Genomic DNA, 43,588 nt, shown 5'->3' with positions numbered 1-43,588 from the left:
CAGTGTAACAAAAAAAGTGCCCGAAGGCACTTTTACAAATCATGTTTTGCTTTTGCATCAGTCTCATATGTGGGACTCTCTTTTCTATATTTCCTATCGAATGAATAATTCGATATTTTTAATATCTCATTTTATATTTTTGAGGAATAACGTTACCTAGCCGCCCAAATCATGCCCCGCGCCATGATCGTCCGCACCACCGGCAAATTCACAATATCCACATCATGCCCCAGCGAACAGTAAAACACTTTCCCCTCGCCGTACTTCTTCGTCCACACGACCGGCATAACCACGTCACCGAACCGCGTTGTCGCCAAGACCTGAATGGCTGGGTCCACATGCATGTAATATTGTTCGGAAGTGATAGTGAAATCCCCAATCCCCTGCATGATGGGGTGATCACGGTTCTCGATGATGACCGGATAAGTCACGCCGTCATTGCCCGGATGCGCGACAAATTGGCCCCCCACCATAAATTGGTACTCCCTGTCATTGCGGAAAGCGTCGCCCATGCCGCCATGAAGCCCGGCCACGCCCACCCCGCTTCGGACCGCTTCCAAAAGATGGCCCATCCACTCCGGCTTCATCGTGCCCATGGACCAGTTGGGAATGATCAAGTCAAGCTGTCGCACTTTCTCCTGATCCGCTAATACCTCCTGCTCCGTCGCATGTTCCACTGCAAACCCTTCCTTACGGAGCAACTCCGCCAGAATCTCCCCCACCTCAACCGGCTGATGCCCTTCCCAACCACCGCTTAAAATCAGTGCCTTTTCCATCAAGATCCTCTCCTTGTCTCTCTGTTTCTTCATCTCCATCCTACACCTATCATGAGTGAGCATGACACTCCAAATCATTGAAAAATGACAATTGCATAAAAAATCAATGAGATTGTGCTTAAACTACTGAAGAATGGCTAAGGCGGAAACAATGAGGACATCTAAATGGATTGGTTCCATGCCCATTTGCTTTTCGGGGATGTCCATGTTTTGTTTCTCACAGCGATGTCCCATGCCACTTTGACAAGGTAAATGAAGAAGACGACATTCAAAAGCGAAGTCACGATCAGCGCAACATTGTAAGGCATACCCGACGAGCCGCCGAACAACCCATATAAAACAGCATGGTTGTTGACAAAAATGGTCGCGCTGAATCCGGCGGATAACCAAAGCAGTCTTTTGTCCCTGAGATGGACAAAAGCTAACAGAGACAAGGCAGCGGCGGGGAACAGGTACCTTTCGTGCATGCTGGTGGAAAATGTGAATACACCGGCAATCTGAAGAAGCGCCGCAACAGCGGCAAATTTTGCGCTGCGCCCTTTGATATAGATGAACTACGCATAGGCCGTAATCATCACGATGAAAATCATGCCCCAGGTATGATAACTGAATACAAACAGCGTAGCCGAATCCGCCGCATAGTTTGCCCCGAGAAGACTGTAGAAGTTGAATGCATTCACGGAGGCATAGGGATATTCTCCGATCGTGCCGGAAAAGAGCTTAAACGTCCACAGCGGCTCCTGGCCAAACGAAAACGGAAGTACGATGACCAGCGCAGTGCCCAAACCAGTAACGGCCGTTGCCAAAAAAGTGTTTGACACTTTTCAACCTCACGAGTTCGAAGAAAAGCACGGGAAGAAAAATGATTCCTTGCGGCTTCATGAGCACAGCGGCGGCAAAAAGCCCGGCGGACAAGCTCACCTTTTTCTCCGATATCATGAAGACGGCCAAAACAACAAGTAACGTAAAGAATGAATCCACCTGCCCCCAGAAAGTGGAATTTATAAAAATGGCCGGATTGAAGATATAAAATGCCGCTGCCAAAAGACTGATTTTTGAAGGGAGAACCTTGTCGGCCAACCAGTAAATCAGGTACGCGGTGGCAATGTCGGCCAAGATGGACGGCAGTTTTACAGATTTTTGCTGACTGAAAGCCCACGGTTTCAATCGTGGGATGAAAGTCGGCGTTGCTCGGTAATCCCTTTATGGGATTGCTAAGAGAAACAATTTTCAGTACAATCAAACACATGAGCGGTGCTCATCTCACTGGTAGTGGGTTTTGTTCCCTCTGTACGTCATGATATGGGGTTCCAGTGGCGAACCAATCTCTCCCACTGGGTAAAATCATGAGAGTGGGTGAAACGGAGCTAGAACGCTGGTAACAGGCGTTCCGCCCATGTGGGTACATGCAACATGAGTTGTAGAACTGCATGGGACGGGCTGATGAGACAGCCCTGAAATTGGGAGTTGTCCAAAGCAGAAATGGATTGAGGACATTAACTACCCAAGAATCCCACGGCTTCAGCCGTGTGGAGTCTCAAAAGCAGGGTAAAATAAGGACTCATGGCGGGAACGGACGCGATTTTGCCTACCAAATACAAAATGTAGATGTAAAAAGGAGGGTAATCGCTGGAACCGTTGATATAAAATCCGCTGAGATCTTTGGCCGCGGAAGTTGCCCAGTTTTTGAAGAAATTCATGTCACCTGGATGCCCGTCGATCCACGGAGCGACAGCGATTCTCAAGAAAAGCCCCACCCCCAATAAGGTCCATAATGCAATCTTTTTATTGCCATTCTGGATTTTTATGGTTTTGCGAGCATACAGGTAGTAAGCGGCAGCAAATAATCCAAAAAAGAGTACACTGTATAAGGTAAGGAACGTTGCGTCATAGGTTCTGAATTGGCGGTGCCCCTGAACATATACCCATTCGGTGAAGGCGCATTTCCACTTGACGAAGGCACCTTCCCGTTTGGTGGAGACATGTTTCCGCCAGGAGGAGCCTTCTCCTGAGGGGAATCTGGGGAAAACGCCTTGCCGGGAGAAAGTTGATTTCTCTCATTGGAGAAATTGTTTCTTTCCCGGAAACCTTGCTGCGGCATATGATTTGGCATAGATGCAGAATCGCCATCAACATTCCATATGGAATAAAAACTTAATAAGATGGATGTGACAAGGACCAAACACAAACCTATCTTAAGCTTATTATCGAATATCGACATTTTCATGCCCCTCTCAATCTATTCCCATGACCCATTTTCCGCATAAACGGCAGAAGGGGATAAAACCCCTTCTGCCGTTTTATCGATAAGCTGTGACGATCCGTCACCCATTCAAGTGAAATCAACCGTTTTTCCATAGCCATTTGGATGGGCTTTATGCCACTCCCAAGCACTTTGGATAATGGTTCGCAAATCGCTGTATCTCGGTTTCCATCCCAAATGTTCTTGAAGGCTTTGGCTGTCGGCCACAAGCACTGGTGGATCTCCTGCTCTCCGTTGATCCACCTTTCTGGTTATCTTTCTTTGCGTTATCCGTTCAGATGTGTCAATGATGTCTTTGACGGAGTGGCCGAAACCCGTCCCCACATTATAAACGTTTTGCTTGGGATGGCCTTCATAGAGAGCGCGGAGAGCCAGCACATGGGCTTGGGCCAAATCTAAGACATGGATGTAATCCCGAATGCAAGTCCCATCGTGAGTGGGGTAGTCGTCACCATAAATGGAGACACATTCCCGCTTGCCCAAGGCCGCCTGCAACACAAGGGGAAGGAGATGGCTTTCCGGTTCGTGATCCTCTCCGATTCGTCCATCAAGGGAGGCGCCGGCCGCATTGAAATAGCGCAGGGCGATCCATTTCACATCATGGACCTTCCCCATCCACTGCAAAACCTTTTCGATCATTAACTTGGATTCCCCGTAAGGATTGACCGGTTGCAAAACATCCGTCTCTTTGATCGGCTGGTGATGAGCCGATCCATACACCGCCGCGGTTGACGAAAAAACGATGCGACGGATTCCCTCGCCAATCACATTTTCGAAAAATGAACAGGATTTCATTGCATTTTCCCTGAAATAAAGCTCCGGTTTTTGGACGGATTCGGACACCAAACTTTTGGCCGCGAAATGGATCACCGCATCGATATGATGCTTGTGGATAATCTCCCTCACCAATCCATCATCCGCAATGTCTCCTTTATAAAAATAGGGCGTTTGGACAGCCTCTCGGTGCCCAGTGGATAAATTGTCCAACACGACCACATTGATGTTTTGCTTTCTTAGCTCCAGCACGGTATGACTGCCAATATAACCGGCTCCCCCCGTCACCAATACGGACTTCATAGTAAAACCCCTCTCTCCCTTTCTCTTTTCAACACATGCTCCAAGTATGACAAAAGCGGCCCTCTCATTTCTTCACGTTGCAATCCCATTTCTGTGCTGGCTTTCAAATAGCCCAATTTGTCTCCGATGTCATAGCGGTTCCCTTCCAACTCCAGGGCATGGATCGGTTGCTTCTGACAGATTTCCCGCAAGGCGTCGGTTAATTGGATTTCATTCCCGGCCCCTCTGCCGATCGTCTGCAAAATCGGAAAGATGGAAGGCCTTAAAATGTATCGCCCCATGATCGCGATTTGGGATGGCGCTTCTTCAAGGGACGGTTTTTCTATCAAATCGTGAACCTCATAGAGATTTCCTTGTTGCTTGCGGAAATCAATGATGCCATATTTGCTCACTTCCGCCGGTTTAACGGTTTGCACCCCGACCACTTCCGTGCGATGTTCTTCAAACACATCGATCAGTTGCCGCAATGCCGGTTTCTCCGACACCATGATATCGTCGCCCAAGAGGACGGCAAAAGGCTCATCTCCGATAAATTGTTGGGCGCATAAAATGGCATGGCCCAATCCCAACGGTTCTTTTTGTCTGATATAGTGAATCTTGGCGATATTGGCGATCTCCCTCAACTCTTTCAGAATATCCGATTTTCCTTTCTCCAGCAGTGTCTGTTCCAACTCGACGGATCGATCAAAATGATCTTCAATGGACCGTTTGTTTCGCCCAGTCACGATAATGATGCTTTCAATGCCGGATTGAACGGCTTCTTCCACAATATATTGAATGGCTGGCTTATCGACGATCGGCAACATTTCTTTCGGCTGCGCTTTCGTGGCGGGAAGGAATCGGGTGCCCAATCCCGCCGCCGGGATAACCGCCTTTTTGATTTTCATGAAAGTTCACTCCTCGTATTTTGATCCTCGATGAATACCCAGAGGCGGCTTCCCATAAAGTTCACAACCATGCCGCCCCCTGTGGCCGCAAGCTTGCTGAGCCAAAGATCGAGATGGCTCATGTCGCGCAAGATGAAAAGCAGGCCAGATGATATCAGCAAAGAAACCCCGTTCACCAAGATAAACTTGGCAACCTCCAAGGCATTGGCTTTGCGCGCGACCCGGAACGTCCATTTTCGATTTAGCCAGTAACTGTTCGCGACACCAGCCGAATAGGAAAGCACCTGGGCAAACAGAGCCGGTGCCCCGCCTAAAGTCAGAAGATAGAAGGTGGCAAAATCCACTGCCGTATTCCCCGAACCTACTGCGCAAAATCGCAGGAACTGAACGGTTCTGGGTTTATTGTTGAACACTCAAGTTCACCTCTTCAGGGTTTGCCCTTTCACTGTTCCGCAGAATATAGAGCGGTCGGTTCTTCGTCTCATCGTAAATTCTGCCGACATATTCCCCGAGAATCCCCAAGATGATGAGGATCACGCCGTTCAAGAGCAACACGCAGGCAATGAGCGACGCCCATCCGGCCACGGTGCTGGTGGTGAACAATTTTTGCCCCAACGAGATGACCAGATAGGCAAAACTGGCAAACGAAATCGCAAAACCGAGATAGGTGGCCAATTTCAACGGTTTATAGGAGAAAGAGGTGATCCCGTCCATTGAGAAGCGCAGCATTTTCTTCAGCGGGTATTTGGTTTCGCCCGCAAATCGTTCTTCCCGAACAAACTCGATCGCGGTTTGACGAAAGCCCACCCAGCTGACCAGCCCGCGGACAAAGCGGTTTTTCTCCCGGATGCTGCGCATGGCATCGACAACTTTCCGGTCCATCAGGCGGAAGTCGCCGGTGTCAAGCGGAATGTCCACTTCCGTCAACGCGTTAAGCGTGCGGTAGAACATGGAAGCGGTCCATTTTTTGAACAGCGTCTCCCCTTTCCGTTTGGCGCGCTTGGCATAGACGACTTCATAGCCTTCCTCCCATTTCTCGATCATTTGCGGGATCAGCTCGGGCGGGTCTTGCAAATCGGCGTCGATAATCACAATGGCGTCCCCACGGGCATAATCCATGCCCGCGGTGATCGCTATTTGATGCCCGAAGTTGCGCGATAAATCCAACAACTTCACGCACCCGTCCGATTCGGCGAACGTTTCGACCAATTCCGCCGTCCGATCCCGGCTACCATCGTTGACGAACAACAATTCATATGGTTCGCCGATGCCCTTCATGACCTCTGTCAGCCGACGATAAGTTTCATGCACAACCGCTTCTTCGTTATAAACCGGAATGATAATCGAATATCGAATGGATTGATCCATTGTCTCCCCTCCTAATTTTGTTTCTTGATTTTGTACAGTGCCATCTCGCCGTCCCTGCCCATGGGACCGCCTTGGTCACTTTGGGAAGAGCTTGATTTCCACTCCGCCTCTGGAACCTCCGTGCTGTTCTTGCGGATCCAATCCATCACTTCACTGTTGCCTCCCCTGCCTTCAAAACCACCGGAACCGGAAGGGATCAAGAAATATTTCACTTCTTTGTTTTTCACTATTTCTTTTATTTTCTCAACCGTAAGAATTTGATCCGAAGCCCATCCATTCATCGCCATGACGGCTTTCCCCGTCTTAATGATATACGGGGCGGCCGAACTGGCATTGGTGGTCGCAAACAGGTACTTTTCACCCGTATTGTGTTTGGTTACATATTCAAGCAATTTCGTATTGACACGGGAGTTGGGTCCGCCCCCCATTCCCTGTCTCGGGCCGGCCCCTTGTTGATCAGGCGACTCAGACTGGGTACCGGAGTTGGCGCCATCCCCCATCCCCTCTTTTTGGCCATATCCTTGTTGATCAGGCGATTGGGTATTGGCGCCAAAGTTGGGTCCGCCCCCCATCCCCGGTCCTGCGCCGAATCCTTGTTGACTTGGTCCAGCCTGTGGCAACATGCTGTTGCCGCCATAAAGAAGCGGAGTAGCCGCCCAGTACAATGGCGCCACCAGCATGACCAACATCCCGGCCATTGCGGTCAATGCGGCGATCGAAGATAGCTTCGGTTTGTTTGCGGCAAGGAACAAGGCAAGCGCCAACCCAAGGCCTGCCGCCCCGATGCCGATCGACCAACCGACGCCGATTTGCTCTTGGAAGGGTTGCAGCACGATCAGTTCAAAAGCGGTAGTGGCCAAAATACCCGATGGCAACAGCCACATCTTCCAGCCTTCTTTGTTCCGATATTGGTTCCAAAGCTCCACCCAGCCTGCTCCTGCGAGTGCCGCAATCGCGGGAGCGAGCATAATCAGATAATAGTGATGGAAGAAGCCGGCAATGCTGAAAAACACCATCATTGGGAACAACCAGGCCAGCCAAAACAAGGTTTCCTTTTGTTTGGCCGTGAGCGGCTCTCTGCGGCGAATGCCGACCAGCAAACCGACGCTGGCGAACGCTACAAAGGGCAACAGCCAGCTGGTTTGTCCTGAAAGCTCGGTTTGAAAGAGACGAAGCGGACCTGGCTGACCGGTGCCGAACATGCCGCCGCCCCCTTGGCCTTGTCTTCCATGCCCGTTCGGACCAAAGCCTCCCGGCATGTTGTTTCCGTTCTGTTGCATTTGCTGCCGGTTGGCAGTGTTGTTTCCATCCTGTTGTGTTTGTTGCCTGTTGACAGTGTTGTTTCCATGCTGCTGCATGGGTGGCATGTTTGGCATTTCACCGCCTCTGGCGCCTCCACCCATGCCCCCCCGATTCATTCCGGTGAGGCGGGAAACCCCGTTGTAGCCAAAGGCGAGCTCCAATACGGAATTGGTTTGGCTGCTTCCGATGTAGGGCCGCTTGGACGCTGGAATGGAATCGACGGCGAGCGCCCAAGAAACGGACACGCCGGCCATGACCACAGTTGCCGCCGCCAGGATGGCCCATTTCTTTTTCCACCCGCTCTTGAAAGCGAGAAGGGTAAACAAAATGAAAGCCGGCACGACCATGTAAGCTTGAAGCATCTTCATGTTGAAGCCGACACCGATCACGGCGAAAGCGCCCAAAACCCAAGCCGGCTTCTCCTTGCGAATTCCTTTGAACAACATCCAGGTTGCGACAAGGAGCGTAAAGACCAACATGCTGTCAATGTTATTGGTTCGGCTCACGGCAACGGCGATCGGTGTGCATGCCATGACCAAGCTGGCCAATCGGGCCGCCGTTCCGCCAAAGCTTGGCTTGACCAGATGATAGATCAGCAAAACCGAGCCGACACCGGCCAATGCCTGCGGAAGAATGACGCTCCATCCGTGCACCCCGAAAACATAGGCGAAGAGGGTCTGAATCCAAAACACAACCGGCGGTTTATCCACCGTCACGAATCCGGCCGGATCAAACGAAGCGTAGAAGAAATTGTGAAAGCTCTGCAACATGCTGGTTACAGCGGCAGTGTAATAGGCATTGCCGTTTTCATCATTCCATATATTGAAAATGTTCAAAAAAGCGGATAGTAAAGCAATCCCTATCAGGAGCCAATCGATCTGTTGGCCCTGTTTCGTTTTCATCGTCATGTTATTCCCCTTTCATTCCCCTTCTTTCGTTGTCCTTGCAAGCGTCCCCCGTGATGCGGGCGCCTTTTACACTTGCAATGATACGCCCTTTCGCTGAATTGTGGCTGAAGGGGAACTGAACATTGATTGAGTAAAGGCTGAATCTATGCTGAAAAAAGCATGGCATATGGGTTCACGGTATATGTAAGCTTAAAATGGATTGATCTTACTCCGTTATCATTTCCTCTTTTTGTCTCTTGTTTCGTTTTGCTTGAGCTTTTAGAATTTTTATCGATAATGTGATCCCTGTGACTGTGAGGATGATTAAACTTACAGCTGCTATATCTACAACCATACGTAAATCCAATCCTCCAATATGGCCTTCATGTAAGCCTTTAATAAATCCTAGAAAGTTGTTTTTTTGCATTCTTTCTTGTGGAAAACCACCACCAAATTCATTACCGGATTGGGGATTTCCTTGATTTGGGTTTTGATTTTGGGAGTTTTGGTTATTGCTAGTTGCGTTATCTTCATTTTCTGAATCTCTGTTTATCTCATTATTGACATTTTGACTTTCGTCGTTCATATTTCTCCGATTAGGCATCATTTGGCCTGTCATTTTCCCTCTGGATTGTTCACCAATTAACCAAGGCTCAGAAATGATTAACCCCGTAATAGCCTGAATTAAAATTAGAACAGAGCTGATTAACCCAATCCATAAGTGCAATTGTCGTGCTTTTTTCATTGTTCATTTCTCCTCATGTTTAAAAATCATAGTAGGCAATATCTATCAGAACCCTATCGAAACGTTGACTCCGTCTTTTCTCACTGTCGCATTTCCCCCTTCATTCTTCATGTTTCATTCTCGTTATGATCCTCCCATATAGGCGCCTTTTTACACTTGCAATCATAGCCTCTTTAGCTGAATTGTCGCTTAAAGGAAACTGAGCATTGATTGAGTAATGGCTGAATATATGCTGAAAAAGCAGTAGTGTGTGGAAATTCACGATATCAAGAGAAGGACGGGGTACAACAAAAACGGCATTCATGCAGCAGAAACCGCCGCATGAATGCCGTCATTCGGGCCGTCATGATGATATATCAGATCGGAAGCCACACAACAAAGGTGCATCCGGCTCCCTCTTTACTGGTGACGCCAATGGTTCCCCCATGCGCTTCCACAATGGATTTGGTGATCGACAAACCCAAACCGGCTCCGCCATATTTGCGCGTCCGGGAGGAATCGCTGCGGTAAAACCGATCAAAGACGTGGGGAAGATGCGCTTCACTGATCCCCGGTCCATTATCTTTAACGGACAATTCCACACCGTTGTCCTTTGCGGCCAATGAAATCTGGATATCCCCCTCATCAGGATCCGTATGCTGGACCGCATTATGAAACAGGTTCAATATCACTTGTTTTATTTTATCCGTATCATACTTACATTTCATGTTTGGTTCGATCGACAAGCTCAGCCGTCTGTTTCCGGCCAAAATGCGAAGCTGCGGCTCCATCTCCCGGATAACGGCATCCAACGAGCCTTCCGCGAGTTCCATGTGGGGTGTGCGGTCCAGTTTGGCCAAAAGCAGAAGATCATGCACCAATTTGTTGAGGCGTTCCGATTCGCCATGCATGCTTTTTAACGCTTTATGGAGTTGATCCGGATGATTGGCCGCGCCGCGGAGCAGCACCTCCAAAAATCCATGAATCGAGGTTAACGGCGTGCGAAGCTCATGAGAAGCGTCCGCGATGAACCGCCGCATCTGTTCCTTGGTTTCCTTTTCCGCCTCAAAGGAGGCTTCCAGACGATCCAGCATTCCGTTAAAGGATTCCGCCAAACGGTCGATTTCCATCTGGCCTTGCCGGGTGGGGAACCGTCTCGCCAAATTGCCCGCATCGATCTGTTCCGCGGTCATCACCATGTTGAACAAGGGCACCAACAATTTTTTGAGCACCGGCAAAAAGACAAGCGATCCCACCAGCATGGCGATGAGGGCAATGGCCAGAAATGTGAGCAATTGCCGGAAAAGCAACTCCTTGAGCGGGCTTGTCAACGTGCCCGCTTGAACGACGCCAATCACCTCTCGCGGGCCTAAAGAAACCGGTTGCAAAACCACCAATTGTTCCTCTCCCCCAGCGTCTTCGATCACTTTGTAGTTCGGCCCCGGTTTTTTCTTCAATGCGTCCATATACGCTTGCGCATCCAATTTCGGAGGGTTGACGCCGCCGGCCCCATTCGACAATGCGAAATAATTTCCCTCCACATCGATAAAGGCCAAGTTTGCCTCAGGCCTGAAAAAAAACGGGTGGTGCAAAATGTCAGGTTCCGAAGTTGCGTTCAGTTTCCGCCAAGCGTTGGGCGGAATCGACATGATCTGGCTCTGTATGCTGGTGGCCTTATTCCTGTAAATCACCCCCTGCATAAAAACATATTGAAACAGGCCAATCAGCACCAGCAAAACGGCCAGGATGAGCAGGCATCGGGATAACAGCTGAATCCGGAGCGAGTTGGGGGCGAAAAAGGACGCGAATCGAGTTCCTTCCTTATGGGTCATGGCAGATCAACCCGGTATCCCGATCCCCGCAAGGTTCGGATCAATTGGTGGTTTTTGTCGTTCAATTTCCCCCGCAGCGAGCGGATGTACACCTCAACGATATTTTCATCTCCTCCGAAATCGTAGCCCCATACTTTATCCAAAATCATCGTCTTGCTTAAGACCAACCCATGATTGAGAACCAAAAATTTGAGCAGTTCATACTCCGTTGGAGACAGTTCCAGCACCCGGTCTTCGAACCTGATTTCTTTGCGGCGGTCATCAATGTGAAACGGACCGATCACGACTTCCCCAAACAAGTTGGGGAATTGGTTTCGGATTCTGGCGTAGATCCTGGCCAACAATTCCTCAAAACTGAACGGTTTCACCATGTAATCATCAGCCCCCAGCGTGAGGCCTTTCACACGGTCATCCACTTCATCCCTGGCCGTCAGCATGATCACCGCCACATTTTTCATTTTTTTGAGCATCCGGCACACTTCGAAGCCGTCTATTCCCGGCATCATGACATCCAGGATCACGACATGCGGATGGAATTGCTTCATCAGGGTCATGGCTGACATGCCGTCCTGGGCGGTCTTCACTTCAAATCCTTCATTTTGCAGACCCAACTCCAAAAATTGCAAGATATTGGGTTCATCATCCACTACCAATATTTTGACTCCCTTTAATTGTTGCATTGGTGACCTACCACCTTCATCGTTCACATGATATACCTATTATCCAACTGATAACTGAAAACGCACTGAATGGAAACTGAAAGTTTGTTGAATATTATTCTTTCCCATTTGAAACCTTCGATTTTGGCGTACGATGTATTTTCCTCCCCCCACTCTTCCGCTGTCTCCAATTACAGGTTGGGATGCCGACACCATTTAAAACAAAACTTTGTCAACCGTTCGCTTGATGTAAATGAAACGGAAGTATATAATTAAAATAATTATTAAGTAGTATTCATTATAAATAAGGGGTGGAATAAATATGAAAACCTATGATTATCACCACCTTAATCATGTCAAAGAACAGCAATCATCCAAGATGACCTTATGGATCACCCTGTTGCTGACGTTATTTTTCACTATGGTGGAGGTTGCGGGTGGACTGTTGTCCCATTCCCTCGCTCTCTTGTCCGATTCTGCGCACATGATTTCGGATGTTCTCGCTTTGGGATTGAGTTTGGCCGCCATTTACTTGGCTACAAGGAATCCCGACCGGAAGTACACTTTCGGCTTCCTCCGTTTTGAGATTATCGCCTCTTTCCTGAATGGGCTGGCGCTCGCGGTCATTGCGATTGGCATATTCATCGAGGGCATACACCGAATGATCCAGCCGCAAGAAATCAACATGCGACTGATGTTGATGATCGCCGTCGTGGGCTTGCTTGTGAACGCGGTTCTGACCCTTGTCCTGAGTCGGAGCTCTAAGAAAGAAGGGAATTTGAACATCAAAAGCGCGCTCTGGCACTTTTTCGGGGACTTGCTCAGCTCTGTCGGGATTATCGTTTCTTCCGTTCTCATCTCCATTACGGGCCATTCCTTTTTTGATCCGTTGATCAGCATGCTCATCGGCGGCATCATCTTTTATGGGGGTGCCAAGATTATTCGTGAATCCTATCTGATTTTAATGGAATCTGTGCCGGACCAGTTTGATCTTGATGCGATCCGCGGGGATATCGGGGCGGTGGAAGGAGTGGAGGATGTCCATGAGATGCATTTATGGGCTGTTTCCACTGACCACTACTCGTTAACGGCGCATGTGTTCATTCATGATGATGTTGAACCCCTTTATGTCATCCGGACCATCAATCAGGTCCTCAAAGAAAAATACGGCATCGAACATTCGACCATTCAAGCGGAACATCCCGCCATCCATGATCATGGCGATTACGGAAGACGATTCTTGGCCACAAACTGACTGGGGATGATCGTTGCAAGAAAAAAAGCCGGTGCTCCAATAAGGGTTTGGGAACACCGGCTTTTTTCCGTTTATTCTCTTTCATATCGGCGACGGCTTGCCCGATTACTTCCCGTCCAAGCCAATACAAACTGACTTCTATGAATATTGTTCCAACGGAAACAAGAACGAGAGTAAAAACGACTACTTGGTATGGAAAAGTCCCATCAGACAGTATCCATTTGCGCCCCCAAAAAAACGGGAAAATACAAGAACGAGCGTTCGAATGAGAAAATACGTTTCCGCAAAATCAGATCCTTTTTCTTCCAAATGCAAAGGCAGGTGCCGGTCCGAAAAGTCGCAGGGATCATTGTCGCCAAGGACCATATCCAAGTTGGACAACAGAAGTTCCAACAGCCAATTGACATTTTCCCTTAGATCAAAAACATCACCCATACAACTAATCCCAGAAAAATGAAGGCTAACCTTTCTCATCATAAACTCTTCTTTAGAGAGTTCCCCACTAAATTTCTTTGCGAAAAATTCAACCGCTAAAGGCGGATAACCAAGAACATTCCCCAAAATGATTTGATACTCTTTACTCTTCACTTCCAGACCAACAACTGATTCCTCAAAGTTTCGCATCATATCTTCTGTCTTAAAAAACATAGCGAAACCATCAGAAAGGGAAAAATGTGGGAACCGTTCTAACTCTCTAAGCTGTTTAGGATCGATTTTAGCTACATTCTCCAATACTGCGGGTTTAGTTCCCACAAGAAAAGATTGGGCAGAAGAAATAGGTGAGATTGATGTTTGGATCATTGAAACATCCCTTTCATATTCGGTTTCTTCATATTATGGCATACCCAAACCACATATATTCTTACTTTTCTTTCATTTCGCTGTAATCTTCACCACCACACTCTGGACAATAAATAAAACCGTCATCCCGCTTAAGAAAATGTCTTTTTATTTTCTTCTGCAATTTTATTTGTTGTTATTTAATTGTTGTTCTTTATTTTCATAATTCAGTGCCTTTTGATGCGCAGAAGCGGTGATTTACTGTCTCGGATCTGTTTTTCCACTACCATGCGGATCGTAAGAATCATTTCACAGGGATTCCAAAGCAATCGTTCCCCTGTCTATCACTCTCTTCTCTTCCCAGCCCGGTAATACTCATGCAACAACTTAATCAACGCCCTTTTTTCGATGCGTGACACATACGATCTCGATATCCCCAACTCTTTGGCAATTTCCCTTTGCGTTTTCTCTTCTTCGCCCTTCAATCCAAATCGGCAACAGATCACCTCTTTCTCCCGTTCATCCAAGATATGGATGTGGTCATAAATGTTATCTCGTTCAATTTTCAACTCCACTGCGTCCACCACTTCATCCTTGTCTGATCCGAGAATATCTACTAACGTAATTTCATTTACCTCAAGAGGTTATCTGTTATTATAAAGAGCCCTTTCTCCTCCTTCCGCAGATTTTTCCTCAATGATTACGACATGAAAAGAGTACGATGACCAACAGAATCACCATCTTCTTGGCAATGCCTCTTGCGCCCGTTTTGGAAGAAAGTGTCCCTTACATCGCGGACGCTACCCAGCCTGTGGCAAAGTCAATCGCCATTAAAACACAAAGCGCCGTCAGGAGTTCACTCCACCCTCCATAAAGGAGTGTGATAAGTGAACTACCCGCGGCGGCAATCACTTTCATCCAGTTATTCATTTATTCAGTCCCCAGTAGATTGATTATTCTAGATTACAATATTGTGAAATTTAATTTGTGCATAACTTCCTTAAAACTTTTGCAAACATTAACTCGCATAATTTATTTCTAATCCTTGTGGAAAGAGGTAATTTGAATGAAGAAATTTAAATTTGGTTTATTAGCTTTACTGCTAAGTTTCTCTATTGTTTTATCAAATGTTCCAGGAGTTTTTGCTGATCTTGTCGACCAAACAATCTATGCTGATCATGAAACTTTTGTAGAGCCTATCGGTGATGTCTCAGAAAGTGCATCTGATGAGGTTGTGAGTTTAACTGAAGAAGAACTTAAACAACTACCTAAAGATTCAAGATCAGGTATCCCTCTTATATTGTTAATGAAACAAGAATATGAGAAGGCTAAGAAAAAAGGTGCTAAAACAAAAAATCACTCACATACCGGAGAATCAAACAATTTGCCGATTAAAGGAATGAAACCTTACTCTAGCAGAGACTTAATCCGAAAAGGAACCAGTCAGGTTATTCAAAGAAGATACTATGACGAAGATGGTAACGCAGATTTAGATATCGATTATACTAATCATGGAAATCCCAAACAACATCCAAAAGTACCACATCGCCATGATTGGACATGGAAAAATGGAAAACCCTCTCGTGGACCATGGTACTGATCAAAGTTGGAGTGAATCATGTGGAACTAACTTATGAACAACTGATTGACTACTTAAATATGGGTAGAGAAGTTGAGTTTACTTACAAGGGTGAACAATACTCAATTACCGTTACACCAGATGGTTTTTCGTTTTGTAAGTCTAACAGTGATCAGCCGGAAAATTTCCAAACACTATCGAACCTGTTAGATCAAATAAGAATAGCCGATCAACGTTTAGAGCAAATATGGTCTGACGTTCAAGTGGATTTTGTGTATTAATTATCGAGCCTAGCTTATATAAGCTAGGCTTTAGTCATTGTGTACGATCCCTTCTTTATTGCCCTGGCATGTGCATATAATGGGGTTAATCCGAGATAAGTCGGAAAGCGGCACGATAGATTACAAATAGTGTAACCTTGCGCTCGTAGAGCATGGAGACGACTTTGTATGCCATTTTCCCGGTGGACGAGTCTTAACGAGCAACAAAAAACCCTAAACGAGCATATGGAACTCGTTTAGGGTGGATAAATGATTTCGTAGAAGGCTTCTAAGATCTATGTCCTGTAATTTTCAGTTCAAAGTCTTTGGCGATTACTTGATATATATAATCATAGGTTGAGAGGATATAGTGTTTATATCCCTTACCTTCCAATCGAAGCTCCTTAATCAGTTCCGAATTCTTCACTTCATCAAAACTAGAGATCACCTTCCACTTACAAATCTCAAGCTCTCGGCAATCATAAGCCTGAACTTGATGAAAAGTAAGCTCATAAGAATACCATCGATATCCTAAAGTGTTATTTGTGCAAAGATTGCCGTTTATATCCCCCACAAAAGTCAATTGATTCGGAGAGAATGTTTGTTTTACATCATCTAAATAAATGCCATTTCGCCCATCAATTTCACCTAACTCCGTTTGTATTGGTTCATTTTGGAACATATCATTACCTCCTTACCTGTAAACTCTTGCCCCCATCTTTAGTCGAAAAGCGTCTCAATGTATCTCAATGTAGCAAATTCCTCTATTTCTGAAGGTGTAGCCCAACGTGAATTTACTCTCACTCTTGCCATTTTTGCAGCATACAGTCGTCTGTTATCTAACAGACATAGGTCAAAAGCCGATCTACCACAACAAACTTTGCGATTGGGTCTTGTCCAAAGATGCGAAAACGGGCAAAATGGTTTGCAAACGAATGTACAAGCGATACGTCAAAGAGATTTTATGAGATCAAGATCGGTAAAGAGAGTTATTTATTACTGTTGTTATCTCTTTGGTATTGATCAGTGAACATACATTATCACTATACATATTATTTATTTACTTCAACACCATAGGCTCTGCATTCTTACCAGTATCCGATTCAAATAGTTTCCCACAGGGTCAGGTGTTTCTGGAAAGTGTACAACCAAGTAGTCATCTTGTAATCAATCATTCATGATACAATATATTTCCCCGTTTGTAGACGATTTGGTTGATGTTCAGATTTATCATTGTATGAAAGCGGAGACTTGGAGTCGTGATGCTGGGAGCGACACATTGGCGAACAATCGGTCACGCTGGAATTGAGATCAACCAATCACCATCGCGCCGCCCACGCTTCCACTTCCACCTTAAGCGCGGGTTGAGCCAATGAGGTAACATAGGCCATGGTCGTCGCCGGTGGTGTTCCGCCGTGAAATTGGCTCCAAACTTCAAGGAAGCGATCCCTTTCAACAGGTTCGGTCAACCAGATATTGATTTTGATGATTCCTTCCGCAGTTACGCCTTCACTGTTTAAAATGCGCAACACGTTGTTCAAGGCGTTGTGCATTTGCCCTTCCGCATCAGATGGCAAATTCCCCTCGGCGTCTGTCCCAACCTGGCCGGAAAGAACGAGCAAATCAGCTCCCCTCGGCACAATGGAGAGATGTGTATAAGGCCAGATGGGAGGTGCGACATCGCCGGGATTCTTGCGCGTCACTTTCATCGTGGTTCCTCCAATCATTCTACAAATTCTGAATTATGATCATGTAAGCATAATACTGAACTTGCACCCCGTCAATTCCCTGTGAATCGGGTAAACGGGATAGGGGTAGAGGGAGTGAAGCTCCAATTTGATGCCATCTGCCCAAGAAATGGGAAAAGCTACCCAAGATTAAATCTGGTCTTACCCATGTCAAGTAGACATAATGAAAAAAGCTACTCAAGAAACCTTAGTTCTGTATTGAACAGGACTAAGGTTATTTAGTTTTGCCTGAAAACGGTTGTTATTATAGAAATGGATATAGCGGTCGATGGCTTGTTTTACTTCATCAGCCGTTTTAAATGAGCGAAGGTACATTAATTCTGACTTAAGATGACTGAAAAAGCTTTCAATACATGCGTTATCTAAACAGTTGCCCTTTCTGGACATACTAGCCGTAATGTTATATTTCTTTAGTAAGTCGTGGTATCTTCGGGATGTGTACTGGTATCCTTGGTCACTATGCAAGAGAACTCCATTTATATCTCGTCTTTTTATGGCAGTTTTAACTGTATCCATTACGAGTTTCAAGTCATTTCGCGCACTGACTTTATAAGCTACAACCTCGTTGTTGAATAAGTCGCAAATAACAGATAAATACAACCGTTGATGATTGAACTGGAGATATGTAATATCTGTCGCCCATTTTTTATTAGGATTTGACGTTTGAAAATTTCGGTTTAAAAGATTGCTACCGATGACAACTGGATTCTTCCGACCAAAATATCTCTTTTTTCTTCTGATGTGTGCCTGGATGCCCATTTCTTTCATCAGTCGATAGACACGCTTATGATTAATATTGATCCCATAAGTTTGGCGAAGCCAAACTTTCATCCGTGGATATCCGTAAATTCCATGTAGTTTATGATGGCACTCCATTATTTTTCGTTGGATTTCTATATTTTCTTGTTGTTTTGGTGTCCAGTAATTTTTACGTTTTAGCCACTTGTAGTACCCACTTCGGGATACCCCTGCAATTTTACATAATAATGCCACAGAGTATTTATTAACTAGGCTTTCAATAACGGTATACTCTTGTACTTTGCTTTTTTTAGTTTTCACCCCCTTCGTAAAGCCAATAACTTTTTTAAGTATTCATTTTCTGCTTTCAATCTCACTAATTCTTCATTTAGCGATGGGTTTTTTCTTTGTCGTCCATTTCCTCTGGATCTGCCTCGTTTTTCTTCAAGTCCTTTTAGACCTTCTTTTTCATAGTGCTTCACCCATCTCTTAACCATCGTAAAATGAATGCCTAGTTCTGCAGCCACTCTCTTGTATCCCATATCTTCGTTGAAGTACATTTCAACGGCTGCTAATTTGAATTCAACAGAATATGTTTTCTTTGTTTTCCCCATAAAAATCCCCCCTAAGTAAACAGTACAGGATATAGCTTTCTTTTTCCTGTCCACTTAGAGGGGATAATATCAAATCAAGGGTATCCGTCCCAAAATACTTATCGGATAATTGCGCCAATGGTCCCTCCACTTCTTCAACCAAAAATATGCCTCTGGGCTTTAACACTCTCGCGACTTCAACCAGTGTGAGTCTCCATTCCGGTACATGAAGGAGTATTGCAAAGATAAACACCACATCGACATGTTCTGAAGGTAGATCAATATTCGTTACATCTCCAACAAAAAATTCAGCGTCTAATCCTCTTCGCTTAGCTAAATCAATCTGTTCAGGCATGAAATCGAAAGCGAGCAAACGAGAAGGTTTTCATTCATAATTAATTCGGTACCATAACCTGATCCGCAACCCGCATCCAAGACAATCCTGTTATTTATGTCTATTCCGTGCTTTTCAAGAAACCCTTTAAAGGTCCTAAATTCCAAGTGTTTTTGAACTAATCTTCTTAAAGGGTTATTCATTGCGATAAACTCAATTTAATATTTAGTCTCACCCTTAACCCCCTCCCCCTATACCCGTATAAAACATCGAAAAAATGATCTCACTAGATCTTATCTATTTGCCAAATCAATCTCATACTTTGGTAATGAATCCACAAAAATCTTAAGATTAAAGAGCTGATAAATCCTAGTTAGATTCGTTATTTTCATCAAAAGAATAGATCAACTTCTCCGTCCACACTTTCTTCTCTTTCACGCTTTGGACAAGGGATGAAGCGGATTCGGATTGAAGCCGACCATACCAATTCCCTTGTGGATATTGAATCACTATTGGGCCATTCTGACACTGTCCATTGCATTTGGAGATGGTTGTGTGTATGAATGGAACCAATTTTTCACCTTGAATTGCTCTTCGAATTGACTGAGTTAGTTCCATTGCTCCATTTTTTGTACAGGAAGCTCCCTGACAGAGAATGAGGTGCGACTGTACTTTAGATAAATCAACCATTTCGCATCCCCCTTTTAAATCAGGATATTGGATCAAAATCAAATTCAAGCCTTGCTTTATCTTCAATATACTATACCCCCTTATGGTATGTAAAGATATCTTTTGAACATTTTTGAATTAAAAAGAGAACGGCAACCTATTGCCCACGCAGTAAGTTGCCATTGTTTCAACTGTCTATTTGATTGATTGACCCTCTTTCACGATTTGGGTCCATTTATGCCCACCATCTGAACTCACATATATATGCTTCTTAAATGTTACAATGGCCATTTGTTTGGGATTGTTGGGTTGTTGTGCGATGAATTGGACAACATCATCTGATCCCTTAATTGGTAAGGAAAGTTCTTCTTTTTGCTTGGTTTTCATGTTGAAACGAACCAATACAGGATGATCTGTTACCCCACCAATCCATACTTGTTCAGGATCTTTTCGATCAAACAAAATGGATGTGATTTGCATTCCACCAAGAGCTTCGTTAAAACGATTTCCTCCATCCGTTGAGAGATATAACCCTAAATCAGTTCCCATGGCCAATGTTTTTGCTTCCGAAGCATGGGCTCCCATGCTGATCAGTTTATTTCCCACCACGCCTTGCATGGAAGCCGGTGTCCATGTTTTGCCACTATCCTTGGACATATACAAGCCCGTTCCCATTTTGGAATTGGGTTGTTCATTCAAAATGTAAATAGCCCCCGTTTTAAACCCTGCTGTCATATTGTGAAAATCCGATTCTCCTTCAAAACCAATCGTCTTCCACGTTTCCCCATTATCTACACTTTGGACGAGTCCGAGTGGATTTGTTTTATCAGAATCAGGCGCAGGATGGCCACTGCTGAAAATTCCTTTCTCAGTCAACGAAAACCCCATCAAATCTTGTGGTTCACCGATCGGTCCTGACCATTTCCCGTTTGCATACGCGTAGAGACCATCATGCGTTGCGGTCAGAAGTTGCTTTCCATCTGCTGTATAGGAAAACCCGTGAATATGCTCAGCCGAAAAAGTAGTCTCTTTCGTACCACTGCATGCGGACAGAAACAATAAACTAGAGATCAATAAAAATGCTGCCATTTTCAAACGAAACACATTTGACACTCCTCATTTTAGATAAGTATAACGGTTAAGCTTCTCTTCAATATTTACTTTCCTGTGATGTTTTGTTTTTACATACGATAATCGTAAACAATCTTTTTGATTTTAAGCGATAAATTTGATGAATATGTGAAGATCTCTCTCAAACACCGTATTTCAACCATTTCTCTGGTCATCTTCACTTTTTCTTTAAAAGTTTGTGTTACGTTTTTCAAACAACCTACACAAGGAATGATAATCATGGATGGAACAGATTTATCCATATGGTTGGCCTTCGGGGCAGGTTTCTTGTCTTTTATCTCCCCTTGTTGCTTGCCTTTGTATCCCTCTTTTCTCTCTTATATTACAGGGGTATCCGTTAAGGAACTTGAGGAACAGCAAGGGTTGATAAAAAAAACAGCCTTGTATCACACCCTTTTCTTTATCCTTGGTTTTTCCATCATATTTTTCGCCTTAGGGTTTTCCGCCAGTTTGATTGGCAATCTATTTTCCGCCAATAGGAAATTGATACAACGCATTGGCGGTGTGCTCGTCATCGCGATGGGTTTGGTTACGCTTGGTATTTTTACTCCCCAATGGATGATGAAAGAAAAAAGGATTCACTTGAAGAAAAAGCCGATCGGTTATGCCGGTTCTGTATTGGTGGGAATCACTTATGCCGCAGGATAGACTCCTTGCATCGGACCCATTTTCGCTTCCATCTTAACGGTAGCTGTATCGAACCCGGATCAAGCCTTTTGGTATTTGTTAGCTTATACCGTCGGATTTGCCATTCCTTTTTTTGTTATGGCCTTTTTTATAGGAAAAGTAAAAAATATATTAAAATACTCCAATCTCATGATGAAGATTGGAGGAGGCCTTATGATCGTGACGGGGGTTTTGTTGTACACCGATCAAATGACGAAATTAACAGCGATGCTGATCGACTTGTTTGGAGGATTCACAGGTTTTTGACGTTAGGAGGAAATCATGTATCAACTGTTCTCACAAATCAGCCAATGGCTTGGCCAACCCTTTTTCGACGCTGCTCAATCTACCAATGTCGCGTTTCTTTCCGTTCTTTTTTTGGGATTTGTCGGTTCCATTGCCCCCTGTCAACTTACGGGCAATATCGGGGCAATCACTTACTTCAGCAACCGCTATATGCAATTGAAGTTTTCCCGCGTCGAATTCATGTTGTTTTTTATGGGCAAAATTTTAGTTTTTTCTGTGTTCGGTTTTCTCTTTTGGGGATTTGGCAATACGATTTCAACTGAGTCCATTCCCATCTTTGTCATTACCCGTAAACTGGTGGGTCCCACTTTTATTCTGATGGGTCTTGTTCTATTGAAGCTGATCCGGTTTCCGAAATTTTTTTATCGGTTATCTTTCCATCCTCTTATTAAAAATGTGACTGGCAATAAAGGGGCTTTTCTGATGGGGATTCTTCTCTCGTTAGGATTCTGTCCGACCATGTTTACTCTATTTTTTGGCGGGGTCATGCCCATTGCCATCCAGTCATCATACGGATTCATCCTTCCATCCATCTTTGCCCTAGGAACAACCCTTCCTTTGCTGTTGATCGTAGGGCTCTCCAGTTGTTTCGACCTGGATCGTTCAATACTTAGAATAGCCAGGAAAACAAGTAACTGGATTCAAACATTGGGTGGAATGATATTTATACTTCTTGGCATTAGTGACACGATTACTTACTGGTCAATCTAACTTGGGAGATGGTTTTATGCGACGCAAAACCTTTCTTACTATCATCGTTTTACTATTGATTGCGTAGCCGGACCTAACGACTAAGGTGTACACTAGGGCTTTTTCAGTGCGAAGCCAGCTCCACAGACATCGCTATTTATCAAAATAAAGATCAGACTAGCTCTTTACAAACGATCCAGCGTTAAGAAGTTGCCGAAGTTGGCTTTAAAGCCCCTCGTTTTACTCTGACATCCCTGGATAAAAAATCTTTTTCGGGCTTCCTGGTGCGGACCCTGTCGACTGGAAGCACCAACTTTAAAAAAGCTCAACTAGGGGCAATAGAGGTTTATGGAGTGAATTTAACAGGCAGAGACTCTATAGCTAATGTAAAGCTCTATAAGGAAGAATTTAAATTGAACTTCCCCATCGTTTTAGACACTGATAACCAAGTCGCATCAACCTATAAAGCCTTTGCCATCCCAACAACTTACTTCATCGACAAAAACGGAATCATTGTGGATAAGGTGTCGGGAATTGTTGATCCAAAAACATTAGAAGAAAAGTTTGAAAATCTGCTTTCCAAGTAGGTAATAGATATGGCGGAAATAATAAATGTAGGTCCTTTTATGGTCAATGCAAAGATGGTTGTTTTGCTCGGAGCAATCCCAATCATTTTTTACTTTGTATCAATACGGCACTTCTTTTTTATCACCTTTTCTGGAATTATGGCAAATACACGACATTGCCATGGGAGATCTCCATTGAGAATCCCATTTATAAATATCATCCAGTGAACATATATTACGCGATCATTTCCATCATTTGCCTGATCCAGACTTGACTCCAGTCAACATACAAGTTGGGAAATGGGCAATTATTTGCCTTCTCACTATTATCTTGGGGAATTGGTTTGTTTATCATTTCATTTTTTGAATTCACAACCACGTTCTATTTAGGGTTTTCTCTTGAACAGATTATTGGTTTATTTATCATTTTGGTCAGTGTGATAAGTAATTGGGTATTTAGAAAAATTTCTGTTTCAACTTAAATTTCAGTGGACAAACAAGACAAATGCCTAATCACTGTTGGGGAGCATACAATATAACGAAATACATGCAGGGAGGAATATACGGTGCCTCACGATCAGTTTATGGAACCACCTAGAAGAGGACCCGTTCTGCAAGAATTGACAAGTTATTTGATGGAGGTCTTTATGGTAAAGTCACTGACACAATTTCTCTCTGAACTTGGTTTCTGGTCCATTCCCATTAGTCTGTTAATCAATGGAATCATTAATGTTATTGGTTTTATTCCTTCTGTCTTTATCACCACCATCAATGTATTTATTTGGGGTCCTTGGTTCGGAGGTTTTTTATCTTGGCTTGGGGAAGTAATTGGTTCCATCATCGCTTTCCTGTTTTATCGCAAAGGAATTCGGATAGCAAAGATCAAACGTCATGAAAGTTGGAAATGGATTCAATCATTAAACCAGTTGTCGCTTATCAGGCAATTACTCGCATTGATTCTTGCTAGGATCACTCCTTTTATACCTGCAGGGGCTGTCAATCTCGTCGGTGCGCTAACCGCAATACCCTTTTCTACTTTTCTTCTGTCCACCGCCATCGGAAAGATCCCGTCCATCGCCCTTGAAGTATGGATTGGTTATGGTCTTATACACATCAAGGAGAATGCTGTTAAATTAACACTTACGCTGCTTACAATTGGATTAGGATATCTGGTACTGAAAAAACGAAAAAAGGTTAATGAAACGAGTTGAGAATTTCAACTAATTGATGTTTCAATTTTTAGAGCGAATCATCTCGCTTAATATCTAAAATCCCATACATATAAAAAAAGACACTCTCCTTTTGGAAAGTGTGAAATATAGCCATGGGAAAAAGTTAAGGGATTTTCCTAGTGCTAAAAAGATTGAGATGAAGTTATAGGGTTTGGCGGAGGAGGTGGGATTCGAACCCACGCATAGCGATTATCGCCCTCTAACGGTCTAGCAAACCGTCCCCTTTAACCACTTGGGTACTCCTCCGCTTAGATGCTCTCATTCCTTGGCACATTTAAAATATTACAATGTGTAGAATTTATGTAGAAAATTTGATTATTTGCAGGATATTACTTGTCATATACAACTCATACTTTTGAGTAAACAAAACTAAAAGGCCTGAATTGGCCTTTTAGTTAGTGCTCCATATCCATATTTGAATCCATCTTTTTTTTTTTTTCTAATTCCATATGCTCCCCATGTTCACCACCCGTCATTGGCGCAATTTCCAGCATCTCGTCAATCATTCCTTGCACATCAAAGGGAATGGACTTTTCGCGACCAATGTTCATCAACATTTTCAACTTTTTTACCGAGCCATTAACAGATCAACAGTCAGTCTTGCAAATTTTTACACACTAAGATTCTCCATTAAATAAACACATATTTTTTATAAGGTAATAAAAGAGAAAAGCTTCTTTACAAAGAGATCGCAAAACAAATCCAATGTTAATGGAGGATTGTAACTCAATGTGGTGGAGGAAGAAACCAAAAGCAGGAGATCAAATACTCATTTGTAACGCAAGCCAATTAGAAGTGAACAGCGGTCACTATGATAATGGGGATATCTTTACAGTAAAACGAGCCTATAAAGGCTATGTCCATGTAGTGGAAATTGATCGCCCCATCGATATTAGCGAATTCAAGATTTTACGGAAAAATAAGAAGTCGGGAAAGTAAACCCGACTTTTTCCATTTATCATTTCCCTTATATAATAAGTACTACCTTCATGTCCTCCCTCTATTCATCAAGCTTATTTCAAAGCATCCAAGATTCCTTGCTCAATCTGCGAAGCATTCATTTGCCCCTGATATATTCCGGTGATCTTCCCATTTGCATCGATGAAAAAAGAGCTGGGAATGGGACCAACCTTGTACATTTTTGTGATTTCTTTTTGCGGATCAAGCCCAATCGGAAAGGTTAATCCCAGAGATCTTACAAATCCATTGATCGTTACCGGTTGCTCGGCAATATTAACAGCAAGGATCTCAACCTCGCGATTTTTAAACTTGTTATACGTCCCTTGCATGTCAGGCATTTCTGTGCGACATGGCTTGCACCACGTTGCCCAAAAATTGAGCAATACCACTTTCCCTCTATAATCACTCAGTTCCGCTTTCTTTCCTTCCAATGTTTGAAACTCAAAATTAGGCGCTTCTTCCCCCACTTCTAAATTGGCATCGTCAGGTTCCGACATTGATTGGAAGAGCGCATATCCCAGTAACCCTAACATTACTAAAAGCAAAACTCGTCGAATCCAATATCGTTGCTGATTATTCACGACTGACATCCTCTCCGAATTTTTTAGTCATAGACACTATACTTTAAGAATTTGATCATTTATTGAAGGATTCACCCATTTTCCCATGGTATTTTTTTGAATGAAAAAAGTGGCCCTCCCTTGGAAGGCCACATGGTTAACCATTTTATTGGCAAATTCACTTCACATCAACTTTGCCAGCCACTGGTCATCATAAACCATATCGATATATCGATCTCCCCTATCCGGAAAAACTGTTACAATATTGCAATTCCCTTCCAATGTAGGAACCAATTTTTTAATCGCCGCAATCACGGAACCCGAAGATCCACCGGCAAAGATCCCTTCCTTTTCCAACAGCTCCCGACACCCCATGGCAGATTCGGCATCATTCACATAAATCACCTCATCCACTTCCGTTGGATTAAGAAGTTCCGGCACCCGACTGGAACCGATTCCCGGAATTTCCCTTGAGGCTGGCGGAGCCCCAAAAATGATCGAACCCACCGCATCCACCGCAATCACTTTTATATCGGGGTATTGTGCCCGCAACCTTCTGGATGTCCCCATGATGCAACCTGTCGTGCTGACTGGGGCAACCAGGATATCCGCCTTCTCACCGCTCGTGATTAATTGCTGGACCATCTCTTCACCTGTTCCGTGGTAATGCGCTTTCCAGTTGTTTTCATTTGCGTACTGGTTAATCCAAACACTGTTGGGAACCATCTCAAGCAGTTCTTGAACCTTTCTGATTCTGGTCTTGAGATAACCCCCTTGGTCATCGGGCTCGTCTACCATCACGACATTGGCTCCCAAACTCTTGATCATCTTCAAATTGGTTGGCGAAATCTTGGGATCCACAACGGAAGTGAAAGAGAGATTGTAATACCGAGCCAACATGGCCAGCGCAATTCCCAAATTACCGGAAGTACTTTCGATCAGATGGGTATTCGGTTTGATGACTCCCTCTTTCATGCCTTGTTCGATAAAGTACCGTGCCGGGCGATCTTTCATGCTACCTCCTGGATTCATGAACTCCAGCTTCGCCATGACCTTTATATTGTGAGTCGAAAACAACTTCTCCAACTGCACCATCGGTGTGTTGCCGATACAATCCTTAATTGAACCTTGGATACTCTTCGTCGCAGTAAGCATTTTTCCAACTCTCCCTTTCGGTTTTATACTTCACAAAGATAGATGCTTTCTGAATAAAACCGTAATTGCTCAGCCCATTTTTCACACAATTGGTTCCACTCTTTCAGGTCAACCTCTCGAGACTCAAGCAAACGGATGGGAATTCTCAGATTTAATAAACGCCCTTCCACCATACAACGGGTAACGCCTGCAGGAACTTTATGTCCGGTCATTACGATGTCTTTTAAATCTTCCAATGTACAAGTTGGATATTGCAACAAGATCATCCCTGGTTCTGGATATAAGCGGCTTCCCTTTGGAAATCGCCTCACTGGATAATCCTTGTTATAGGCATCCACGATATGATGCCACATCTTTAGCCGCTCCATTGGGTCTGTCTGCTCGCCATTCAAATAAACAAATTTGGGCGCCCCATCAGCGTCCACCACTTTTGCTAGCAATGCAGCGTCATTGGAGAAAACCGATGTCCATAATAATGAAGGATGTTGGCTAAGACCCTGTAACCATGTTCCCGCCGGAATCATATGATCCCATGAGCCAATGTCCACTTGTGAGGGGTCCACGATTTGCAGCGGTATTCGCTTACATCCCAATCTCTTCAATGCACCCGTTCGATGGGCTCCATCCAGAATCAGGTAATCCGAATTTTCCAATCGAATGGCCAACAACGGATTGCGCAAGACCCCTTCCTTGGCAATCGCCTGTACTGTTCGGCCCAATCTTACGGATTCCGTCGGTTCGTGCAAGCGAATCCGTTCCACATCAACCAGTTTTAACGAAGAAAGGATATCCATTTTAAAACCCACACTCCTGATTAAATATGATCTGAACGAAACCCATGAAATTTGGCAAGCAGTTGCGCCGTTCTTCTTTTTTGCTGGGTATATTTCAATCGAACCGCGCCCATGATCGGGAACAGTGTGAGAATGCTTAGAGTAAGCCAAAAGGTTTGCGGTTGATTGATATCCACAAAGAAATCATGCAACACCCCACCCAAAAAATTACCGAGTGACCCGCCTATGGCCATTGCCATATTCGAAAATCCAAAATAAGCCGCCAATGATTCTTTGGGTGCGATATTGGCCACATAACTTTGAAAAGATGGAAGCAACATCATGCTCCCAAGTGAAATAGCGGCCAATGTTAGCAGAACCGTCCACGAACTGGACACGAACCCCAGAAACATGAGTGTCACACCCAAAAACACATAGGCTATGCTGAAAATTCGTTTCAGGCTTTTATTGTCTGTGTAAACAGATACAGGCCACTGAAACAGGATGATCATGATCGTGACAAAGGAGAAAATCCAACCCGACGAACCCGTTGTTTGATTTGCCACCATCGGCAAAGTCAAGTAAAGTTGCTGGTAAATAAAATGAAAGGGCATCAAGCTGATCACAATCAGCATGAATTGCTTTTGTCGAAAGATCAGGCCACTTTCCTGGATCCACGAGCGACTCGCTTTCGGCGCGGGGGGATTGGGAAGAAGCAAGACAACAAAGCCCATCGCCCCAAAAATGGCTCCCGATATGATACACAAAAGCAGAAATTGATCTTCTTGAAAATAAAGCCCCGCCAGGGGCCCCAACACCGATCCGGCGTTTTCAATGATGTTCAATGCGGAAAACGCCTCTTTTTGGCGGTCGGGAGGAGTGAAGTAGGTAACCAATGCCTTTAAAGCCGGACTGAACATCGCGCCGCCAATCCCACTCAGTGACGCCGCAATGAGAATAGAAGTGGGGTCAGCGGTTAAACCCATCCATGCAAAACCGACTCCCCTCACAATGAAACCCAAGACAGCAATCGGCTTATAACCGAAACGATCAGCCAAAAAACCTCCCGCCATCATCAACCCTTGCTGACTGATAATGCGCACGGCAAGAATGACACCTACAAAAGCAACGGAAAATCCCAACGAATGGCTAAAGTAGGTCGAGATAAAAGGGACAAACATAAAGAAGGTAAAAAAAGCGAGAAATTGGATGAAGAGAATCAACCAAGTTCCCATCCCAAACCGATAAGAAGACAATAAGTTTTGTAAGCGCATGTCTTCCACCTTCAATAATTTTTTTTGTTTTTTTAATCCGAACACGGTGAATATACTAACGAAAAAATGTGGTGAATTTATGTTGAAACACTGAAGGTCTACAAAAGACACATTTCTGCAAATTTTTCAGGCTCGAAACACGCATAAACATATCATTCTATATCCGAAAAATTAATCAGACCAATTAAAATAAATAATTGTATCTTAACAATAACTAATCATTACAACCCATTTAACAAAGCACTTCATAGCGCCACTCCAGGACATGACAATGGCCCTATAGCATCGGTTGCCACAGGGCCATCGTGATCGATTCGATTATCACTCAGAAATGTTTTTCGCTTTAGGATCTGGCTTGAATGAGGAATATCCTTCATATTTAACAGTGGTAGCCATGCCGGCCGCCGCATGATGCAGATCGTGGCAATGGAACATCCAATCGCCCGGGTTATCTGCCGTGAAACTAATCTCATAGGATTCACCAGAACGCACGTTTAACGTATCTTTCATAATCGGTGAACCGGTTAACGGTTTACCGTTTTTACTTATCACTTGGAAAAAGTGACCGTGGAGATGCATCGGATGATCCTGTTTCCCTGTATTCGTAAGGGTAAGCTTTATCTTATCGCCCTGTTTTACCATAAACGGCTTGGCTGTTTTGAATGTATTGCCATTGATCGTAAAAATCTCGTTCATGTTGTTATCTGTTTTTTCTCCAAGGTCTACCTGATACTCTTTATCGAAGGAGCCGTTTGTTTCAGCTACCTTTTCCCCATAACTTGTAATATCCAATACGGGTAATTCCTGTCCTTCATTCGCTTTATCTTGATTAGAAGAGCTTTCTTCATATTGAATAAACGTCTTCATGTCTTTCGTGCCTTCCATCTTGCCATGACATTCAATCAACCATTTACCTGTTTGGTCGGCTTTGAATTCAAACTCATACCGTTCCCCTGGCGCGATGGCGATCAATTGATCTTTGAACTCTTGCGGTTTGTTAATGGGCTGCCCATCCATGTTTGTCACTTTCACTGAATGACCATGAATATGGATTTGATGCGTCATAAACCCGGCATTCACCAGCCGCAGCTTGACCAAATCCCCTTTTTTCACCATAAGAGGCTCTGTTTCCGGAGACGCTTTGCCATTAATGGTAAAGGTTTTGTAATCTTTCATATGATCCATATTCATACCCTGCATATTGCCGTGCGCGGAATGATCCATATTCATATCACTGTCATTTGAATTCATCGACGAGTGCGACGAGTGATCCATGCCACCGCTGTTATCATGTGATCCGTTCCCGCCTTCCGCTTCAGGATCTTTCCACTCGTCAAACACCAGCGTATAATCGCGGTTGTATTTCACTTTCTCATCTTTTGGTTCCACAATGACAGTTCCGTATAATCCCTTGTCCACTTGTTCTGCACTGTTTTGATGCGAATGGTACCAGTAAGTTCCCGGCACCGTTGCCTCAAATTCATACACAAATTCTTTGCCCGGTTCAACTGCGTTTTGCGTCAAACCTGCAACCCCATCCATTTTGTTAGGCACGGGTAACCCATGCCAATGAATCGTGACCGGTTCCGGCAATTTATTTTTTAGCTTAACTTTAACCATTTCCCCTTGCTTTACCCGGATGGTAGGACCGGGATTCATTCCATCATAAGCCCATATGTTCCACTTCTTGTCTCCTTTTAACTGAACCATCCCTTGTTGAGCCGTTATCTCAAACATATCCCCATTTTTCTTAGCAAAAACGGGCTGAGCGCCCGTTTTTTGTATATTGGGTTCCATTGAACCCGTATGATTCTGGTGGGGGTTACTTTTATTTGAACAGGCAGCTAAGAAAAACACAGCTGCTACAAGAATGATTAACATTCGTTTCATTTTTTTGTCCCCTTTCACACACTACCACTCAGCCCATCGAGGAATACGTGAGTGTTTGATGCTTATTTTTTATTTCATTCTAATGCCAAATTGTGAAGAATTATTGTTGACTCCTGACCTACACAAAATTATCACTATTACAGGTTATGATAAGCACGAAAAGAGAAATGAAAGCGAGACGATGGATATGACGAAACCTTCTATTCTAATCGTTGATGATGAGGAACACATGATTGATTTGCTAACCAGGATATTAAAAGACGAATTTAACGTTACCGCTGCTACCGACGGGAAGATGGCACTGGGATTGCTCAAGCAGAAGCACTTCGACTTGTGTCTCCTTGACATCATGATGCCTTCGATGAACGGCTGGGACTTATTAAAACAAATGAAACATGAAAAAATAGAAACTGCTGTCATTTATGTTTCCGCTCGTGCTGAGGTGGAGGATCGGGTAGAAGGCTTGGAATTGGGTGCGGATGACTACATCACCAAACCTTTTGATCCAACAGAAGTGGTTGCGCGTGTCAAATCCGTTCTTCGTCGTACAGCCAAGCGAACACAGTCAGATCAATTGTATTTTGAGGGCATACGTATTGATTTATCCCGTAGGGAAGTATGGGTAAATGAAAAAGAACTGAAACTCACTCCTACTGAATTTGATTTGCTTATCACACTAGCCGTTCACCCCAAACAAGCATTTTCACGGGATCAATTGCTGGAAAAAGTATGGGGCTTTGACTTTTGCGGAGATACTCGAACAGTAGACACCCATATAAAAAACTTGCGAATTAAATTTCGACAGGCTGGGCTTCAAGGGGATCCACTTCAAACTGTATGGGGATTTGGCTATAAGTGGGGAGTTTTGTAATCAATGAAACGAATTGCTACAAAATGGATGGTCACCCTTCTCTTTGTCATGATTATTGGACTCGGTTTATTGGGTTTTTCCATTCATCATGTCATTACACAGCACTATCGCTCTTATATAGAGCAATCCTTGTATAATCGAACCGAATCTTATGCCAACATTTTAAGTCATGATTTTGAAACCAAGACATTGCAACACGTAGCCGGAATGGAAAAAGGCCCCTCGACAGGCGTAGCTGTGTTCTCCCCAACAGGTAACCTCCTCATTCATTCCGGTTTGGTCATAAATAATGAAGTTCTTCAAGCAACCAAAAAGTGGTTGCAGGAAAAGAACAAATCCCAAAAAATAAAACATGCGGTGTTATCCCTTAAACAACAGGGAATCATTATGGCCAAAAGCCCCATCAACAAAAACAAAAAGGTGTTGGGAACCGTAATTATAGTGACCAATCAATCATGGCTTGAAACCACCCTTAGTGAGTTTGAGTCTACCATTGAATTGGCTAGTGCCGGAGCTCTTTTGGTGGCCGCAGGCTTTGGACTACTGTTATCCCGACGAATCGTTCGCCCCATCCTTAACATGCGTAAAACGGCCGAACAACTGGCCAAAGGGAATTATCAAACACGAGTCGCTGTTACAGGACAAGACGAATTGGCTTCTTTAGGAAAACAAATGAATCGACTGGCGGAAAGTTTGTCATATTACCAGTCCTCCCGGCGTGAATTTCTATCCCATGTCGCACACGAACTGCGTACACCATTAACTTATGTTAAAGGCTATGCAGCACTGCTAGCGCGAACGGCAAAAGATGAAGAAGAAAAAAACCTCACCCATATTATTTTTGAACAATCCAACCGGTTAGAACGAATCGTTGATGATCTCGTCACATTAAGTCGTCTTGATGAGGGCCAAATCAAGTTACATCCAGAAAAAACGGAACTCGGATTATTGCTTAACAAAATCGTTGAAGAGATGAAACCCCGTGCAAAAGAGTTGGACATCGAACTGAACCTTCATGTTAAAGAGTCCATTGATATTTTTGTGGATATCCATCGTTTTCACCAAATTATCATGAATCTCATCGATAACGCCTTACGTTACTCAAAAAAAGGAACAATCGTTACCATTTCTACTTTTAAAGATCGTAAACATGCAACAATTCAAGTAAAAGATCAAGGGATTGGTATGACACCAGAACAATTGGATCGAATTTGGGAAAGGTTTTACAGGGTTGAAAAATCACGTTCGCGTCAATATGGGGGAAGTGGGCTTGGACTGTCCATTGTCAAGCATTTAGTAGAACTGCATCATGGAACCATTGATGTTCACAGTGTTCCAGAGAAAGGTACAACCTTTATCATCAAATTTCCCATTACAAAAAAGGATGAGTAAATTATGCGCAGCTGGGATATTTGGCTTGCCGTTTTATTATTAACGATTGGTGGCACTTGTTTATTGGTCTCTACATCCATGCCATTTGGAACCATTGGGCCTTTTTGGCATCGATTGATTCATATCGCCGAAATTATACTTTTAATTTTTATAGGCTGTTGTTTATTATGGGTATATTTAAAAGGGCTAAAGAAAAAACGTGCTTCAAAGTGCGCCTCTTGCCGTTATCCATTAGATTCGGAGTGGCTTTATTGTCCTAAATGCGGTACACAAAAACAGGCCGGGAATTAACCCGGCTTATCTTTTTTTGATAAGCATTTCCTCGGTGAAAAAATAACATCTCATCATCTTTATACATATTAGTAGCTTTCTGCTAATTACACTGAGAATTTATATTTTTAATTTCTTCACTTTTTCTTCACAAATTCATGATAACATTATTACAAAACTCAATATTCTTATTTATATAAATATTGAGTTTTGTAATATTTTTCTAACTATATAACAACAGGAGGGTTTAAACATCATGATTCGTAAGATTTCTTTTCTTACCGTAGCTGTGACGTTGCTGTCCGTATGGGTACTGAGCACTGGCGTTTCGGCACATCCATGGGGAGGCGGAACATACGGTTATCATTGGAACAGATATGGCACTCCTACCATCGGGATTTATAACACCTCTACATCAGGAAGATATTACAACACATCAGAAGCAGCAAGAGCAGACTGGGATAGCAAAACCATCCTCAGCCTCCCCAATCGAAGCTACCACACCGATGTTCATGTCTTCAATGCAAATTCCGGAGCGACGGGCTGGGCTGGGCTTGCTTCCATTGAATCTTGGGAAAATTCGAGCCTAGGCCATATCGGACATGCTCACGCTCAGGCAAACAATTATTACACTGATTCATACTCGGACAATGATCTGCGCGGCGTTTATTGCCAGGAAATCGGACATGCTTTTGGTTTGGATCATAGCAATACCGGTGATTGCATGGGAGCCGGCTATTACAATAATGCCTATACCGTCGGATCACACAATGTCAGCGATATCTATAACACATACAGCACCAACCATCATGGCAGTTTATCTAAAAACACCGCTGCACCAGTGGATTCCACTGCACCAACTGCCATCGCCGTTTGGGCTAATCAACCACAAACCATGAATGAATTAAAAGCATTGTCAAACGTTATTGCCTTCGGTAAGGTTACCAAGATAGAAAAAGGTCAAGACATTGTTCATAACCTGAAAGGCGAATCGGAAGCTTATCGTATTCCCACGCAAATCATCACGTTCGAAATCACAAAGTCTATGAAAGGATTGAAAGCAGGTCAACAAGTGAAAGTCTTCAAAACAGGGGACAACAACTTCCGTATAGCCGAAGATCCATCTTATGAAGTGGGCAAGGATTATCTATTGTTCTTGCAAAAACGTCCAGGTAACGATCAATATCTCGTAGTAGCTCCTGAGGGCCGCTACTCTGTTGTAAGCGGAAAATTGGAAGCGGCTACTAGCAAGAAGTTAGGGAAAAAGTATAAAGGATTCACTACACAATCAATGATCCAAGAAATCCAAAGCGCAAAATAATCACACATAAAGTGTGGGATTCAAGAGAGGGAACCTCCCTCTCTTTTCCTGTGCTCACTTTTCATCTTCTAAAATTTGCACTACAACCACCATGCTTCTAACAATGTAAGCTCCCCTCCAATCGCCGACAAGGGCGATAGAAACCGATTGGGATTTGGATTAGGCTCGTTTTCCCTTTTGAAGTAATCTTATAGATCTCATCACACGTGTTCAAAATGCAAATGGTGCAGAAACGCTTCTAGACTCAACCTTCTCCCTCCCAGTCATTGCCTATGGAAATGGATGGGGATGTGGATTGAGCTGTTCAAGCGTAAGGGGTTGCTCCACATACCCCAGTTCTACCGGCACCTTAAGCACCCTCTCCAGCCCCACTAGACGGGTGAGATGATATCCGAATGTTATCGGCAACATCCCCGGAATCAACACTTTCACGCAGTGCAGCCCGTTTCGTTCCGGTGCCGTCTGGTTCACCACAATCACATCGAGGTTCAATTGGCGGAACACCTGAAGAATATCCTTCAAGTCATCAGTCAGGTCCGCATGTCTCTCTTTCCACTTGAATTCCTCGTCAAACGTGCGCAAGGGACGATGTTCATCAAGTAAAAAACGTAGACGCTCTTCTGCTAGTGGCAAACTGTACAGCATCGAATGATCCTCCATCTGTTGCACAAGGAACGGATCATCCAACATTTGCAAACACTTCTCCCGATTCGCCTCATTCTGGTCAAGCATCAGCATCGTACTAGACAACTCATGAACCGCGCTTTTTACGGCCCGTATCGGGTCCAGGTGAGCGCCTGCCGCACAGATAAGGTTGGCTCCCTTTCGTCTTCTGTTTTTCGCCATCGCCCAAACGCTTGGAATACCATTCTCCATCGTCGTGTTAAACAAATGCAGGTCATATCCCGCTACCTCCCGCAAACGATCGACCATCAACCGCAATTCTAAGTCATCTGCAGAGTAAGGGTCAACGTGCGGAACCGGTAATTGGGCATACCAAGTCATCAGAAATGAATCTCGTTCTACTACTTCCAAAATGCCGTGGAAAATGGCTTCCTCCAAACTTCCGCCTACCGCGCATCCATTGGAAGTATCGTAGACGAAGTCATCCCCACTACCCATGCCATAATAGGCGAGCACACGCGGAACTAGAATCGGCCGCTCCTCTAAAAATGAATACCCCCATACCCAATCCATGGGCCGATCAGGATCAAACGGTTTAAACGGAAAACCGGGCCGTGCATACTGTTCCTTCGAATACAATCCCACCTTGACGGGGTTGAGCGCTTGATCCGCCAGATTGCGGAAACAGTCGTGAATCACCGTCCGTTTGCCACGGGGTACCAGGCCGCAGTAACGCTCCAGCCCTTCCAAAATAGCCGCCAACTCGCTTTCTGCATAGGAATGGGCCCGCCCCCCTACTCCCACATCCTCCGTAAACGTTGGCAAATTCACACCCGCCGCAGCAAAAAGTGATCCGAGATCATGCATTTTCCCATTCAAAATACCTAGCCGATAATCCAAATAATCTTTGATCAAAACTTCTTTCAGGTCATCCATCGGACGGCAGCGGTAACTGTCAACGTTAATCTTCGGGCTTGGTTTAAGCGAAATTGAGGCTGCTATCGGTGAATCATCGGGTAATCGACCACAGACCGAACACAGCGGATCAGGCAGAAAGAAGTGACGTGAGCTCTTCAACGTCCTCAAGTTGGTCAAAAACACCCGTCCTTCCAACTGGGCGGGCCTGCCTTGCAACACCCTCTGCGTCTCTGCCACAATCAAGTGAGCCAACTGCAACAGTCCTGTGCGCGATGCCCAAGTGTCACGTGTCATTCCCCCTTGCGCTGCCAGTCTTCGTTGCAGCTCCCGCATCTCCTTGCGGTCCAATCCCGCCATAAGGTGTCGCATATCGGCACATTGGGAGCATCCCGGCTCACCCGCACGAACCAGCGGCCCAACCACGCCCTCGCCAAAGGAAACAAAGCCCCGCAGCCAAGGGATGCCAGCTGCTTGCAACACTTCTTCCGCCTCATGATAAACGGAGGGATGCCACGCGTCGTGCAACACCAGAGCCAAATCCGCCGTTTCCGGTACTCCTGCCTTCAAATCGGTCTGTCGAATGATTTGGTAGTGGTCGAACAGTTCCCCGTATACCAAACCAGCTAACAACCCTTCTCCGACGATCACCACGACAGCGCTCACTGAGATTCCTCCTCCCGCAACAACACGCCAAACACGCCTGCCAGATCCTCTTTCATAAACGGTTCCAGCGCCAGATCGAAGACCGAGAACCGCTTACGGTTCCTTTTCAAGATCTGTATGGCGGACTGCAAGACCTCCAATTGTGCATTCCCTTCAGACCCGGGAATCATAAGTTTTTGTGGTTCCTTTTCTGCCAGAAGCACAGACGAAACCTCTAACACTTGCGGTGCAGGGCATGCCGCTTGGTTTTGTTCCCTCAACAAAGCCTGTTGCAACGCCTTCCTGAGCGCCATGGTCACATTCAAGCCTACACTGCCATACCAGCGGTCGCCCGTACCCACACCACTGGGAAGCCTAGCAAATCCTCTCCCAAGCCGATCATCGGTGTCCCTCGCATCGTGGTCAATGCCCGCAAATAAAACCGGCAACGTTCATCTTCTACTGCACTCAACCGCACCAGAAAGACCAGAGGCTGCTGATCCACCTGCTGTTTACCCAGCTTCTCGGCCAAACACTTTTGCAACCCACGACATAAGCCTTCAGCAACCGTTTCCCCTGCTCCGACACCGACAAATCCCTGCTGTTCGATTATACTTCCCTCTATTTCCTGCAATGAAAGATGTGTCTTATCAAGTTGGCTGACCATACGCGATACATAAGCTTCAATCCCAACCAGCCCCGCTTCCCGCCGCGCTTCCTCATGCGTCATACCCGCACAAACCATATCAGGCAACAGTTCGACTGGTCCTTCCGACAACGGGTCGGCCACTTGAACACGGCACTGAGCCAACGGAAGCTGTTTCAAATCTCCCTCCTCCCATTGATGAAATATCCCTGATTCAACCGAAGTCAATCGGCTGAAGTAACGAAGCAATCCACTCGACTTACTTTTGCGTAAATCCCGTTCCAGTAACGGTTGAAGATCTTGAATCCATTCGGTTGCCACAGACCCTGTCACCAGCGGATGGGGCATAAACGAATGCCAGCTTCCTTCCAACGTTTCCAGATTGAGCAGGAAGAATTGGTTTCTCTGTTCCGACTCGGCCACGCCTGTAACCGTTTTTAACAATTCAAACACGATCACATTCGCCAACATCGCTCCTGCTGTGGAAGAGAAAGGGTGCAACTGCGGGTCTTTGCAAAGCGCAGATCGGTGGATGCGACGCCACGCCGACTCCCAACATGCATTAGAATCCGGATGCACCATCGGGCCAGCCAGACCCACTTGCTGCACAACCATAGCAGGGAGAAACACTTTCTGCTCCTCTCTACACACCGTATGGAGAACACGCAATTCTTCGACATCGCCCTCCTGTGATACATACAAAACCCAATCAAACGGCTGAACAACCTCTCTCCAGAAACTCATTCCTTCCTTCTGCAGGATGATCTCCTCTAACGCAACCTCGGGATCCGTATTCCGGGCATACGCCTCTAATTCCAACAATCGCTGTCGATTGGTTGACTCCAAGTCCGTAATCAACACATGAAACTTGGGCAATCCGGTTTCCAACAAGGCTGAAACCAGCGAAATAAGTAAGAACCCGGACCCGCCAGCACTTTGGCTTGACGATAGGACTGAAATCGGTAAGCTCCTGAGCCACCCAAACTATCCAAAAATTCAATCTGGGAAGCCGCCTGTTTGAGCACCTCATCCGGCAATTGATGCGGACGGTCTTGGCTCACATCCCGAACAAAGCCATTTTGGTACAACATTTCCGCTATTTCATAGACCCGGTCTTGGTATGGAGCCGGTAAGCCATCTGTCAATTCCTCCAACGTATATTCCCCGTTGAACACCGGCATCAGTTTTTCGATCCACTGATCGATCATCCTGCCTTCTATTCGGAACGAACACAAGTTGTTTCGAAAATACATACCGCCGTTTGAATCAGGAAAAAAAAGCGTATCTCTTTTCAGCTTCAAACGCATAGAAGGGGTCAAATGGGTCATTCTGCTCCTCCTAACCATGAACCATTCTCAATATCTGTACATCTATATTCACTGTTCAATTTTATGTACAGCTACTTGTCCTTTTGCTCATTATGTAGAAGGCCCACTGCAAAACCAATCACTCGTTTATGCAGGGGCCATCGCCTCTACTTAAGTAACCACCATTTCCGTTCACACTATCTTCTTTGCCAGCTACAGTTTTGCCAGTGGCAATGTTACCAATGACAATGTCCGTGACAGTGTTGCCAATGGCAATGCCCATGACAATGCTGCATATGACAATGACCGTGACAGTGTATATGACAATGACTATAGCAGTGTTGTGCCACATCCGGATTATTTTGTCCATGATTTTCCCAAGGTGTCGCTTTGCCTTACGTAAACTTGTCAGCACTTAACTTTTGAAGTTCTTTCTTGAAATGATCCATTTTCCAACCTCCGTTTTAAAAATGAAAAGAAGCAACAAGAACCTAGATCGTTTACTGCCTACCGAATAAATCAACAAAAAGCACCTGCCAATATCCCGATTCGACAAAATACACCTAATATTTATGAAAAAGGATCCATTATTGTTACGTGTCCAAGTAATTTTATTGGATTTTCACAAAACCAAAAGGAGTTTGCTTTTGCGGGATAGGTGACCCCAATAGGTAGCCTGTCTACTCCAATAAGTTGAACCTGAACAGCAGTTGGAATAAGAATGCGAGGGAGAAGGTAAAAAAAACAGGCTCTGCAACGTACAGGACCTTGGCAAACTTTGGTTATTACCTGATCAGTTACACTGGTTCACTTGTACATCATATATCCGCAATTAAGCCACCTGTAAATATAACAGGTGGTTCTTATTTATTCTGTTTTACATAAATTAACCAACGCTTTATATCCATCTTTTTTTATTACAGTATATGGGGCTGGAAATAAAAAAACTTGGGTCTTACTCATAAAAAATCCTCCCTCAATAAATTAAGATTTTCTCACTTAATCTCCCGTTTTCTCCATGTTTGAAAATGAAGCAAGCATTTAGAACGGATACATCTTGAATAGATGTTTATAAAAGGAATAAAGGGTTTCACTCAAATAGAGGCAAGCCTCTATTTGTAAAAATATGTGAGCGCTAGTGGATCCCCACAATGACCCAAGGGGTTTACCCTCCCATGTCTCACAGGATCAATGTCCCCACATTCCTTCGTCCTACCTACCTTGGGGTGGAGGCTGAAATAAGCTCCTTTACAGGGTCTGTGCCCAAATGGATGATGAATTAGCTCAGCTTCTCCGCGCTTCATATTTGTGAAGAGAACAAGAAAAAGAGATTAAGCTACTTCTTGTAATTGAACTTGTTGCAAAGCTCCTTGGAGCTTTGTGGCATCATAGGGGATTTGTTTGCGTCCAAGTACAAACAAAATACGAATGAGCTTACAGCATAAAGCAATCAATGACTGTTTTTTATGCAATGAGTTGTTTGAACGTCTTGTAAAATGTGCATGCAGAGCTTTAAACTCAGGGTTTTTAGCCACAAGTACCATTACACATCGAAAGAGCAATGCACGTAAGCGTGGGCGACCTCTTTTTGTAATACGGGTTCTGCCCTGGCGCTTACCAGAACTATTCTCTTTCAGGTTTAACCCCGACAACTTTTGGATTTGACGATGATGGTCATAACGCTGGAGGTCTCCGACCTCCGACAAAAAGCCTGCCACAGTTGTAAAACCTACACCAGGGATCGTGAGCATTTGCGCTGATCCTGGGATTTGATGAACAAACTCTTCGAGTTGTTCCATCAATTCATCAATCTGTGAATGTAACAACAGGTATTGCTGAAGAAGCAGTTGCAATTCTTTTCGAGCCATAGAAAGCCCTGTAGTTAAGCCTATAGAGGACTTGGCGGCTTCCAATAGCTGTGTGGCTTTTTTAATACCTACAGACCGTTTAATCTCTTGTCTCCATGCCTGGACAATTTGTTCGGCATTCATTGTTTGAACATCCGAAGGCAATGGAAAGTGCTGTAGAGAGAAAAGGGCTGCTTTTCCTTCCCAAATCTTAAAAACGTCAAGAAACTCTGGGAAGAACCGATCCAACCAATTTTGAATACGTCCTTGAACACTGGCCAAATCTTGCGTTAAACGGTCTCGTAAGTTCATGCCAACACGAATCTCGGCATAGATTCCATCAGGAATCTGCGGTTCGGAGTACCGTCCATCTTGAATTAACCTGGCAATGACATAGGCGTCTTTCACATCGTTTTTGGTTGGAGAATTGTCGTCCAGCTCTTTACTCTTCTTTACATGCATCGGGTTAACCATGACCAACTTGATGCCGTGTTTCTTGAGAAACTCGGCCAAACTCAACCAGTAATGACCTGTTGGTTCAACCCCAAACAGCACCTGCTGTTTGGCGTGCTGTTTCATCAAGGACTTGATCCAAAAAAGCAATTGACTAAACCCAGATTGAGATTGACTAAATACAATGGTCTTTCCCAATTCAACCCCGCGAAAGTCTACAGCCCTTGCAAAATGCTTATGTTTAGCAATGTCTGCGCCTACGATTAAAGTTGATTCACTGATTTGCTCAATTTTACGATTTTGCTTATACTTCATTTGGGTACCTCCTCTGCTATTTAAGGGTCCATTGACTTACTACGCTCTGAATAGGTAATTCCTTTTTTCTTTTCTTTATAGGCTTGATCTTTTCGTCTTTTCTTTACTTGCCCTTCCGTTAGTCGATACAATAGGACTCTGGCAGGTAGTTTTTTGTACCTTCCAATATATGCATTCGAGATTTCAAGCGTTTCACCAGGCTGCATCTGATTCATGATCTCTTCTAAATCAATCTGAATATATTCCGTTTGTTTCTTCATCGTTCCGTCTTGAAAATATTCAGGTTCTGGATTCTTTTTGTATATTTTGTTATTTAGTTTCAAGCGTGACACGTAAAAAACACCACGTTGATCCATCTGATCCAAGTCTTCGAGCGAAAAGTAGCCTAAATCACGTATACATAGATCACCAGGTCGAAGAGTATCTAAGCAAGTGGTACCAAAGGTCTTATCATTTTCTTTTCCAGGACCTACTTGTAGGTTTAGAAATTGACCACTATGTAGATCATATTCCAATTGGATTTTGACTCCCGCTGTGTGGCCAGAGCCACCTGCTCCAGGATAATGATCCATAAAAGAGTCAGGAATCTGAAAAATAGTGGAATCCAGAATGCGAATCCGCTGAAAGTACTCTATATACTCACTGAGAATCGTACTAGATGATGAAATCTCCGATTTCATCAAAAGAGCAAGTAATCGTTGAAGAAATCGTACAGCACCCACATTAAAACGTTGATTGAGCCCCTCAGGGCTCATCAATACTCCATTCGAAGCTTCCAGTTGACTACACAGCTTGGTTAGAGAGGCATTGGCTATGTTTCGACTCATCCAGACACATAAAGTAATCAAATCCTGAGCACCATATTTACTCGCTCTTTGTACGAAGCCAGTCTCTTTTGCCAGCTGTTCAAGAGCAGCGGTGGATAGATATCTTCGTAGCTCTTCGGCATATAGACGTAGCTCTTGCTGAATGAGGACATTCACTATAAAACGCCATCCTTTCCCATATTCCTATAGAAAGAATAGCGCTTTTTTCTAATGTTGTGGGTATTCTATTTTCTTAACTTGATGGGATGTGGCGGTACCCCTACCAAATCAATAGAAACAAGAAAGGAACTTAGGACATGACCGTCATGCATCAAATCAAAAAATGGTACTACTCTTTCCAGAACAGATGGAATGAAGAAAGAATGCAACAAATCATTAACTTAATTCAGAACTTGTCTGAGCAAGATGTCCTTACTTTAGCTAGAGAGTCGTTTCAATTAGAAGATGACATGTTGGTAAGTGAAATATTTGAAATTATCGCCTTCACACACCCAAACATTCCCCGGCTACACCAGGAATTGATAGATGTTAAATGTTTTTATCCACATGTCATGTTTCGCAATGCCAGTACAGAAACTCGAGAACAGCTGATAGATCTTCTACTCAACGGTGAACTTGATTCCACTCAAACTCATCATCTCATGTGCACACTAGCCTGGATCGGAGATAAACGAGTCATTAAACTTTACCATGACTGGTGGCAGCAAGCTCCCATACAGATCCAAGGAGATACCTTGACTCGTGAAGATTTATCCTGGAAGCTGAAACTCGCAGGATGGCAGTTGAATACGAATGGAGAGCGACAAAACCTTGTTTGGGAAGAACACTATAAAGCCATCTCTGCTCCGTCTGCAGAAGTAGTCAGCGAAGAGAAATGTTCATGCTGTAACGAGCCACTAATCATTTTGTTCGATTTCGACTTAAGCCTCCCTAGTGCTGAGTTTCTCCAATTTCCAGGAGAACGTCTGCGCATCGCTACCTGCTTCCAATGCGGCTTCGACGAGGTATTTACAATCGTCGACGGTTTTGGCAACGTCAAATGGAGTGATGTTAACCAGAACCCCGAAACAAACAAAATACTGTTATCACGCTGAGGAATTTACTCAGTGGTATCGCTCTGCAGGTTTCCGTCCACTCACCTTCGGTCCACCAGAGCCTAGGGCGTGTCTGGTGAATCCATCATGATTTCCTGTTAGAATGTTCATAACAACAAAAGCAAGG

General features: G+C 44.4%; 44 protein-coding genes, 1 tRNA gene and 3 pseudogenes. 14 read left to right on the top strand and 34 right to left on the bottom strand.

The annotated features are described in order from the left end of the window. Positions 1 to 152: 152 nt before the first annotated feature. From ACFQNG_RS12160 to ACFQNG_RS12100, 13 genes are all read right to left on the bottom strand, one after another. Positions 153 to 776, bottom strand: a complete 624-nt coding sequence (locus ACFQNG_RS12160; RefSeq protein WP_379865341.1) for a ThuA domain-containing protein — start codon at positions 774 to 776, stop codon at positions 153 to 155. 161 nt (positions 777 to 937) lie between these two features. Next, positions 938 to 1,084 carry a hypothetical protein gene (locus tag ACFQNG_RS12155; protein ID WP_379865339.1) on the bottom strand — a complete coding sequence of 49 codons (147 nt, stop codon included), beginning with the start codon at positions 1,082 to 1,084 and terminating at the stop codon, positions 938 to 940. A gap of 246 nt (positions 1,085 to 1,330) precedes the next feature. Continuing rightward, positions 1,331 to 1,597: a hypothetical protein gene (locus ACFQNG_RS12150; RefSeq protein WP_379865343.1), complete on the bottom strand. Its 267-nt coding sequence runs from the start codon at positions 1,595 to 1,597 to the stop codon at positions 1,331 to 1,333. Next, positions 1,497 to 1,892: a glycosyltransferase 87 family protein gene (locus ACFQNG_RS12145; RefSeq protein ID WP_379865337.1), complete on the bottom strand. Its 396-nt coding sequence runs from the start codon at positions 1,890 to 1,892 to the stop codon at positions 1,497 to 1,499. Before ACFQNG_RS12145 ends, ACFQNG_RS12150 begins: the two co-directional genes overlap by 101 nt. Before the next feature lie 380 nt (positions 1,893 to 2,272). After that, positions 2,273 to 2,521 carry a hypothetical protein gene (locus tag ACFQNG_RS12140; protein ID WP_379865335.1) on the bottom strand — a complete coding sequence of 83 codons (249 nt, stop codon included), beginning with the start codon at positions 2,519 to 2,521 and terminating at the stop codon, positions 2,273 to 2,275. A gap of 587 nt (positions 2,522 to 3,108) precedes the next feature. Further along, on the bottom strand, positions 3,109 to 4,116 hold the full coding sequence (gene galE / locus ACFQNG_RS12135; RefSeq protein WP_379865334.1) for a UDP-glucose 4-epimerase GalE: 1,008 nt from the start codon (positions 4,114 to 4,116) through the stop codon (positions 3,109 to 3,111). Next, positions 4,113 to 5,003 carry a UTP--glucose-1-phosphate uridylyltransferase GalU gene (galU, locus tag ACFQNG_RS12130; protein ID WP_379865332.1) on the bottom strand — a complete coding sequence of 297 codons (891 nt, stop codon included), beginning with the start codon at positions 5,001 to 5,003 and terminating at the stop codon, positions 4,113 to 4,115. Before galU ends, galE begins: the two co-directional genes overlap by 4 nt. After that, positions 5,000 to 5,416 (bottom strand): GtrA family protein, encoded by a 417-nt coding sequence (locus ACFQNG_RS12125; RefSeq protein ID WP_379865331.1) that lies wholly within the window; start codon positions 5,414 to 5,416, stop codon positions 5,000 to 5,002. Before ACFQNG_RS12125 ends, galU begins: the two co-directional genes overlap by 4 nt. Next, entirely contained in the window at positions 5,403 to 6,371 is a 969-nt protein-coding gene (locus ACFQNG_RS12120) for a glycosyltransferase family 2 protein (RefSeq protein WP_379865329.1), read from the bottom strand. The genes ACFQNG_RS12125 and ACFQNG_RS12120 overlap by 14 nt, the downstream gene beginning before the upstream one ends. A gap of 11 nt (positions 6,372 to 6,382) precedes the next feature. Further along, positions 6,383 to 8,575 carry an ArnT family glycosyltransferase gene (locus ACFQNG_RS12115; protein ID WP_379865328.1) on the bottom strand — a complete coding sequence of 731 codons (2,193 nt, stop codon included), beginning with the start codon at positions 8,573 to 8,575 and terminating at the stop codon, positions 6,383 to 6,385. A gap of 211 nt (positions 8,576 to 8,786) precedes the next feature. Next, entirely contained in the window at positions 8,787 to 9,305 is a 519-nt protein-coding gene (locus ACFQNG_RS12110) for a PepSY-associated TM helix domain-containing protein (RefSeq protein ID WP_379865326.1), read from the bottom strand. 356 nt (positions 9,306 to 9,661) lie between these two features. Next, positions 9,662 to 11,116: a sensor histidine kinase gene (locus ACFQNG_RS12105; RefSeq protein ID WP_379865324.1), complete on the bottom strand. Its 1,455-nt coding sequence runs from the start codon at positions 11,114 to 11,116 to the stop codon at positions 9,662 to 9,664. Next, a complete protein-coding gene (locus ACFQNG_RS12100) occupies positions 11,113 to 11,796 on the bottom strand; it encodes a response regulator transcription factor (RefSeq protein ID WP_379865323.1) in 684 nt (227 codons plus the stop codon). The genes ACFQNG_RS12105 and ACFQNG_RS12100 overlap by 4 nt, the downstream gene beginning before the upstream one ends. A 301-nt stretch (positions 11,797 to 12,097) precedes the next feature. Between ACFQNG_RS12100 and ACFQNG_RS12095 the strand changes: the two genes are divergently transcribed. Further along, positions 12,098 to 13,030, top strand: a complete 933-nt coding sequence (locus ACFQNG_RS12095) for a cation diffusion facilitator family transporter (RefSeq protein ID WP_379865322.1) — start codon at positions 12,098 to 12,100, stop codon at positions 13,028 to 13,030. A 183-nt stretch (positions 13,031 to 13,213) separates the two neighbouring features. Here ACFQNG_RS12095 and ACFQNG_RS12090 read toward each other — a convergent pair whose 3' ends face one another. From ACFQNG_RS12090 to ACFQNG_RS12080, 3 genes are all read right to left on the bottom strand, one after another. Next, a complete protein-coding gene (locus tag ACFQNG_RS12090) occupies positions 13,214 to 13,831 on the bottom strand; it encodes a hypothetical protein (protein ID WP_379865320.1) in 618 nt (205 codons plus the stop codon). Positions 13,832 to 14,154: 323 nt separating this feature from the next. Then, a complete protein-coding gene (locus ACFQNG_RS12085) occupies positions 14,155 to 14,394 on the bottom strand; it encodes a sigma-70 family RNA polymerase sigma factor (protein WP_379865319.1) in 240 nt (79 codons plus the stop codon). 202 nt (positions 14,395 to 14,596) lie between these two features. Next, positions 14,597 to 14,740, bottom strand: coding sequence for a phage holin family protein (locus ACFQNG_RS12080; protein WP_379865317.1), 144 nt, complete (start codon positions 14,738 to 14,740; stop codon positions 14,597 to 14,599). 136 nt (positions 14,741 to 14,876) lie between these two features. On the opposite strand from ACFQNG_RS12080, the gene ACFQNG_RS12075 reads away from it, so the two are divergent. Both ACFQNG_RS12075 and ACFQNG_RS12070 read left to right on the top strand, forming a co-directional pair. Next, positions 14,877 to 15,410: a hypothetical protein gene (locus ACFQNG_RS12075; protein WP_379865315.1), complete on the top strand. Its 534-nt coding sequence runs from the start codon at positions 14,877 to 14,879 to the stop codon at positions 15,408 to 15,410. 20 nt (positions 15,411 to 15,430) lie between these two features. Next, positions 15,431 to 15,670, top strand: a complete 240-nt coding sequence (locus ACFQNG_RS12070; protein ID WP_379865314.1) for a hypothetical protein — start codon at positions 15,431 to 15,433, stop codon at positions 15,668 to 15,670. Between the two features lie 268 nt (positions 15,671 to 15,938). Here ACFQNG_RS12070 and ACFQNG_RS12065 read toward each other — a convergent pair whose 3' ends face one another. Then, a complete protein-coding gene (locus ACFQNG_RS12065; RefSeq protein WP_379865312.1) occupies positions 15,939 to 16,331 on the bottom strand; it encodes a hypothetical protein in 393 nt (130 codons plus the stop codon). 106 nt (positions 16,332 to 16,437) lie between these two features. Between ACFQNG_RS12065 and ACFQNG_RS12060 the strand changes: the two genes are divergently transcribed. Then, the gene (locus ACFQNG_RS12060) at positions 16,438 to 16,617 is read left to right on the top strand and encodes a hypothetical protein (protein WP_379865311.1); all 180 of its coding nucleotides are present in this window, start codon (positions 16,438 to 16,440) and stop codon (positions 16,615 to 16,617) included. 351 nt (positions 16,618 to 16,968) lie between these two features. Here the strand turns inward: ACFQNG_RS12060 and ACFQNG_RS12055 are convergent, their stop codons facing one another. The 6 genes from ACFQNG_RS12055 to ACFQNG_RS12030 form a co-directional block, all read right to left on the bottom strand. Further along, entirely contained in the window at positions 16,969 to 17,358 is a 390-nt protein-coding gene (locus tag ACFQNG_RS12055; RefSeq protein WP_379865309.1) for a RidA family protein, read from the bottom strand. Positions 17,359 to 17,574: 216 nt separating this feature from the next. After that, on the bottom strand, positions 17,575 to 18,456 hold the full coding sequence (locus ACFQNG_RS12050) for an IS3 family transposase (protein ID WP_379865307.1): 882 nt from the start codon (positions 18,454 to 18,456) through the stop codon (positions 17,575 to 17,577). Further along, positions 18,453 to 18,749 carry a transposase gene (locus ACFQNG_RS12045; protein ID WP_379865305.1) on the bottom strand — a complete coding sequence of 99 codons (297 nt, stop codon included), beginning with the start codon at positions 18,747 to 18,749 and terminating at the stop codon, positions 18,453 to 18,455. The genes ACFQNG_RS12050 and ACFQNG_RS12045 overlap by 4 nt, the downstream gene beginning before the upstream one ends. Next, complete coding sequence (locus tag ACFQNG_RS12040) at positions 18,718 to 19,101, bottom strand: class I SAM-dependent methyltransferase (RefSeq protein WP_379865304.1); 384 nt, start codon at positions 19,099 to 19,101, stop codon at positions 18,718 to 18,720. Before ACFQNG_RS12040 ends, ACFQNG_RS12045 begins: the two co-directional genes overlap by 32 nt. A 330-nt stretch (positions 19,102 to 19,431) precedes the next feature. Further along, positions 19,432 to 19,818, bottom strand: a complete 387-nt coding sequence (locus tag ACFQNG_RS12035) for a (2Fe-2S) ferredoxin domain-containing protein (RefSeq protein ID WP_379865303.1) — start codon at positions 19,816 to 19,818, stop codon at positions 19,432 to 19,434. A 108-nt stretch (positions 19,819 to 19,926) separates the two neighbouring features. Further along, on the bottom strand, positions 19,927 to 20,835 hold the full coding sequence (locus ACFQNG_RS12030; protein ID WP_379865302.1) for a F510_1955 family glycosylhydrolase: 909 nt from the start codon (positions 20,833 to 20,835) through the stop codon (positions 19,927 to 19,929). Positions 20,836 to 21,081: 246 nt separating this feature from the next. Between ACFQNG_RS12030 and ACFQNG_RS12025 the strand changes: the two are divergent. The 4 genes and pseudogenes from ACFQNG_RS12025 (at position 21,082) to ACFQNG_RS12010 (ending at position 24,301) form a co-directional block, all read left to right on the top strand. Then, a pseudogene (locus ACFQNG_RS12025) lies at positions 21,082 to 21,795 on the top strand (cytochrome c biogenesis CcdA family protein). Positions 21,796 to 21,810: 15 nt separating this feature from the next. Beyond that, positions 21,811 to 22,545: an urease accessory protein UreH domain-containing protein gene (locus ACFQNG_RS12020; protein ID WP_379865301.1), complete on the top strand. Its 735-nt coding sequence runs from the start codon at positions 21,811 to 21,813 to the stop codon at positions 22,543 to 22,545. A 263-nt stretch (positions 22,546 to 22,808) separates the two neighbouring features. After that, entirely contained in the window at positions 22,809 to 23,111 is a 303-nt protein-coding gene (locus tag ACFQNG_RS12015) for a TlpA family protein disulfide reductase (RefSeq protein ID WP_379865300.1), read from the top strand. Positions 23,112 to 23,656: 545 nt separating this feature from the next. Then, on the top strand, positions 23,657 to 24,301 hold the full coding sequence (locus tag ACFQNG_RS12010) for a TVP38/TMEM64 family protein (RefSeq protein WP_379865299.1): 645 nt from the start codon (positions 23,657 to 23,659) through the stop codon (positions 24,299 to 24,301). A 173-nt stretch (positions 24,302 to 24,474) separates the two neighbouring features. Here the strand turns inward: ACFQNG_RS12010 and ACFQNG_RS12005 are convergent. After that, positions 24,475 to 24,568 (bottom strand) — tRNA-Ser (locus ACFQNG_RS12005). Between the two features lie 149 nt (positions 24,569 to 24,717). Next, the gene (locus ACFQNG_RS12000; protein ID WP_379865298.1) at positions 24,718 to 24,885 is read right to left on the bottom strand and encodes a hypothetical protein; all 168 of its coding nucleotides are present in this window, start codon (positions 24,883 to 24,885) and stop codon (positions 24,718 to 24,720) included. A gap of 166 nt (positions 24,886 to 25,051) precedes the next feature. Here ACFQNG_RS12000 and ACFQNG_RS11995 point away from each other — a divergent pair, with 166 nt between their 5' ends. Next, positions 25,052 to 25,261, top strand: a complete 210-nt coding sequence (locus ACFQNG_RS11995; protein WP_379865297.1) for a hypothetical protein — start codon at positions 25,052 to 25,054, stop codon at positions 25,259 to 25,261. 74 nt (positions 25,262 to 25,335) lie between these two features. Here the strand turns inward: ACFQNG_RS11995 and resA are convergent, their stop codons facing one another. From resA to ACFQNG_RS11970, 5 genes are all read right to left on the bottom strand, one after another. Further along, complete coding sequence (resA, locus tag ACFQNG_RS11990) at positions 25,336 to 25,863, bottom strand: thiol-disulfide oxidoreductase ResA (protein WP_379865296.1); 528 nt, start codon at positions 25,861 to 25,863, stop codon at positions 25,336 to 25,338. 162 nt (positions 25,864 to 26,025) lie between these two features. Beyond that, entirely contained in the window at positions 26,026 to 26,997 is a 972-nt protein-coding gene (sbnA, locus tag ACFQNG_RS11985) for a 2,3-diaminopropionate biosynthesis protein SbnA (protein ID WP_379865295.1), read from the bottom strand. A 23-nt stretch (positions 26,998 to 27,020) separates the two neighbouring features. Further along, the gene (locus ACFQNG_RS11980) at positions 27,021 to 27,791 is read right to left on the bottom strand and encodes a ParB N-terminal domain-containing protein (RefSeq protein WP_379865293.1); all 771 of its coding nucleotides are present in this window, start codon (positions 27,789 to 27,791) and stop codon (positions 27,021 to 27,023) included. 20 nt (positions 27,792 to 27,811) lie between these two features. Next, entirely contained in the window at positions 27,812 to 29,044 is a 1,233-nt protein-coding gene (locus ACFQNG_RS11975; protein WP_379865292.1) for an MDR family MFS transporter, read from the bottom strand. Positions 29,045 to 29,365: 321 nt separating this feature from the next. Then, positions 29,366 to 30,934: a multicopper oxidase family protein gene (locus ACFQNG_RS11970; protein ID WP_379865342.1), complete on the bottom strand. Its 1,569-nt coding sequence runs from the start codon at positions 30,932 to 30,934 to the stop codon at positions 29,366 to 29,368. A gap of 58 nt (positions 30,935 to 30,992) precedes the next feature. Between ACFQNG_RS11970 and ACFQNG_RS11965 the strand changes: the two genes are divergently transcribed. The 4 genes from ACFQNG_RS11965 (at position 30,993) to ACFQNG_RS11950 (ending at position 34,788) form a co-directional block, all read left to right on the top strand. Next, complete coding sequence (locus ACFQNG_RS11965) at positions 30,993 to 31,805, top strand: response regulator transcription factor (RefSeq protein ID WP_379865291.1); 813 nt, start codon at positions 30,993 to 30,995, stop codon at positions 31,803 to 31,805. 3 nt (positions 31,806 to 31,808) lie between these two features. Further along, a complete protein-coding gene (locus ACFQNG_RS11960; protein ID WP_379865290.1) occupies positions 31,809 to 33,197 on the top strand; it encodes a sensor histidine kinase in 1,389 nt (462 codons plus the stop codon). 3 nt (positions 33,198 to 33,200) lie between these two features. Beyond that, positions 33,201 to 33,488: a hypothetical protein gene (locus ACFQNG_RS11955; protein WP_379865289.1), complete on the top strand. Its 288-nt coding sequence runs from the start codon at positions 33,201 to 33,203 to the stop codon at positions 33,486 to 33,488. A 235-nt stretch (positions 33,489 to 33,723) separates the two neighbouring features. Beyond that, on the top strand, positions 33,724 to 34,788 hold the full coding sequence (locus ACFQNG_RS11950; RefSeq protein WP_379865288.1) for a zinc metalloprotease: 1,065 nt from the start codon (positions 33,724 to 33,726) through the stop codon (positions 34,786 to 34,788). 270 nt (positions 34,789 to 35,058) lie between these two features. On the opposite strand, the gene ACFQNG_RS11945 is transcribed toward ACFQNG_RS11950, so the two are convergent. The 4 genes and pseudogenes from ACFQNG_RS11945 to ACFQNG_RS11930 form a co-directional block, all read right to left on the bottom strand. After that, on the bottom strand, positions 35,059 to 36,993 hold the full coding sequence (locus tag ACFQNG_RS11945; protein WP_379865287.1) for a TOMM precursor leader peptide-binding protein: 1,935 nt from the start codon (positions 36,991 to 36,993) through the stop codon (positions 35,059 to 35,061). Further along, positions 36,990 to 38,946 (bottom strand): annotated as a pseudogene (locus ACFQNG_RS11940) (putative thiazole-containing bacteriocin maturation protein). The gene ACFQNG_RS11945 and the pseudogene ACFQNG_RS11940 overlap by 4 nt, the downstream one beginning before the upstream one ends. A gap of 1,310 nt (positions 38,947 to 40,256) precedes the next feature. After that, positions 40,257 to 41,540, bottom strand: a complete 1,284-nt coding sequence (locus ACFQNG_RS11935) for an IS110 family RNA-guided transposase (protein WP_379865285.1) — start codon at positions 41,538 to 41,540, stop codon at positions 40,257 to 40,259. Between the two features lie 29 nt (positions 41,541 to 41,569). Continuing rightward, a pseudogene (locus tag ACFQNG_RS11930) lies at positions 41,570 to 42,523 on the bottom strand (IS4 family transposase); the annotation flags it as partial. Between the two features lie 140 nt (positions 42,524 to 42,663). On the opposite strand from ACFQNG_RS11930, the gene ACFQNG_RS11925 reads away from it, so the two are divergent. Then, positions 42,664 to 43,461, top strand: a complete 798-nt coding sequence (locus ACFQNG_RS11925; RefSeq protein WP_379865283.1) for a hypothetical protein — start codon at positions 42,664 to 42,666, stop codon at positions 43,459 to 43,461. Positions 43,462 to 43,588 lie beyond the last annotated feature (127 nt).

The organism is Laceyella putida (assembly GCF_042665195.1).
GTDB classification, from domain to species: Bacteria; Bacillota; Bacilli; order Thermoactinomycetales; family Thermoactinomycetaceae; genus Laceyella; species Laceyella putida.
The sequence above is the reverse complement of the archived record's forward strand: the minus strand, read 5'-3'. Positions and strand labels throughout refer to the sequence as shown.

Coding starts and splice junctions, on each gene's coding strand:
- ACFQNG_RS11975 (WP_379865292.1), bottom strand. CDS start 29,044: ATGCGCTTACAAAACTTATTGTCTTCTTATCGGTTTGGGATGGGAACT.
- ACFQNG_RS11955 (WP_379865289.1), top strand. CDS start 33,201: ATGCGCAGCTGGGATATTTGGCTTGCCGTTTTATTATTAACGATTGGT.
- ACFQNG_RS12095 (WP_379865322.1), top strand. CDS start 12,098: ATGAAAACCTATGATTATCACCACCTTAATCATGTCAAAGAACAGCAA.
- ACFQNG_RS12120 (WP_379865329.1), bottom strand. CDS start 6,371: ATGGATCAATCCATTCGATATTCGATTATCATTCCGGTTTATAACGAA.
- ACFQNG_RS12115 (WP_379865328.1), bottom strand. CDS start 8,575: ATGAAAACGAAACAGGGCCAACAGATCGATTGGCTCCTGATAGGGATT.
- ACFQNG_RS12080 (WP_379865317.1), bottom strand. CDS start 14,740: ATGAATAACTGGATGAAAGTGATTGCCGCCGCGGGTAGTTCACTTATC.
- ACFQNG_RS11965 (WP_379865291.1), top strand. CDS start 30,993: ATGCTTATTTTTTATTTCATTCTAATGCCAAATTGTGAAGAATTATTG.
- ACFQNG_RS11960 (WP_379865290.1), top strand. CDS start 31,809: ATGAAACGAATTGCTACAAAATGGATGGTCACCCTTCTCTTTGTCATG.
- ACFQNG_RS12110 (WP_379865326.1), bottom strand. CDS start 9,305: ATGAAAAAAGCACGACAATTGCACTTATGGATTGGGTTAATCAGCTCT.
- ACFQNG_RS12055 (WP_379865309.1), bottom strand. CDS start 17,358: ATGAAAGTGACGCGCAAGAATCCCGGCGATGTCGCACCTCCCATCTGG.
- ACFQNG_RS12160 (WP_379865341.1), bottom strand. CDS start 776: ATGGAAAAGGCACTGATTTTAAGCGGTGGTTGGGAAGGGCATCAGCCG.
- ACFQNG_RS11980 (WP_379865293.1), bottom strand. CDS start 27,791: ATGGATATCCTTTCTTCGTTAAAACTGGTTGATGTGGAACGGATTCGC.
- ACFQNG_RS12155 (WP_379865339.1), bottom strand. CDS start 1,084: ATGCCTTACAATGTTGCGCTGATCGTGACTTCGCTTTTGAATGTCGTC.
- ACFQNG_RS11925 (WP_379865283.1), top strand. CDS start 42,664: ATGACCGTCATGCATCAAATCAAAAAATGGTACTACTCTTTCCAGAAC.
- galE (WP_379865334.1), bottom strand. CDS start 4,116: ATGAAGTCCGTATTGGTGACGGGGGGAGCCGGTTATATTGGCAGTCAT.
- ACFQNG_RS11995 (WP_379865297.1), top strand. CDS start 25,052: ATGTGGTGGAGGAAGAAACCAAAAGCAGGAGATCAAATACTCATTTGT.
- ACFQNG_RS12105 (WP_379865324.1), bottom strand. CDS start 11,116: ATGACCCATAAGGAAGGAACTCGATTCGCGTCCTTTTTCGCCCCCAAC.
- ACFQNG_RS12075 (WP_379865315.1), top strand. CDS start 14,877: ATGAAGAAATTTAAATTTGGTTTATTAGCTTTACTGCTAAGTTTCTCT.
- sbnA (WP_379865295.1), bottom strand. CDS start 26,997: ATGCTTACTGCGACGAAGAGTATCCAAGGTTCAATTAAGGATTGTATC.
- ACFQNG_RS11970 (WP_379865342.1), bottom strand. CDS start 30,934: ATGAAACGAATGTTAATCATTCTTGTAGCAGCTGTGTTTTTCTTAGCT.
- ACFQNG_RS12020 (WP_379865301.1), top strand. CDS start 21,811: ATGTATCAACTGTTCTCACAAATCAGCCAATGGCTTGGCCAACCCTTT.
- ACFQNG_RS11935 (WP_379865285.1), bottom strand. CDS start 41,540: ATGAAGTATAAGCAAAATCGTAAAATTGAGCAAATCAGTGAATCAACT.
- ACFQNG_RS12090 (WP_379865320.1), bottom strand. CDS start 13,831: ATGATCCAAACATCAATCTCACCTATTTCTTCTGCCCAATCTTTTCTT.
- ACFQNG_RS11950 (WP_379865288.1), top strand. CDS start 33,724: ATGATTCGTAAGATTTCTTTTCTTACCGTAGCTGTGACGTTGCTGTCC.
- galU (WP_379865332.1), bottom strand. CDS start 5,003: ATGAAAATCAAAAAGGCGGTTATCCCGGCGGCGGGATTGGGCACCCGA.
- ACFQNG_RS12065 (WP_379865312.1), bottom strand. CDS start 16,331: ATGTTCCAAAATGAACCAATACAAACGGAGTTAGGTGAAATTGATGGG.
- ACFQNG_RS12045 (WP_379865305.1), bottom strand. CDS start 18,749: ATGGGGAAAACAAAGAAAACATATTCTGTTGAATTCAAATTAGCAGCC.
- ACFQNG_RS12100 (WP_379865323.1), bottom strand. CDS start 11,796: ATGCAACAATTAAAGGGAGTCAAAATATTGGTAGTGGATGATGAACCC.